Annotated in this window: 59 protein-coding genes and 1 tRNA gene (2 of these 60 cut by a window edge); 36 read left to right on the top strand and 24 right to left on the bottom strand. The window is 62.3% G+C overall.

Features of this window, described 5'->3' with window-relative positions:
- The 7 genes from AC1D2L_RS02155 to AC1D2L_RS02125 all read left to right on the top strand — a co-directional run.
- On the top strand, positions 1-4,187 hold the 3' portion of the coding sequence (locus AC1D2L_RS02155; protein ID WP_476844160.1) for a tape measure protein. It extends 838 nt beyond the left edge of the window; only the last 4,187 of its 5,025 coding nucleotides appear in the window; its start codon lies off the left edge, out of view; its stop codon occupies positions 4,185-4,187.
- Complete coding sequence (locus AC1D2L_RS02150; RefSeq protein ID WP_476844159.1) at positions 4,184-5,725, top strand: hypothetical protein; 1,542 nt, start codon at positions 4,184-4,186, stop codon at positions 5,723-5,725. Before AC1D2L_RS02155 ends, AC1D2L_RS02150 begins: the two co-directional genes overlap by 4 nt.
- A gap of 437 nt (positions 5,726-6,162) precedes the next feature.
- Positions 6,163-7,566, top strand: a complete 1,404-nt coding sequence (locus AC1D2L_RS02145; protein ID WP_476844158.1) for a hypothetical protein — start codon at positions 6,163-6,165, stop codon at positions 7,564-7,566.
- 3 nt (positions 7,567-7,569) lie between these two features.
- Positions 7,570-8,424: a hypothetical protein gene (locus AC1D2L_RS02140; protein WP_476844157.1), complete on the top strand. Its 855-nt coding sequence runs from the start codon at positions 7,570-7,572 to the stop codon at positions 8,422-8,424.
- The gene (locus tag AC1D2L_RS02135; protein WP_476844156.1) at positions 8,424-10,676 is read left to right on the top strand and encodes a hypothetical protein; all 2,253 of its coding nucleotides are present in this window, start codon (positions 8,424-8,426) and stop codon (positions 10,674-10,676) included. The genes AC1D2L_RS02140 and AC1D2L_RS02135 overlap by 1 nt, the downstream gene beginning before the upstream one ends.
- Positions 10,676-11,242: an SPRY domain-containing protein gene (locus AC1D2L_RS02130; protein WP_476844155.1), complete on the top strand. Its 567-nt coding sequence runs from the start codon at positions 10,676-10,678 to the stop codon at positions 11,240-11,242. The genes AC1D2L_RS02135 and AC1D2L_RS02130 overlap by 1 nt, the downstream gene beginning before the upstream one ends.
- Before the next feature lie 9 nt (positions 11,243-11,251).
- On the top strand, positions 11,252-11,770 hold the full coding sequence (locus AC1D2L_RS02125) for a hypothetical protein (RefSeq protein ID WP_476844154.1): 519 nt from the start codon (positions 11,252-11,254) through the stop codon (positions 11,768-11,770).
- A gap of 7 nt (positions 11,771-11,777) precedes the next feature.
- Here AC1D2L_RS02125 and AC1D2L_RS02120 read toward each other — a convergent pair whose 3' ends face one another.
- A complete protein-coding gene (locus tag AC1D2L_RS02120) occupies positions 11,778-12,089 on the bottom strand; it encodes a hypothetical protein (RefSeq protein WP_476844153.1) in 312 nt (103 codons plus the stop codon).
- Positions 12,090-12,203: 114 nt separating this feature from the next.
- On the opposite strand from AC1D2L_RS02120, the gene AC1D2L_RS02115 reads away from it, so the two are divergent.
- The 6 genes from AC1D2L_RS02115 to AC1D2L_RS02090 all read left to right on the top strand — a co-directional run bounded on the left by AC1D2L_RS02115 (position 12,204) and on the right by AC1D2L_RS02090 (position 14,938).
- A complete protein-coding gene (locus tag AC1D2L_RS02115; RefSeq protein WP_476844152.1) occupies positions 12,204-12,734 on the top strand; it encodes a hypothetical protein in 531 nt (176 codons plus the stop codon).
- Positions 12,731-12,862, top strand: a complete 132-nt coding sequence (locus AC1D2L_RS02110) for a hypothetical protein (RefSeq protein ID WP_476844151.1) — start codon at positions 12,731-12,733, stop codon at positions 12,860-12,862. Before AC1D2L_RS02115 ends, AC1D2L_RS02110 begins: the two co-directional genes overlap by 4 nt.
- Positions 12,863-12,865: 3 nt before the next feature.
- Complete coding sequence (locus AC1D2L_RS02105) at positions 12,866-13,717, top strand: glycoside hydrolase family 108 protein (RefSeq protein WP_476844150.1); 852 nt, start codon at positions 12,866-12,868, stop codon at positions 13,715-13,717.
- 5 nt (positions 13,718-13,722) lie between these two features.
- Positions 13,723-13,971, top strand: coding sequence for a hypothetical protein (locus AC1D2L_RS02100; RefSeq protein WP_476844149.1), 249 nt, complete (start codon positions 13,723-13,725; stop codon positions 13,969-13,971).
- Between the two features lie 120 nt (positions 13,972-14,091).
- On the top strand, positions 14,092-14,553 hold the full coding sequence (locus tag AC1D2L_RS02095; RefSeq protein WP_476844148.1) for a hypothetical protein: 462 nt from the start codon (positions 14,092-14,094) through the stop codon (positions 14,551-14,553).
- Positions 14,543-14,938, top strand: coding sequence for a hypothetical protein (locus tag AC1D2L_RS02090; RefSeq protein WP_476844147.1), 396 nt, complete (start codon positions 14,543-14,545; stop codon positions 14,936-14,938). The genes AC1D2L_RS02095 and AC1D2L_RS02090 overlap by 11 nt, the downstream gene beginning before the upstream one ends.
- 55 nt (positions 14,939-14,993) lie before the next feature.
- Here AC1D2L_RS02090 and AC1D2L_RS02085 read toward each other — a convergent pair whose 3' ends face one another.
- The 3 genes from AC1D2L_RS02085 to AC1D2L_RS02075 form a co-directional block, all read right to left on the bottom strand.
- Positions 14,994-15,359, bottom strand: a complete 366-nt coding sequence (locus tag AC1D2L_RS02085; protein WP_476844146.1) for a MerR family transcriptional regulator — start codon at positions 15,357-15,359, stop codon at positions 14,994-14,996.
- 411 nt (positions 15,360-15,770) lie between these two features.
- On the bottom strand, positions 15,771-15,935 hold the full coding sequence (locus tag AC1D2L_RS02080; protein WP_476844145.1) for a hypothetical protein: 165 nt from the start codon (positions 15,933-15,935) through the stop codon (positions 15,771-15,773).
- 603 nt (positions 15,936-16,538) lie between these two features.
- Positions 16,539-16,865: a DUF982 domain-containing protein gene (locus AC1D2L_RS02075; RefSeq protein ID WP_476844144.1), complete on the bottom strand. Its 327-nt coding sequence runs from the start codon at positions 16,863-16,865 to the stop codon at positions 16,539-16,541.
- Positions 16,866-17,012: 147 nt separating this feature from the next.
- On the opposite strand from AC1D2L_RS02075, the gene AC1D2L_RS02070 reads away from it, so the two are divergent.
- The 3 genes from AC1D2L_RS02070 (at position 17,013) to AC1D2L_RS02060 (ending at position 18,663) form a co-directional block, all read left to right on the top strand.
- Positions 17,013-17,231, top strand: coding sequence for a hypothetical protein (locus AC1D2L_RS02070; protein WP_476844143.1), 219 nt, complete (start codon positions 17,013-17,015; stop codon positions 17,229-17,231).
- 338 nt (positions 17,232-17,569) lie between these two features.
- Positions 17,570-18,301 carry a nucleoside deaminase gene (locus tag AC1D2L_RS02065; RefSeq protein ID WP_476844142.1) on the top strand — a complete coding sequence of 244 codons (732 nt, stop codon included), beginning with the start codon at positions 17,570-17,572 and terminating at the stop codon, positions 18,299-18,301.
- Positions 18,302-18,444: 143 nt separating this feature from the next.
- A complete protein-coding gene (locus tag AC1D2L_RS02060; protein ID WP_476844141.1) occupies positions 18,445-18,663 on the top strand; it encodes a hypothetical protein in 219 nt (72 codons plus the stop codon).
- A 249-nt stretch (positions 18,664-18,912) separates the two neighbouring features.
- On the opposite strand, the gene AC1D2L_RS02055 is transcribed toward AC1D2L_RS02060, so the two are convergent.
- The 3 genes from AC1D2L_RS02055 to AC1D2L_RS02045 all read right to left on the bottom strand — a co-directional run bounded on the left by AC1D2L_RS02055 (position 18,913) and on the right by AC1D2L_RS02045 (position 20,472).
- Entirely contained in the window at positions 18,913-19,245 is a 333-nt protein-coding gene (locus AC1D2L_RS02055; protein WP_476844140.1) for a hypothetical protein, read from the bottom strand.
- 321 nt (positions 19,246-19,566) lie between these two features.
- Positions 19,567-20,091 carry a hypothetical protein gene (locus AC1D2L_RS02050; protein ID WP_476844139.1) on the bottom strand — a complete coding sequence of 175 codons (525 nt, stop codon included), beginning with the start codon at positions 20,089-20,091 and terminating at the stop codon, positions 19,567-19,569.
- 123 nt (positions 20,092-20,214) lie between these two features.
- Positions 20,215-20,472 (bottom strand): hypothetical protein, encoded by a 258-nt coding sequence (locus AC1D2L_RS02045; protein ID WP_476844138.1) that lies wholly within the window; start codon positions 20,470-20,472, stop codon positions 20,215-20,217.
- A gap of 288 nt (positions 20,473-20,760) precedes the next feature.
- On the opposite strand from AC1D2L_RS02045, the gene AC1D2L_RS02040 reads away from it, so the two are divergent.
- From AC1D2L_RS02040 to AC1D2L_RS02030, 3 genes are all read left to right on the top strand, one after another.
- Positions 20,761-21,720 (top strand): hypothetical protein, encoded by a 960-nt coding sequence (locus tag AC1D2L_RS02040; protein ID WP_476844137.1) that lies wholly within the window; start codon positions 20,761-20,763, stop codon positions 21,718-21,720.
- Between the two features lie 119 nt (positions 21,721-21,839).
- On the top strand, positions 21,840-21,989 hold the full coding sequence (locus AC1D2L_RS02035) for a hypothetical protein (protein WP_476844136.1): 150 nt from the start codon (positions 21,840-21,842) through the stop codon (positions 21,987-21,989).
- Between the two features lie 178 nt (positions 21,990-22,167).
- Positions 22,168-22,485 (top strand): con-10 family general stress protein, encoded by a 318-nt coding sequence (locus AC1D2L_RS02030; protein WP_476844135.1) that lies wholly within the window; start codon positions 22,168-22,170, stop codon positions 22,483-22,485.
- Between the two features lie 185 nt (positions 22,486-22,670).
- On the opposite strand, the gene AC1D2L_RS02025 is transcribed toward AC1D2L_RS02030, so the two are convergent.
- From AC1D2L_RS02025 to AC1D2L_RS02005, 5 genes are all read right to left on the bottom strand, one after another.
- A complete protein-coding gene (locus tag AC1D2L_RS02025; protein ID WP_476844134.1) occupies positions 22,671-23,627 on the bottom strand; it encodes a hypothetical protein in 957 nt (318 codons plus the stop codon).
- Entirely contained in the window at positions 23,620-23,961 is a 342-nt protein-coding gene (locus AC1D2L_RS02020) for a hypothetical protein (RefSeq protein ID WP_476844133.1), read from the bottom strand. The genes AC1D2L_RS02025 and AC1D2L_RS02020 overlap by 8 nt, the downstream gene beginning before the upstream one ends.
- A gap of 159 nt (positions 23,962-24,120) precedes the next feature.
- Positions 24,121-24,528: a hypothetical protein gene (locus AC1D2L_RS02015; protein ID WP_476844132.1), complete on the bottom strand. Its 408-nt coding sequence runs from the start codon at positions 24,526-24,528 to the stop codon at positions 24,121-24,123.
- 214 nt (positions 24,529-24,742) lie between these two features.
- A complete protein-coding gene (locus tag AC1D2L_RS02010; RefSeq protein WP_476844131.1) occupies positions 24,743-25,681 on the bottom strand; it encodes a phosphoadenosine phosphosulfate reductase domain-containing protein in 939 nt (312 codons plus the stop codon).
- Positions 25,678-26,004: a hypothetical protein gene (locus AC1D2L_RS02005; RefSeq protein WP_476844130.1), complete on the bottom strand. Its 327-nt coding sequence runs from the start codon at positions 26,002-26,004 to the stop codon at positions 25,678-25,680. The genes AC1D2L_RS02010 and AC1D2L_RS02005 overlap by 4 nt, the downstream gene beginning before the upstream one ends.
- Before the next feature lie 335 nt (positions 26,005-26,339).
- Here AC1D2L_RS02005 and AC1D2L_RS02000 point away from each other — a divergent pair, with 335 nt between their 5' ends.
- Entirely contained in the window at positions 26,340-26,507 is a 168-nt protein-coding gene (locus AC1D2L_RS02000) for a YlcI/YnfO family protein (RefSeq protein ID WP_476844129.1), read from the top strand.
- A gap of 146 nt (positions 26,508-26,653) precedes the next feature.
- Here the strand turns inward: AC1D2L_RS02000 and AC1D2L_RS01995 are convergent.
- Positions 26,654-26,731: transfer RNA gene (locus tag AC1D2L_RS01995), tRNA-Pro, on the bottom strand.
- A gap of 240 nt (positions 26,732-26,971) precedes the next feature.
- Between AC1D2L_RS01995 and AC1D2L_RS01990 the strand changes: the two genes are divergently transcribed.
- Complete coding sequence (locus AC1D2L_RS01990; RefSeq protein WP_476844128.1) at positions 26,972-27,745, top strand: class I SAM-dependent methyltransferase; 774 nt, start codon at positions 26,972-26,974, stop codon at positions 27,743-27,745.
- A gap of 9 nt (positions 27,746-27,754) precedes the next feature.
- On the opposite strand, the gene AC1D2L_RS01985 is transcribed toward AC1D2L_RS01990, so the two are convergent.
- Genes AC1D2L_RS01985 through AC1D2L_RS01975 form a run of 3 tightly spaced genes read right to left on the bottom strand, consistent with a single transcriptional unit; the run spans position 27,755 to position 31,652 of the window.
- A complete protein-coding gene (locus tag AC1D2L_RS01985; protein ID WP_476844127.1) occupies positions 27,755-28,855 on the bottom strand; it encodes an acyltransferase family protein in 1,101 nt (366 codons plus the stop codon).
- Entirely contained in the window at positions 28,855-30,102 is a 1,248-nt protein-coding gene (locus AC1D2L_RS01980; RefSeq protein WP_476844126.1) for an O-antigen ligase family protein, read from the bottom strand. The genes AC1D2L_RS01985 and AC1D2L_RS01980 overlap by 1 nt, the downstream gene beginning before the upstream one ends.
- Complete coding sequence (locus tag AC1D2L_RS01975) at positions 30,099-31,652, bottom strand: undecaprenyl-phosphate glucose phosphotransferase (RefSeq protein WP_476844125.1); 1,554 nt, start codon at positions 31,650-31,652, stop codon at positions 30,099-30,101. The genes AC1D2L_RS01980 and AC1D2L_RS01975 overlap by 4 nt, the downstream gene beginning before the upstream one ends.
- 736 nt (positions 31,653-32,388) lie before the next feature.
- Between AC1D2L_RS01975 and AC1D2L_RS01970 the strand changes: the two genes are divergently transcribed.
- Both AC1D2L_RS01970 and mdtI read left to right on the top strand, forming a co-directional pair.
- Entirely contained in the window at positions 32,389-32,742 is a 354-nt protein-coding gene (locus AC1D2L_RS01970; RefSeq protein WP_476844124.1) for a DMT family transporter, read from the top strand.
- The gene (mdtI, locus tag AC1D2L_RS01965; protein WP_476844123.1) at positions 32,742-33,077 is read left to right on the top strand and encodes a multidrug/spermidine efflux SMR transporter subunit MdtI; all 336 of its coding nucleotides are present in this window, start codon (positions 32,742-32,744) and stop codon (positions 33,075-33,077) included. Before AC1D2L_RS01970 ends, mdtI begins: the two co-directional genes overlap by 1 nt.
- A 7-nt stretch (positions 33,078-33,084) precedes the next feature.
- Here the strand turns inward: mdtI and AC1D2L_RS01960 are convergent, their stop codons facing one another.
- Entirely contained in the window at positions 33,085-34,251 is a 1,167-nt protein-coding gene (locus AC1D2L_RS01960) for a glycosyltransferase family 4 protein (RefSeq protein ID WP_476844122.1), read from the bottom strand.
- Positions 34,252-34,270: 19 nt separating this feature from the next.
- Positions 34,271-34,831, bottom strand: coding sequence for a polysaccharide biosynthesis/export family protein (locus AC1D2L_RS01955; protein ID WP_476844121.1), 561 nt, complete (start codon positions 34,829-34,831; stop codon positions 34,271-34,273).
- A gap of 213 nt (positions 34,832-35,044) precedes the next feature.
- Between AC1D2L_RS01955 and AC1D2L_RS01950 the strand changes: the two genes are divergently transcribed.
- Positions 35,045-37,204: a GumC family protein gene (locus tag AC1D2L_RS01950; protein ID WP_476844120.1), complete on the top strand. Its 2,160-nt coding sequence runs from the start codon at positions 35,045-35,047 to the stop codon at positions 37,202-37,204.
- A 39-nt stretch (positions 37,205-37,243) separates the two neighbouring features.
- Here the strand turns inward: AC1D2L_RS01950 and AC1D2L_RS01945 are convergent, their stop codons facing one another.
- Positions 37,244-38,476, bottom strand: coding sequence for a GNAT family N-acetyltransferase (locus tag AC1D2L_RS01945; protein ID WP_476844119.1), 1,233 nt, complete (start codon positions 38,474-38,476; stop codon positions 37,244-37,246).
- Positions 38,477-38,612: 136 nt separating this feature from the next.
- On the opposite strand from AC1D2L_RS01945, the gene AC1D2L_RS01940 reads away from it, so the two are divergent.
- The 4 genes from AC1D2L_RS01940 (at position 38,613) to AC1D2L_RS01925 (ending at position 42,974) form a co-directional block, all read left to right on the top strand.
- A complete protein-coding gene (locus tag AC1D2L_RS01940; RefSeq protein WP_476844118.1) occupies positions 38,613-39,665 on the top strand; it encodes a polysaccharide deacetylase family protein in 1,053 nt (350 codons plus the stop codon).
- A gap of 98 nt (positions 39,666-39,763) precedes the next feature.
- Positions 39,764-40,294, top strand: coding sequence for a CoA-binding protein (locus tag AC1D2L_RS01935; protein WP_476844117.1), 531 nt, complete (start codon positions 39,764-39,766; stop codon positions 40,292-40,294).
- Positions 40,295-40,404: 110 nt separating this feature from the next.
- The gene (locus AC1D2L_RS01930; protein WP_476844116.1) at positions 40,405-41,628 is read left to right on the top strand and encodes an FAD-dependent oxidoreductase; all 1,224 of its coding nucleotides are present in this window, start codon (positions 40,405-40,407) and stop codon (positions 41,626-41,628) included.
- Between the two features lie 68 nt (positions 41,629-41,696).
- Positions 41,697-42,974 carry an O-acetylhomoserine aminocarboxypropyltransferase gene (locus AC1D2L_RS01925; RefSeq protein ID WP_476844115.1) on the top strand — a complete coding sequence of 426 codons (1,278 nt, stop codon included), beginning with the start codon at positions 41,697-41,699 and terminating at the stop codon, positions 42,972-42,974.
- Positions 42,975-43,079: 105 nt separating this feature from the next.
- On the opposite strand, the gene AC1D2L_RS01920 is transcribed toward AC1D2L_RS01925, so the two are convergent.
- Positions 43,080-44,105, bottom strand: a complete 1,026-nt coding sequence (locus AC1D2L_RS01920; RefSeq protein ID WP_476844656.1) for a COX15/CtaA family protein — start codon at positions 44,103-44,105, stop codon at positions 43,080-43,082.
- Between the two features lie 151 nt (positions 44,106-44,256).
- Here AC1D2L_RS01920 and AC1D2L_RS01915 point away from each other — a divergent pair, with 151 nt between their 5' ends.
- Positions 44,257-44,469, top strand: coding sequence for a DUF2842 domain-containing protein (locus AC1D2L_RS01915; protein WP_476844114.1), 213 nt, complete (start codon positions 44,257-44,259; stop codon positions 44,467-44,469).
- Between the two features lie 20 nt (positions 44,470-44,489).
- On the opposite strand, the gene AC1D2L_RS01910 is transcribed toward AC1D2L_RS01915, so the two are convergent.
- Positions 44,490-45,302 (bottom strand): enoyl-CoA hydratase, encoded by an 813-nt coding sequence (locus AC1D2L_RS01910; RefSeq protein WP_476844113.1) that lies wholly within the window; start codon positions 45,300-45,302, stop codon positions 44,490-44,492.
- A gap of 104 nt (positions 45,303-45,406) precedes the next feature.
- On the opposite strand from AC1D2L_RS01910, the gene AC1D2L_RS01905 reads away from it, so the two are divergent.
- The 4 genes from AC1D2L_RS01905 to AC1D2L_RS01890 all read left to right on the top strand — a co-directional run bounded on the left by AC1D2L_RS01905 (position 45,407) and on the right by AC1D2L_RS01890 (position 48,541).
- Positions 45,407-45,823, top strand: a complete 417-nt coding sequence (locus tag AC1D2L_RS01905) for a PaaI family thioesterase (protein ID WP_476844112.1) — start codon at positions 45,407-45,409, stop codon at positions 45,821-45,823.
- A gap of 300 nt (positions 45,824-46,123) precedes the next feature.
- The gene (gene rplM / locus AC1D2L_RS01900) at positions 46,124-46,585 is read left to right on the top strand and encodes a 50S ribosomal protein L13 (protein WP_476844111.1); all 462 of its coding nucleotides are present in this window, start codon (positions 46,124-46,126) and stop codon (positions 46,583-46,585) included.
- Between the two features lie 2 nt (positions 46,586-46,587).
- Positions 46,588-47,067 (top strand): 30S ribosomal protein S9, encoded by a 480-nt coding sequence (rpsI, locus tag AC1D2L_RS01895; protein ID WP_476844110.1) that lies wholly within the window; start codon positions 46,588-46,590, stop codon positions 47,065-47,067.
- A 160-nt stretch (positions 47,068-47,227) separates the two neighbouring features.
- Positions 47,228-48,541, top strand: coding sequence for a tyrosine-type recombinase/integrase (locus AC1D2L_RS01890; protein ID WP_476844109.1), 1,314 nt, complete (start codon positions 47,228-47,230; stop codon positions 48,539-48,541).
- 15 nt (positions 48,542-48,556) lie between these two features.
- On the opposite strand, the gene AC1D2L_RS01885 is transcribed toward AC1D2L_RS01890, so the two are convergent.
- Genes AC1D2L_RS01885 through AC1D2L_RS01875 form a run of 3 tightly spaced genes read right to left on the bottom strand, consistent with a single transcriptional unit; the run spans position 48,557 to position 50,782 of the window.
- Positions 48,557-49,036, bottom strand: a complete 480-nt coding sequence (locus tag AC1D2L_RS01885) for a hypothetical protein (RefSeq protein WP_476844108.1) — start codon at positions 49,034-49,036, stop codon at positions 48,557-48,559.
- The gene (locus AC1D2L_RS01880; RefSeq protein WP_476844107.1) at positions 49,036-49,404 is read right to left on the bottom strand and encodes a DUF4435 domain-containing protein; all 369 of its coding nucleotides are present in this window, start codon (positions 49,402-49,404) and stop codon (positions 49,036-49,038) included. The genes AC1D2L_RS01885 and AC1D2L_RS01880 overlap by 1 nt, the downstream gene beginning before the upstream one ends.
- Positions 49,397-50,782: an AAA family ATPase gene (locus tag AC1D2L_RS01875; protein ID WP_476844106.1), complete on the bottom strand. Its 1,386-nt coding sequence runs from the start codon at positions 50,780-50,782 to the stop codon at positions 49,397-49,399. The genes AC1D2L_RS01880 and AC1D2L_RS01875 overlap by 8 nt, the downstream gene beginning before the upstream one ends.
- Before the next feature lie 342 nt (positions 50,783-51,124).
- Here AC1D2L_RS01875 and AC1D2L_RS01870 point away from each other — a divergent pair, with 342 nt between their 5' ends.
- The 3 genes from AC1D2L_RS01870 to AC1D2L_RS01860 form a co-directional block, all read left to right on the top strand.
- Positions 51,125-51,688: a recombinase family protein gene (locus AC1D2L_RS01870; RefSeq protein WP_476844105.1), complete on the top strand. Its 564-nt coding sequence runs from the start codon at positions 51,125-51,127 to the stop codon at positions 51,686-51,688.
- Positions 51,689-51,887: 199 nt separating this feature from the next.
- Positions 51,888-52,613: a hypothetical protein gene (locus tag AC1D2L_RS01865; protein ID WP_476844104.1), complete on the top strand. Its 726-nt coding sequence runs from the start codon at positions 51,888-51,890 to the stop codon at positions 52,611-52,613.
- A gap of 93 nt (positions 52,614-52,706) precedes the next feature.
- Positions 52,707-52,835, top strand: the 5' portion of a protein-coding gene (locus tag AC1D2L_RS01860) for a hypothetical protein (protein WP_476844103.1). It continues 72 nt past the right edge of the window; the window shows 129 of its 201 coding nt (coding positions 1-129); the start codon lies at positions 52,707-52,709; its stop codon lies off the right edge, out of view.

Raw genomic sequence — 52,835 nt, 5'->3', positions numbered from 1 at the left:
AGCTGATCGAGACCTATGGCGCGGCTGCACAGGCCGGATCTCTCGGCCTCACGGCCAACCTCAACCGCCTTGCGACCGCATGGAACGAATATTCCAACAGCGTTGCCGCCGGGGGCCTGGACGCGGCGCTCAACCGCGCCGCGCAAGCCATGACGCGATTCCTGCAGAACGCAGATGGCGCCGCTTCGGGCCGCGCTCTCGGTGGCGCGATCGACGAGATCGTTGTTGCGCTGGATCGCGTGCCGCGCGGCTTCGAGAACCTCAAGATCGGCGGCCAGATCATCGCGGACCTCGCGCGTGAGTTCAACGCCTGGGCCGTCGGCACATCCTCGGTGTCCGATGCAGCCTCGAACCTCGCTGAGGTGAACCAGACGGCTGCGGCGGCGACCGGCGAGAGCTGGCGCACCGGCATCAACACCGTCATCGACGCCTTCGTGACCGGCTACGAGATGGCGGTCGCCGCATGGAACGGGCTGCCCGCGGCCTTTGCCGACGTCTCGACGCGGGCGGGAAACGCGCTCATTGGCGGCATCGAGGGCGCGGTCAACTACCTGCTCGGGCTGTTGCAGAAGTTCGTCAACGCCTGGAACGCGATCGGATCGGCGCTGCCGTCCGGCCTCGACTTTCCCAAGCTCGCAGATGTGGGCAAGGTGTCGTTTGATCGACTTGAGAATTCGTCCAAAGGCGCGGCCGAGAACATCCAGAAGGACTTCAAGGGCCTCGCAGACAATTTCGGCAAGACCGACTATCTCGGCAAGGCCGGCGATGCGATCGGCGCTGGCGTCGACAACCTGCGCAGCCGGTTCCGGGTGCTCCGTGCCGATCAGGATGCGACGAACCATCTGCTCCGTGAGGCGGGCAAGATCGCCGGCGAGAACAAGGTCGCGGACGCTTACAAGAATGCTGCCAAGGCCGGCGCTGCGTCCAAGAAGGCGGCCGAAGAGAGCGGTGGCGCGGCCAAGGACGCGACCAGCGCTTACGACAACCTCATTCAGCGCACGAAGGATCGGATCGAGGAACTGGAGCTTGAGGCGAAATACGCCTCTAAGACCGCGACCGAGGTCATCAAGCTCAAGCTTGCCCATGATCTCGAGCGCGCGGCCAAGAAGGACGGGGCCGCCGTCACCGACGCCATGCGTCAGGAATGGGACCGCCTTGGCGATTCACTCGCCGCTGCGACCCAAAAGATGGAAGCCGCGAAACTCGCGCAGCAGCAGCTGAAGGACGGTCTTCGCGAAACCGCAGAGGGTCTGTCTTCCCTGTTCAAAGACCTCGCGAGCGGGAAAGGCTTCGACGCGGCCATTAAGTCGTTCGGCGCCCGGTCGCTTGATAGCGTCATCGACGGACTGCTCACAGGCAAGGGACAGATAGGCGTCGCCCTTGGTCTCGCCCCAACAGAAAAGGGCGGGATAGGCGGCCTGTTGAACCTCGACTGGACGAAGATGACAAAGGCAGTTGAGAAGGGCTCGTCGGCGGGCACATTCTCCGGCTTTGCGAACATCTTTGGCTTCGGGGACGCGCAGCAAGGGCCTACGCAGTCCGGCGCGACCCTCGACCAAGCGAACCGGGGCAGTGCCCTCAGTGGTCTCGCTGGTATCGGCGGCGCGGCCCTCGGCGCTTATGGCGCGGGCGCATCGGGCGGCGCTCTGGTTGGCGGCCTTACGGGGGCAATCTCTGGCGCTGCGGCTGGCGCCGTGTTCGGCCCCGTCGGGATGGCGATCGGCGCGATCCTGGGCGCTGGCTCTGGCATCCTTGGCGCGAGCTCTGCTGCCAAAAAGGCAAAGGAAGAACGCAAGCGGCAGGCAGAAGCTGCCTATGAAGAGGCCAAGCCCCAGTTTCTCACGCTCGGCTCTCAGCTTCGCGGCGATCCGCAGAACACGCTTGCGCTCCAGATCGAAGATGCCCGAGCCGCTACGCGGAAACTGACGGACACAGCCTTCTTCGCCAACAAGCTCGACGAGGCGCACAAGCTCTATCAGGACTTCGTCACCTACGAGGAACGGATCAAGGTCGATTTCGCGCGGGCATACGAGGGCATGGCCAGCAACCTGGCGGCTGGCGTTGGGCCGGACTCGCCGTTCGCCCAGGCGCGAGACGCCGTCAAAACGCTTGGCACAGCCCTAAAGGGCTTCATCGACGACACGAAGACCGTCTTTGGTGAAGGCGCGCCACAGATCCAGCGGTCGACCGAGGCGGCGAGGGCTTATGCCATCGCCGTGCTCGATGGCGCCAAGTCAATGTCCACTGTCGAGACGCGGGTGCAGGAAGTCCGCGGCGTCGCGGCTGGTTTGCAGCAGGTGCTCGTCGATCTCGGGATGGCCGCAGATCAAGCCGCCGAGGCGATATCTTCGGGCGCCACGGCTGCGCTCGACAGGCTCAGGGCGAGCTTCCGCGCTGATCTTGTCGCAGAGGTCAACGAAATCGAAGGCGTTGGCTATATCGACGAAATCCAGAAGCTGTTCCAGGACGTCGCGGGGCGTCGCAACGATGCCTCTTTGCTCGGCACGACGAACACCGATGGCCCGCTGATCGACCGTTACCTGCGCGGCAAGGCTCAGGAGATCGTCGACAGCGCGCAGCTGACCGGCGTTGCCTTCGACACGCTCGTTGCCGTCCTGCCCGAGGTCTCCGGCCTGGTGCACGAATTCAACGGGGCGCTGAAGGGCGCGGCTCGCGAGGCTGACATCGCCGCGCGCAAGCTCGCCTTCGCCGATCGCCTGTTCAACGCGACGAACGACAACTCCACCCTGGAAGGCCAGCTTGCCGCCTATAATCGGCAGGCCATCCGCGAACGGCAGGCCGAGATCAAGGCGGGCGGCGAGGCCCTGGTTGAGCTTGAGCAGGCTCAGGCGGCCGAGCGTTACAATATCATCCGCGACTGGAACCAGAAGACGCTCGACGAGCAGAAGCGCGCGGCCGAAGAGGCGCGTTCGTTCTGGCAGAGGTTCGCGAAGCAGATCAAGGAATACACCGACGGCCTGCGCGCCGGCGCCGACAGCCCGCTCTCGCCGCAGGCCCGCCTCGCCGCGGCGCAGTCGCAATACAATGCGCAGCTGGCGCTCGCGCAGGGTGGCGACCGCGATGCCATGAGTGGGATCACCTCCTACTCGTCGGATCTGCTCGATGCCGCCAAGGCCTATTATGCCAGCAGCACCGGCTACCAGAACATATTCGCTAGCGTGATCGCACAGCTCGAGGCGTTGCCCGATATGGTCAGCGACACGCAGCTGATCATCGACGCAATCGACTCCGGCGCGCAGGCGACGGTCGACATGCTGGCGATTATGAAGTCGTCGCTCGAAATGGCGGTGAACTCTGGATCGGCGCAACAGATCGCCGGGGCTCTGTCGACCTATTTCAACAAGATCGACACCAACACCAGCCAGAACATCGACTTTGCGGAAATGCAGGCCGCCCTTGGCGGGATGGCGTCGCAGTCCGCGCTCTACAATATGTTCACCCGGCTCGACACGGACAATTCCGGCTCGCTGTCGAAGCTCGAGCTGATCAAGACGGCGACCGATGGAACGACGGTCGCGGTTGACGGGCAGGACGCCTGGCTGGCGGCTATCCAGACCTTCACGCAGTCGACGAACGCGAATGCGGCATCGATCGCCAATGCTGCTGAGGTTCAAAAGGCGTCTCTCGCTGCGATCCAGAGCAATGGCTACAACGCCTGGCAGATCGCCGAGCGGCAACACGCCTCCTTCGGGGCGATGCTTAGTCTGCTCGAACTGATCCGCGCGAACCTCGCATCGGCCAATAACCGGGTCAGCATCCAGGGCAATTCGGGCGCTGTGCAGGGTTACGCAACCGGCGGCTATGTGTCCGGGCCCGGCTCCGCGACCTCCGACAGCATCAGCGCTCGGCTCTCGGATGGCGAATTCGTAATGCGCGCCGCGGCGGTCGACCGTTTCGGCGTCGGCATGCTCGACCAGATGAACGACAACTTCCGCATGCCGGCGGTGGCCGTGCCGATGCAGGGCGGCGGAAACGGGGCGATGGTCGCCGAACTGCGCGCGCTGCGCGAAGAGGTGAAGGCGCTCCGCAAGGAGAACAGCGCCGGGCAGAACTTCGTCGCCAAAGCCGCAGCTACGGGCGCGCAGCATGTCCGTGAGGGCGTCGACGTCGTCGCCAGCAACACGGCCGCTGGCGCGCGCGCCGAACGTCGCAAGGCCGCGGCATGATCTATCTCGTCGAGGTCGAAGCGCATGACGGCTCCGGTGTCCAGACGCTCTATCTGGGCACGGAAGGCCTGACGACGCGCCCGACGGACACGCCTGCGAACGCCTACTATGCGCCGCGTATCATCGACCCCGGCAACTTCGAGCGGCACCTGTTCGGGACCGGGACGACGCGCGGCGCCAGTCAGGTCGGCGCGGGCGATGTCGTTCTGGCGTCTGGTGATCCTGCCAACGGGACGAACCTCGACGCGTGGCTGGGCTATGCCTTCAACGGGCGGCCGGTCACGATCAAGGTGCTCGACAGCATCGAGCTCCCGATTGCCTCGGCGCAGATCCTGTTCCGTGGCACGGCCGAGCAGATCGTCGCCGATGACCCGATCAACAAGATTGCGCTGCGGTTTCACGATCGGCTGAGCGATCTCGAAAAGCCGCTCCTGACCGAGCGCTATGCGGGCACGACCATCAACAACGGCCCGACGGCCGAGGGCAACGTCGACCTGAAGGATCAGGTGAAGCCGCGCATCTGGGGTCGCGTGACGAACGCGCCCTGCGTCGCGGTCAACGTTTTCGATCTGATTTATCAGGTCTCGGCGTCGGCGGTCGCGAGCATCGCTGTGTTTGACGGTGCGATTCCGCTCAACCAGGGCGCGGACTTTCCGACTGTTGCCGCGCTCCAGGCAGCGCCGGTGCTGGCCGGCAGCTTCATCACATGCCTGGCGCTCGGGCTCTTCAGGCTCGGTGCCAAGCCGGCGGCAACCATCACGGCCGATGTCGTGCAGGGAACGACGGACGCCGCGCGCACGGCGGCACAGGTTGTGCGGGGCATGCTCCTGAGCTTCGGGCTCACGGCGGCCGAGGTGCCGACGCCGAGCTTTGCCGCGCTCGATGCGCTGAATTCGGCTCAGGTTGGCATTCGGGTCGATGGCGACATGACCGCGCTGGCGGCGGCGGCCACCGTCCTCGACAGCATCGGCGGTTGGCTGGCGCCGGATCGGCTCGGCGTCTTCTACGTCGGCAGGCTCGGACTTCCCTCGAGCGATCCGGGCGAGACCTATGGCGATTACGAGTTCCTCGACAACCCGGCGCGGCTCGATGTGCTGGACGATAGCAAGGGCATCCCGTCGTGGCGTGCAACGGTTCGCTGGGGCCGCTCGCATGTGGTCCAGGGCGACAATGACGTCTGGGGCCTAGCGACCACAGCGCGCCGCTCTTTGGTCTCGACCGAATGGCGGGAGAGCAAGGTCGAAAGCCCGGCGGTCAAGACGCTGAACCCCGCCGCGCCAGAGATCGCGATCGATAGCTGCCTCGCCTTCGAGGCCGACGCGGTCGCCGAAGCCACCCGGTTGCAGGCGCTCTATGGCGTCCGGCGTGATCGGTACCGGATCAAAGTCCACGTCTCGGTCGCGGAGGCTGCTCAGCTCGGCTCCGTCGTCCGCCTGCAGCATCCGCGCCTCGGCCTCGCCGCCGGCAAGAACTTCACCGTGATCGGTCGCACCGACGAATACGTCGAGGACACGGTCACTCTCGACTGTTGGGGATGAAGCATGAAACTCCTTTTCATCGGTTGGATGCTGATAAACGCCGTAGTGGGCTGCTGGCATTGCATCGCGATCACGATGGATGCCCCGCCCCACCGTTCGCGCACGTGGCGGATCGGTTGGTCGTGCGCTCTTTGCCTCGCAGCAATCGCGTCCGCGTTCTTCGCGGGCTTTTTGCTCGGTGCCCCCGACGCTGGCGAGAGCTTGGGGCTGAAGCCATGAGCCGCTGCAAAGACTGCCGTCATTGGGCTTGGCATCCCTGGTGGTCGGCCTGCTTCAAGATGCCGCCCGACGACTGCCGACCGTGCGAGCTCACGCAGAAGGGCAACATCCCGCAGCCCGGCGCGGCTGTCGCGATCAATGACGACGGGGGACCAGTGAACACGCTGCTAACCCACACGGACTTCGGCTGCGTCCGTTTCGAGCAGAGATAGCCATCCATGGCAGACAGCAACATCACCTGCTCGGGGCTCACTGCCACGAGCGGGGTAGGCCAGCTTGCGCTTCAGTGGTCGGTGACGAACCCGAACGTCGGCGGCTTGCCCTATCTGGATCTCGCTGCGGTCGAGGTCTGGGCATCGGCGAGCAACGACCGATCAGCCGCGATGAAGGTCGGCGAGGGCACTGATGCCTTCCTCCATGCTGGCGTTCCCGCGGGCTCCACCCGCTTCTACTGGGTGCGGGCTCGCAACGTCTCCCTGCTCTATGGCGAGTGGCATCCGGTCTCTCCCACGGCAGGGGTGGCCGGCACGGCGGGGACAGCGCAGCCTGCGCCCGGCTCTATTACAGCGACGGAGCTCGCGGCCGATTCCGTGACCACGCCGGCCATCGCGGCAAACGCGGTCGGCACGACGGAGATTGCGGACGCGGCGATCCAGCGCGCCAAGATCGCCTTCGCCGCCGTCGGCACGGCACAGATCGACGATGCGGCGATCACGCGCGCCAAGATCGGAACGGCCGCGATCGGCACGGCCGAGATCGAGAACGGCGCGATCACAAACGCGAAGATCGCCAACGCCTCGATCGACAATGCCAAGATCGCCAACCTCAGCGCTGACAAGATCACCTTCGGCAACCTGGTAGGCATCTCGATCAGCAGCGTCACGATCAACGGCAGCACGATTACTGGCGCCGACATCGTGGGAGGCACGTTTCGCACGGCAACGAGTTTCCCGAATGTCGAGGTTCAGAGCTTCGGCGGACGGATCCTCGTCAACTCCGCTTCCGGTCTTGTGGCCTCGATCTGGGGTGGGACAGCCGGCCCAATTCTGTCGGTCAACCGGAGCTCGCCAAGCGCCTTCACTGCTACGTTTTCGAACGGGTCGGCTGGGTCGGTCCAGTCGATCAGCCCTACATGGGCATTCTATGCCAGCAGCGGCGCCTATGGGCCCTTCACCGGCGCGCACGAGTTGCTCTGGCCGCTTGACGAGCCGTTGCCGGAGATCGGCGACCTGATCGCTGACGACGGTGTGGTGCACCGCAACGGTATCTCGAACGCGCTCTGCCGTGGTCGCGTCGCTTGTGCGGGCGCGCCGGCGCTCGGCGTGTTCGCGTCCGAAATGGATTGGACCCGCACCGCGGCGATGGGCGACGATCTCTCCGACGAGGATGTCGCCGAGTTGGGCCGTGCCTATCGCCTGATCCTCGTGAACGCGGTCGGCGAAGGGCAGATCAACCTCGCGCCTGCTACGGTGGTGGGTGTCGGCGATCTGTTGGTGGCCTCCTCCGTTCCCGGCAAGGCGACCCGGCAGGAAGACGACATCGTGCGGGCCTCGACCGTCGCCCGAGCCCGCGAGTCGTCCAACGCGCGATCCCAAATCGCCTGCATCTACATGGGTGGCTGAAGCATGGGCCGATTGATCCTGCTCTACGACAACGCGGCGGATGAAGGCACGCTTTCGGGAGGCACATGGTCTCTCCCGTTGACGGGCATGCAAGACCCGCGACCGACGCGCCGCGCGCGCTCGGCCAACCTGACGCCGGAGGCCACCACCTTCGACATAGCCTTGAACGCGACCCGCACTTTCAAGGCGCTCGCCTTCGGCCCAACGAACTTTACCTCGTCAGCGCGGTACCGGATCCGGAGCTTCTCCGACGCTGAGATGACGATGGAAGTCTACGACAGCGGATCGCGAGACATCGGCACGCAGGCTGTCCCTTCGCTCGACCTCCCGTGGGAAGACCCGAACTTCTGGACAGGCGTGCAGCCGATCGACGATCCCGACAAGGCCGGCATCTTCGTCGTCCATATCTTCGACCAAGACACCACTGCGAAATACTGGCGCTTCGAGCTCGAGGACGCCGGAAACTCCGATGGCTTTGTCGAGATCGGTCGTCTGTTCATGGGGCTCGCCTGGCAGCCGAGCATCAATTTCTCGCCAGAGGGCAACAGCTTCGGTTGGAAACCCAACACCACGACGCAGCAGTCGCTCGGGGGCTCCCGCTACTACAACCGCCGCAAGAGCGCGCGCTTCTTCCGCTTCGCCTTCCCATACCTGCCCGATGCCGAGGTCTGGAGCGACGTCTACCGCATCCAGGCGGTCAGCAATCTCGACCGGCAGGTCTTCGTCATCCCCGATCCCGATGATGTCGCGAACCGCAGCAAGCGCAGCTTCCTCGGCAACCTGACCGAGCTTTCCTCGATCCAGCTTTTCAACGTCGGGCTGGCCTCGACCGCATTCGACATCACGGAGGCCCTCTAATGTCCGCTTTTACGGATGCCGTTGCGCGTCTCGCCTCCTTCTTCAATGGGGGCAACTATTCGGCTACGACCAATGCCGGCGGCTTGGCGAACGACGGCCACCGCGTCAACTTCGTGCCGGCCCTGCAGGATGTCGCGACGGTCGGCGAAGGCGCGGCGGATGCTGCCACGGCGGCCGACGCCAGCAAGACGGCAGCGGCGGCCAGCGCGAGCACCGCGACCACGAAGGCAAGCGAGGCGGCAACCTCAGCGACGGCTGCGGCGGGCAGCGCGACCACGGCAGGCACCAGCGCGACCACCGCGACCACGCAGGCCGGCACTGCCACGACCAAGGCGGGCGAGTCTTCTGCGAGTGCCACGGCAGCCGCGGGCAGCGCGACGGCGGCCTCCGGAAGTGCGACGGCCGCCGCTGGTTCCGCGTCCACGGCATCTGGCCATGCCACGTCGGCAGGCACGAGTGCTGGGACCGCCACCACACAGGCAGGGATTGCCACGACCAAGGCGGGAGAGGCGGCAGCGAGCGCGACCGAGGCGGCTGCGAGCGCGGCCAAGCTGATCGGATCATCCTCGACCTCTGTCTCGGTCTCGACCGGGTCGAAGGCGCTCACCACGCAGGCCGGCAAGTTCTTCGGCGTCGGCCAGAACCTGCTGATCTCCTCGGACGCGAATCCGACCACGAATTTCATGGAAGGTCAGGTGACGGCCTATTCCGGCACCAGCCTGACGGTGAACGTGACGAAGGTGACCGGCTCCGGCTCGTATAGCGACTGGACGATCCGGGTCGGTGCATCGCCGGGCTCGGTCGGCATCAATGGCTGGACCTCCGTCGAGGCGATCGTCAATGATGGCGATCGTCGGGTGAAGCAGATCGTCGATTGGGTCGGCGGGAGTGGAACCAAGCCGGCCACAGGCTCCTATATCGGCGCCTCAGGCCCGACAGGCACGATCGGCCTCGCCGTCGATGTGCGCGGCCCGGCCGGCGAGGGCAACGGCGACGTCACCACGACCGGCACGGTCGCGACGAACGATGTCGCTGGCTTCGCCGATGGCAYCGGCGACGTCCTGAAGAGCCTCGGGCCCATGCCGACCCTGTCGAGCCTCGGCGCGCAGGCAAGCAATGCGCTGCTCAGCGCCATCGCCGCGCTCACCATGGCGAGCGACAAGCTCATCTACGGCACCGGCGCTGGTACGGTCGACCTCACGGCGCTGACGTCCTTCGCGCGGACCCTGCTCGACGATGTCGATGCAGCCGCGATGCGGACGACGCTCGGCCTGGTGATCGGCACGAACGTCCAGGCGGCAGACGCTGAACTCTCGGCGATCGCTGGCCTCACCTCGGCGGCCGACACCGTGCCGTATTTCACCGGCTCCGGCACCGCCGCGCTGTTCACGCTCACCTCGTTCATGCGGACGCTACTGGATGACGCGGACGCTGCGGCGGCTCGCACCACGCTCGGCATCGGCACGGCCGGCACGCGGGCGGACGCCTATTTCGCTCTGGCCTCGCACACCCACACCGTCGCAAATCTATCGGACGCCTCGGCCAATGGCCGCTCGCTGATCTCGGCAACCGACTACGCGACCATGCGGACCCTGCTCGGGCTCGTCATCGGGACCAATGTGCAGGCCTATAGCGCGATCCTCGGGGCTCTCGCCGGGCTAACCTCGGCAGCGGACAAGGGCATCCAGTTCACGGGATCCGGTACGGCCGGCACCTTCGACCTGACCGCCTTCGCCAAGACGCTGCTCGACGACGCCAATGCGGCGGCGGCCCGGACGACGCTCGGGCTCGCAACTGTCGCATCGAGCGGCTCATACGATGACCTCGCGAACAAGCCGACGATCCCTGCGGCACTGACGAAAGCTGCCGGCTCCGACCTCCGCACCGGCACCGACGACGCGAAATACACCACGTCAAAGGCGATCCGCGACGCGATGGCCCCCGTCGCGCTGACGGACGCTGCGACCATTACGGCGGACATGGGCGCTGGCTTCAATTTCTCTGTCACGATCGCGGCCAACCGCACAATCGGGACGCCGACAAACTCGATCGCTGGTCAGTCGGGAACGATCAGGATCAAGCAAGACGGGACGGGCTCTCGCACGCTCTCTTTCAGCTCGGCGTGGAAATTCACAGGCGGCACGCCAACCGCCTCAACCGCTGCCAACACGGTCGATCGCATCGCTTATTTCGTGGAAGTCGGAGGCGCGACCCCGACCATCGAAGCGACATTCATCAAGGGGTTTGCCTGATGTTCGGAATCAATCCCTTGATGATGACGCCGGCTGGCGCTCCGTCAATGACGTGGAACCCGCTCGATAAGGACGCCTCCATCACACTGAGCAATGGCAACCTCACCGCCGCAGGATCTGCCAACAACTCCTTGGTAAGAGCTACGACAAGGGTGATTGGTAAAAAATACGCCGAATTAAATATGTCTATCCAATCAGGAAATAACACTACCATAGGACTGAGCAAATCAAGCGTAAGCGTATCAGGTACAAACCTTGGATTTGTCGCTGATGCAATCGCTTACTACGCATCAAATCAGATTTATACAAATTCATCGAATATGGGATCTTTCGACGCATACAATCAAGGCGATACCGTCATGATGGCGTTCGATAATAACACAGGTAACCTATGGTACGGCCGAAACGGTGTTTGGTTATTTGGCAACCCTTCGGCCGGGACGGGCGGAATTAATATTGGGACAGGTGACTGGTACTTCACTTTCAACCCCAGTCCGAGCTGTACCGGCGTCGCCAAATTCGGCGCGACGCCGTTCTCATACACCCCTCCTGCCGGGTTTATCTGAGGACTGATCATGAACAGTTTCGCATACAACGGCCCTGCTTGGGTCGAGCTTCAGCCTGGGCAGGATTTCGTCGAGGCGAATGGAACGGTGTCGAGCTACGGCACGGTGATGAACTGGTCTCCGCAGCAACGGACGGCGAAGGGCATCAAGGCGATCGTCGATGACGAGATCCCGGCGGGGAAGGTTCAGACGGGGTCGAGCCTCGTCGACAACGCCGGCTCGCCGCGCCGGGTCTGGACGCTGGTCGATGCGCCGCCGCCGGCTATCCCTGACGGCCCGACGCTGTCCGACTGGCGCGTCGCCCTGATCCAGATGGGCCGGTTCTCCGAGGTCAAGGCCGCCATCGACGCCGCCAAGGACAGCGGCACGCCGGAAGGTCTCATCGCCTTCGAGCGCTTCGAGTATGCCAACCACGTCTATCGCGCCGAGCTTCTTCGCCTCGCCCCCGTCATGGGATTCGACGAGGCCGATGTCGACGAGAGCCTGATGGTTGCAGCCGAGGTGGCGCGGCAGGCTGCTGCGGCCTGAGTGCGCCTCAGTTCGCTTTTCTGAACTGAGCCGGGTCGATAGCCGCGCTGGTCTTTGCATCCACCCCGAGCATGCTGCCCAGCGCGCTGTGCAGGTTCTCGGCGAGCGCGCGGGTGAAGCGCAGCTTTGCCACGACCGTGACGGCGAGAGGGTCGGCCTCTGAAGACCGCATCGAGTGGTCGATGACCCCGAGATTGATGTTCGCAAGGTCTTTGTGCATCCCGCAGTTGATGACCCAGTCGGTGTATTGGACGGGTACCTGATGCGGGTCTGAGAAAGCGATGACCGGCTTCTGCGGCAGTTTCGTTTGGTTTGACATGTAGCCCCTCGTTTTCTTGATCCTGCCTTACGTCATTGGGGCCGTCTACCGTGACTTAGGTCTGCCTCTCCTGCGCGCCGCGCTGTAGTCCCTACTCTCAATCAGGACATCCCAATGCTTCTGCAAACGCTCCTGGCGTGCGGCCTTGTCGTGGCATGCGCGCTGCTCAACCGTGTCCGTGGCGGCGGTCTTGGCGGCGACAAGTTGCCGGGCCGCGCGCTGCTATGGGTGGCGCCAGCCGTCGGCCTGCTGGCGTGGGCCGTGCAGCCCTGGCCGATCGCGCTGGCATTCGCCGCCGGCTTCCTGTTCTGGGGCATCTGGTCTTGGGGCCATTGCCTCGCCGGCCTTGGCGGCTACGCGCCGGCGCGATCGCCGTCCGTGCTCGAAGACCTCCTCGCGTTCTTCGGCCCGCCGATCGTCCAGACCTTCCTGCGGATGCTCTTCGTCCTGCCGGGTGTGGCTGTCGTCGCGTGGCTGCTCGGCAACTGGTGGTTCCTGCTCGCCGCGCCGGTCTTCGCCGCTGCCGCCACTGCTGTCTATGCCGGCTTCTTCCGCCCGCTCGGCCCCTTCGATTGGGCTCGAGCCGAGGTCGCGGTGGGGGCGCTGTGGGGTCTCGTGATCCTCTCGCCATGGGTGCTGCAATGAGCCTGACGACCTGGCTCGTGGCTGCCGCCCTGATCGGGCTCGGCCTCTTCGCATCCGCCTGCGCCCGCCCTCAGCCCTTCGGCGAGGACATCTGGCGCGCGGTCCAGCACATCGAACCCAAGAGGTAAGCCATGACCGCGGCGAACTATTCCGCAGCGCTGAAGCGCGTCCTCGTCTTTGAAGGCGGCAAGGTCGACCACCCGAAAGACCCGGGCGGCCGAACCAACCAAGGCGTGATCCAGCGCGTCTACAACGGATGGCGCGAGCGCAAGGGAAAGCCGAAGCGCGACGTCTACCTGATGGAGCCGCACGAGCGCGACGCGATCTATCGCGAGGGCTATTGGAACCAGATCAGGGGCGATGACCTCCCGGCCGGCATCGACGTAGTCGTCTTTGACGGCGCCGTGAACTCCGGCCCGCAGCAGTCGATCAAATGGCTTCAGCGCGCCCTTATGGTTGCCCGCATCGACGGCGTCGTTGGGCCGGCCACGCTCGCGGCGATCGACAACCACCCCGACCATGACCAGCTCGTCGCGGCCATCTGCGCGCGCCGGCTCGCCTTCCTGCAGGCGCTCAAGACGTGGTCGAGCTTCGGGCGCGGTTGGTCGTCCCGCGTGACGCAGGCTCGCCAGATCGGGCAGGCATGGGCCACAGGCTCTGTCGGACCGCAGCCGGTCTTCTTCGCTGGCATGAGCGCGAAGGCGCCGATCGAGAACGCCAAGCCGCTGCCGGCCAAAGCTGGCGCGGATGCAGCCACCGGCGCCGGCGCACTGTCGGGCGGCCTTGCCGGGGCCCTTGACCAGGCGCGCGACACCTTGACGCCACTCGCGGGCGGTGCCGACTGGATCGCGAACATCGTCGCGGCTCTGGCCGTCACCGGCGCGCTGCTGGCGGTCGGCGGCATTGCCTATCGCTGGTTCGCCTCGCGCCGGGCCGTTGAGCTTGCCGATGCGCTCGACCTTCCGGCTGGCGTGACAGCATGAGCCCGTTGGCGCTGATCCCGCTCAAGGCGTGGCTGGCGCTGGCGGCCGCTGCGCTCGCCGGCTTCATCTGCTGGCGCGTCTACGACGGAATCTATGACCGCGGCGCCGCTGACGCGCGCACCGAGATCCACCAGTCCAATGACAAGGCGAGGAGCAAGGCCGATGACGCCGCGCGCACGGTTGAGAACTGCACTGGCCGCTGGGATCGCGCTCGCGGCATCTGCCTGCCAGCCGAAAGACGCTCCGGTGAATAGGCCCTGCGGCGTGCTCTCGGACAGCCTGATGAACGTTCAGGGCGCGACGCCGGCCGACACTCGCCGCATCGACATCCATTTCGAGCGCGGCGTCGCTGCGGGCTGCTGGGCGCGGGGCTGATGGCGTTCCTCCGGATCTATCGAGGCATCCACGATCACTTCCCGGCCCGGCGCTCCGAATGGGTGCTGGCCGGGATCATGGTGACGTGGGGCTGGCTCCTTCTCGCTCCCGGATCCGTCTTCGACCAGTCGCAGGCCTGGCGCCAGATGGCGGCCATGGCGAGCGAACCGACATGGGGCTGGGCCGCGATCATGATCGGCGTGTTCCGATTGTTGGCGCTGATCGTCAACGGCACCTTCGCTTCGACCTGGTACGGACGATGGTCGCCCCATGTGCGGTCTCTCGCCTCGTTCCTGAGCTGCTTTCTCTGGCTCCAGATATCCTTCGGTCTTTGGGCCGGGGAGGCAGCTACGACTGGCCTCGCCGTCTACCCTGGGCTGCTGGTGCTCGACCTGATGAACGTGGTCGCGGCCGCATCCGACGCCGGGCAGATGGACAGGGCCAAGAAAGATGGACGCTAGCTCGCTCACGCCTGAAAACATCGGCGCCATGGCGGGGGTGTTCGCTGTCGCGGCCTACCTCGCTGCGAAGAATTACCTCAAGCAGCGGCAGGCCCCCCCGCCTCCGACTTCCAGCGACGTCTTCCTGCCCGGTGTCGGGATCGCCGACATGCGGCCCGCTCGCGAAGGCGCAGCCAGCCTCGAGAAGATCGCGGCGGCGCAAACCGTGCTGGCTGAAGCTATGGTCGGCATCGGCCACTCCATGGTCGAGGTCGTCGTTCTGATGAAAAAGCGGCAGGAAGACATCGAGGACGATCGGGAGCAGGCGCTGCGCGATCAGGTCCGCGATCTCAAGCGACTCGTCGAGGAGAAGGACCGCGCGCCGCGCCCGCGCCGGTCGGGGTAGCCCCAGTCGCGTGTGGGTTCCGCCATTGCCGTAACGGGCGACCGCCTCTGCGGTCTCAGCGCGCTCGTGTCTTTAACTGTTCCTGCCGCGGTTCGTCGTGCGAATCTGCCGCTGCAATCTCGTCTTCCAAGGCGACTAACGCACGGTCGATTTCGACCCGCTCTTCGCGAAGAAACTCAGTCTGATCGAGTAGTTGCTGCTTGGTGAAGCCGCCGGCATCGAGGGCCTGCTTGATCTCCTCCACGGTGAAATGCTGGCTCCGTCGGCTCACGATCTCAGAAATAACGGCGCGGTCGCCGTCGGAATACACACGCTCGCGCTTGTCGCGTTTTGGATTTATGAGGCCTCGATCCTCCCAAAAACGAATAGTTCTGAAAGTCAGCTTAAATTCTTCCGATACATCAGAAATAGAGTAACTCATCGTATTAGCTCGCCGCTTTGATTGATGCTGGAGGTATCTAAATCAAGGCGACGTTATGTCAATTGTTTTCCTCGCTTCGGGTGCTTATGTTACGATTTATAGCCTATTCCATCGCCAAGCCGGTGGTCCCTCCGGAGAGAGAACGCAAAATGTGTGTAGCGGTGGGCGTGACGCTCGGGATGTTGGCGGCCGTCGGGGTCGGCTGGAAATTCGGCCGACTGTTCGACTAAAGCCGCTGGGGACAACCAATCATTTGACGCACGCTGCATCGCTGCCCCGCGCTGTCCGGAGTAGCCCAAATGATCTAATCCGCTAGGATTGGGATATCCGGGTGCGGTGACTCCAGTCGGGCACTCGGGCAGCACTGTCAAAACAGAGCGAGGGCCGTCGTTCGTAAGGACGGCGGCCTTTTCAGTGCGCGAGCCTGCCCTGCGCGCTCCACCATTCATCGGCGGCAGCTTTCAGGGCATCGCGAAAGCGCGCTTCTTGGGAACCGTCGCGTGCGTCGGCAAGTCTCTCGACCTCTTTTATAACCGCTCTGTATTGCTCAAGGGATGTGACCACGAATTTCGACATCATCGCCTCTATGGACACTCGGTGAGGTTCGTCGCGAGATTTGTAGTGCATCGTGGAGCGAGTTGGCCGCACGAGCCCGTGGTGGCGGTGAGGGCCAACACGAAAAGCACTTTCAGGATCTCCGCAGCAGCATCGTTAGCCATCACACAGGGACGACGATCTCAGTTTCGGAGATCTCCCGGCACCGGGCCGGAGTCAACTGGGGGCTTTACGACGATGCTGCCAGCTGAAGCGCCCACCCCGGCAAAACTCAGCCCGCGCTTCATTCGGCTGACCCCTTTTGGCCCTTTCGCGCGTTCCTATCACCGGGTGCTTGATCACAGCAATTGGAGCTCAGACTTGAACGATGCCTACGCCTTCGCAATGGTCACTGCAGGAATGGCCATTGCTACCTTCGTGGGTTGGCGGGCAGGCCGCATAATGTCGCCTCGCCCCCGCGCCCTCAGAGAAGCCGCCCGCAAAATGCGACAGAAGCGCCGCTAACCCTATTGCCTTAACGGCGATCGAGTGGCCGGCGTAACCGGCTGGCGAACGGCTCCTCGCGTTCGCCTCTCTGCCACACTTGGGCTCCGTGGGCTTGCGCCCGCGGAGCCCTTTTTGATTTCAAGCGCTGCCGTGCGTTCCGCTTCGGCGGCTGCTCACAAATGCCGCAAAGTCGGAGGCCAGCAAGCCCTGTCGCTCCGCCCATGCTGACACCAGGCCGCGCGCGGTCTCGGTATCAACCTCGCCACGGACAGCTGCCAGGCAAGCCTTCCTGGCGAATGAGAGTGCCGCGTCCTGCTGTCGGGCCGGTAGGTCGGTGAGGAACATATACGCTTCCATCGCCGACGAGATCGCTGTTGGTATGCCAAAGCAGTTGAGAATGACGACGGGCCGCTCGAAATGATCAGAAGCCGGTGCCACGGTCACGTCCTCCTGAGTTGTGTGCATGTGGGTCCGCAGCCGCTCTGAGCCGCGGTAGAGGTGATTTAGGTCAAGAGTTGTTCTCGTCAAGCCTAGCACGCGATCACATTCGCCGCCGGTTGTGGTAGCCATTTCTCGTATGGAACTGGGCCGCTGCGCGCTCGTTTTTGTGCCATGCACGATATCAAAGTCAAAGCTCTGGCAGCGTCTGGCGACTTCGATGCGATGGTCGAGGTCTGCAATATGGTTCGGTCATCCAGCGAAGCCACATCAGAGCAGCAAGCCGCGGCGGCCGCCGCCCGGCGCTCCATAGTCAGCGCAGCGAAAGCTGAGAGCGCGATGAAGCTGCAGGTCGCCATGCAGCGCTACGCCAAGCTGATCGAGATGCTTTGACGCGAGCCGGCCTATGCCACGCCTCACGATGAGTAGGTCGAGATATCCGAATAATTCATGATTGCGAGCGATGTTAGTGACCGGCGTACGGGTGCGTTAAGGTGCCGACTGATGATCGGAGATCTTCCTCCCGCATGTATCTGCATGACGGAGGATGAGATCGTATGACTTGCAATGACCCAAGCCACAATCACAGTATTACTCGCAAAGGCCTTTTTCGCGGGCTCGCCGCTGCAATAGGCGGCTTGTCCGTCGGGCTCGCTGGGGGGCGGCAAGTTCTAGCCGCCACCCCGTCCGAAGCTAATTTTTGCTATCCCTACAATCCCGAGACTACAAAAATGTCCGCGATCCCTTGGGGTAAGGCCTATGAAGGTGAGCCGGCGCTTTTGAAGGATCGCCCGATGTTCGGTTTCGTCCAGGAGTGGAACGGCAACGATCCGAAGTGCACGCTTGAGCCGGAGGCTCTCTGCAAAAGCTTTCCCTCACACGCGCACAACATCAAGGCGGCTGGCGTCTATGACGGCATCGAAGCCGAAGGTAATCAGTGGATGCGCATGGCGTCCGATGAAGCTCGCATCTCGGTCGAGAGTGGCGGCGGGCCCTTTGGGGCGGTCATTCTTCAGATAGACGATGAAACTAACGAGGTCATCCGTTACTGGCGCAACCATAATCACGTGCCAGAGTGGCGCGACCCGACGGCTCATGCCGAAGTGAGCGCAATCCGTGCCGCCTGCCGGGAACTCGGCGTGTTCAGCCTTGACGGCATTAAGAAGAGCGAGTCGAAGCTCCCCCAGACCGGGGCGACATCCCATTGTGTGATCTATTCGTCTGCCGAGCCGTGCCCGATGTGCTATTCAGCGATCTATTGGGCGCGTATCCCGAAGCTCGTCTTTGCGGCAACACGCTACGATGCGGCCGTTCAAGGCGTAAGCTTCTCGGACGAGGCGCTCTATCTCGAGCTGGCTCAGCCCTATCACGAGCGGAAGGGAGTGAAGGCGCTTCAGGCGTCTGTCCCGAATTCGCTTGATGCCTTCAACCTCTGGAAACGTAGCAAAAAGACGCAGTACTGACGCCAAGCTAAGCAAAGGCGCCAGAGGCGGGCCTCGTTCACGAGCCAACAGCGACTGCGAGGCCGGTCATCCTTCGGGGTGGCCGGCCCTTTTTTATTGCGGATAAGGCGCAACGGGCTAGACCAGAGAACAAGAGGTATCCGATGCCGTTCTCAAGTTTGAAAGACCCCGCGGATGTGGCGCGCGCCCATGGCGCTCTTGAAAGGGCGTGGAAGCAGATTGCTGCGCTCTACCCTGAGCCGGTCGATGCGGCCGCGCAACGAGAACGCCTAGCCTACATCGTCGCGAGCTACGCGTTGATCGCAGCCACAGAGCGCGAACTCGTCGATCGCGCTATTGCACGTTTTCGCGACACCGCTTGAACCTACGCGGCCGTTTTTAGGGTGGCCGGCTTTCTGTATTGCGGGCTTCATGGTTAGAAAATTCGAGGATCTGGCCCCGATCATCCGCATCACCACCGCCGAAGGTCTCGCGGAAGCTGTTGCGCGGCGGAAGGTTTTGGAAGGTGCTCGCCGCGGCTCGTCGGATGATCTGATCCGGATAGGCCTCGATAGAGCGATCCGGGCATTTAAGGCTAAACAGCCATCAGCTGATGATCTACCGTGGCCGCGCTAGCAGTCGCTGCAGTGTGTGTCTTTGCCTAGGCCAATAGGGCGGCCACCAGCCGACGCAAGGTACTCTACATAGCGGATGCGGTTCTCGGCGGTATTGGGAAGTTGTTGGTCCGTTAGCCATTTAAGAAAGGGTTCTGGCCGCACGGTGATCACGCTCAGCGCATGACCGCGATTTAGATAAGCCTTGGCGACCTGTGTCGCTTTGCGATGCCACTCATCATAATCGCGCGGGGCGCCCTCTCCATCGACAGCGATCGCGAGCAACTCTTCAAAGTCTTCGCGTTCATACCACGGCATAGCGATCGTGTAGGCGTCGGTTGATGGTATCATGAGGAGCCTATCCTTGACGCGCGACGCAGAGGTGGGAGCTTCGCAACTGCCTCGACTATACCGAACGGTCTATGCTGAGAAAGACGAAAAGCACTGCGTGCCGTGCATGCCGGCGAGGCAGTCGAGCGGCGTTCGGCGACGCGCTGGTGATCGAAGAGCCGGCGATCGCGCTCAAGCGCAAGGGCGTGTGGCGGACCCAGCCGGCGCTGGCGGCCGAGGTCGCCTTCCGCGCCTGCTCCGATGACGGCACGCTCCCCGGCATGCATCGTTCAAGGGGCTGCGTGAAGATGCAGAGCAGGTTGAGGTCTACCGCTTGGATATCTAGTGCGGGGATTCGCCGCCGAATTTCTTGCCGTTCATAGGCTCTGGGTCACCCGCGGCCTCGCCGCCCTGGCTGCGGTCCCACTCCGCGGCTGCGTCTAGCAGGTCGATCAACAGGTTCTCTTCTTTGGAGCCCTCGGGAGCGCCGGATAGCGCCTCGATCTCGTTCATGACCGCTTCGTATTGCTCGGGGGTACTGATCACGATCTTGGCCATGGGGGCTCTCCTGTCGAGCGCAGAACGGTCGCTGATCATTCCGGTTCCAGGGACGCCCAGGCCGTGACCCTTGCCGGTCCGCTCCTTCATCACGCGGTAGTGCTCATGGATGCTCATGCGGGACTGCAGACGTTTGCCGCCGCAGCGCGAGCAGCGGAAGTGCTGCCATATGTCGATAACCCGCCGCTCGGGCGGTAGGGCGTCGATAGGCACGTCGGCGTACCGCTGGCAGTCGAGGCAGTGGAGTTCGGCCAGATGAAGGCCCTGGGCAAGCTCGCTGCCGACAGTGGGGTAGTGGTGATCGTCCATGTGAAGGTTGGTGCTCGGCCGGATGCAGCTTGACTCGTTGGGTCGATTCGTTCTCATTACGTTCCCGTTCTTGAGGGTGCAACATGAATCCTGCAGAGCGGCAGCCAAGCTCTGCCGTGGAGGCTATCGCGCGCAGGCATCGCGGGCTGCTGCGTACTGAGCGTCCAGTTCCAATGCAGCTACGAGTTGGCGATATTCGGAGATCATTGCGTTGTTGGTCGGCCGCTCAGGTCTTGTCCAATACTCAAGTCCCATCCACGCCAGCTCATAAGCCTCGCAAATATCAAGGAAGGCTTCGCTTGATGCGCGTTCAAACCGTGCCCGCCAATGTGGCAGGCGCAATTTCAGGCGAGTCCGTCCGCGCTCCTGGATCCGCGTCATGGTTCGGATCTCGATCAATCAATGCTGCTTGCGATCGGCGTCATCCTCGTGGTCGCCCGCAACTGTGCACKTCGCACAGCCGTCGTACCATTGTCCTTAGAAACAATGAGGGYGCGAAAATCCTSCAGCAGCCCAGATTTGGCTAAATGCAAGTTCGGTCAACAAAGGAGCATTCATCGTAACAGCCCGCCATTTTCAGTCGTCAAAATTGGAGTTGCCTGTTTGCCAGATTGAGGCCCAGTATGCGCAGGCTTGCTAAAATTGAAATGGATGGCCGTCGGGGGCGCCATGGATCAGCCGCGAGAGCTCAATGCGCGACGAGATGCACCGGATATTATTCCGCTTGGCGACGAGCGTATTCGCGCGCAATTGGCTCGAATTTTGTCCAGCCATGATTTCAACGTACCTGAGCGCGTCCGCGCGTTTTTAACATACGTTACTGAAGAGTCGCTGGCAGACCGTGCCGAACGCATCAAAGGTTATACGATTGCGGTCGAAGTGTTTGGCAGGCCCCCCGATTTCGACACGTCAAATGACCCATCAGTACGCATCGAAGCGGGACGCCTTAGGCGCGCACTAGAACGCTACTATCTCCTGGAGGGTGCGGATGATACGGTTCTTATAGACATGCCCAAAGGGGGGTATGTTCCGCGCTTCAGCCTTCGAGCCACTCAGAGTGATAATCCACTTGACCCGCTGAACCTGGCGTTGCCGCAGACAAATTTGTCTTCTCGGCCCTCTTGGGATCTCCATAAGAGGTTTTTTCTGCAGATCTCTGCGGCTGCCATTGCCATAACGTTACTAACTGGCCTCTTCTTGTTCTCCGAGCGGCCACTTCCGGTTTCTGATACTTCGCGGATTGCCATCCTGGTCAAGCCGTTCGAGAATTTGACGCGCAGCGCCGATGTCGCGACCGTAGCTACACAGCTATCTGACGAGGTCATCACAGCTCTCTCAGCAAAGCGCGGGTTGGCAATTTTCCCGAGCGTGAGCTCAGATGGTGCCGTGACACCATCTCAGACAGGCACTCGCCGCGGGGAAAAACGGTACTTGCTGCAAGGGGCGATCCGAGAGGTGAAGGACAAGATCAGGATCTCGATCCGCTTGGTGCAAGCCGACACGGGCCAGATCGTATGGTCCAATATTTACGACTCTGACCTCGCATCTAGCATCAACAACGAGGCCGACATGGCAGCGAAGATTTCCGCAGCCGTCAACCAAGTCGTCCACCCCGCGAAGTTGCAGTAACTGCCGGATTAAGCTGTGCCATCGATGCAGAGATCCGGCGCTTTCACAGCCAAGTCCAGATCAGGGCTCCGAGCACGCCCACAACGGCGCCAACCAGCACGGCGAACAGCAGCGTCCCTGTGAACGGTTTCTCGCTCGGCGCGCTGCGCGCTGTGTTGCAGGACTGGGATACGCTGCTTGCCGACGCCGACCGGTCCGTCTCGCGAGGCTTCCTGCGCGGCTATTTTTCGCAAGGAGCGCGGCCGCTCAAGGTTGATGATGAGCCGTGAGCGACGAGCTTCACCTCGGCACGCCGCTGAGCCGATATCCCTGCAAATTTTTCGCTCAAAACCTTGGAACCAGGTCGTAGAGTATCGGTTGATCAGGCGACCGGGCCATGTGGCCCGGCCTTCACCCAGCATCTGTGAGCCTATCAGAGGATCACTTAAGTTATGTGGAGAGAGTAAGATGGCTAACAACACTGACAACCGTGGTTTTGCCTCCATGGATGACGACAAGCAGCGCGATATTGCGTCTAAGGGTGGGCAGAGCGTGCCCGCAGAGAAGCGGAGCTTCTCTCAGGATCACGAGCTCGCATCCGAAGCCGGCAAGAAGGGCGGCGAAGCCAGCGGTGGTGGACAGCAGCAGGCCGGCAACTCCGACCGTGGCGGCAGCGGCCAGCAGGGTGGCGGTCAACAGGGTGGCGGGGAGCGAGGCGGATCAGGAAACTTCGCAAATGACCGCCAGAAAGCCTCGGAAGCTGGACAGAAGGGCGGTCAGCGCTAATTGAAGGCCGGCCCCGGCTTTGCCGGGCCGGGGCCGGATACTTCCCGCCTCACGATGCTTCGCCTAGTCTGATCTGCCTCTGCATAGAGGTATGCGACAAGCACCTCTGCGGCGTCCTCGATGGCATAGCCTCCCGGCGTCTTCCTGATCGTCAATGGCAAGGGCAATCGCATCCCGCCACGCTATCAAGGGCTGGGAGGAGGTTCAACGCGGCCCTTCCTGATCTCGATCACCTCTACGGTCGGAGTCTGTCCCCGCTCCTCGACCTGACCATCTCGGGCGCGGGCGCGGGCATCGGCCAGATGCCACAGCTCCTTGTCCTTCATGTCGCGATCCCGCTGAAGGGTCTTGAGCGCGCGGCGCTGCTGCCTGATCCGAGCGTTACGGGTCTTGATGGCGTTCAAATAACCCTCCCGCTCTGCCGCTACGGCCTTCACGATCTCAGCGTCTCTGGCGGCGAGGGTGGCCGCATGCCCGTCGCGCTGGACCCGCATCATGTCGGATCGGCGCCGCTCGGCTTCCAACTCCTGCGTCAGCCTCGCGATCTCGGGCGTTACCGCAGGGGCTTCGGTGGTGATCTCCCAGCACTCGGGCGAGCACGTCCAGCGGCCATCGGAAAGCTCACAGCCGAAGTCGTCGCCGCCTTCTGCCTTCTCGCGAGTATCGACGATCCGCCCGCAATGGCAGCAGTTCGCAGTCGTCACCCCCACCTCCCGAGCCGCAGGGGCCGTGGAGAGGGCTTCGCGGGCGGCTTCGATGTGACCGAAGGTGATCGATACCGCGACAGAGCTTTCCCAGATGACATCGGCAGGCTTCACGACGCCGGTGCGGAGATCGTCCGCTACATCACAGTCGCTAGCAGCCTCCGCGAACGGCTTCAACGCATCTGCCATCTTGGCGAGTTGGGCTTCGGAGAGGGCTTCACATTCGAGGTGACGCTTGGTCTCGTCGGCCAGCGCCTGAAGCGCCCAATCCAGTTTCCGCGCAAGGGTGGAGAGGGCCGTGTCTCGGGATTCGAGAGCATCCAGTAGCGCCGCGATTTCGCCTCGCGAGCACATGATGCCCGCCACTTCGGTGATTGACTTGGCGAGGAGCCTACGAAAGCTCGCGACCAGCGCCTCTACGTCCACTGTGTTAGACATGGGTGGGGCTTTCTTTTTGGGGGGCATCCGCGAGGATCGCGCGCCTTTCCGTGGCACCAGCGATGGCCGCGCGAACAGCCGCCATCGCTTCGGCGGAGACAACTTCGTCGGTGCGCCAATGGCCGCCTAGAACAGCACTGGCTTCAACCGCCACCAGAACAGCGAGTAGCTCAGCCGTTTTCGCCCTCTCGGCCTCAAGAAGACCACGCGTATGACGCGCCGCCTTGTTTGCCCTTTCGGCGCTTATGCCTCGGGCAATGCACTCTGCCTGCATTTCGAGGAGCATGATGGTCAGCCCCTCGCGCTCTGCTCCCTCAACGATTGGATCAGCCATTTGCGGTCTCCAATAGCGCTGCTCTCAATCGGGTTCTGGCAGCGGCAACCCGATCCAAGAAGGGGCGCCTAAGCGCGGGCGAAAGTGTTGCCCTGCGCGATTCAACATCAGCGGATATCGCGGCCACCAGTTCGGCCATCGCGGTCTTCTGGCTTTCTGTCACCTCTCGTCTCCCAGCAGTTTACGGGCTTTAGCTTCTGCCGCCGTTGCTGTGGCGAAAGCCGTCATGATCGTGGTTCCCGTGATGCGATCTGGGTTGACCATCATGGCAAGCGCGGACTGGCACTGCCGCAGCGCGTCCCGCTGCTCTGCCATGGCGGCAAGGCGTTCTCTTGCCCCGACATCAAGCCCCTCCCAATCCTCAAAGCCGGTGGCTTCGGAGAACGCGAGCAGAAACTCATCCGGAGGCAGTGCCGGCTCATCGGCTATGGGGCAGATGCCTTCTCCTGCGGCCCAATTGGCGAAGCGCACAGACTGGTAGACCAGCTCCGCCCAAGCCGCCTCTACGTTCGCAGGCTCTGGCCGGACACTCGCGGATGCCAACACAGATTCATCTCGATCAGCCATCATCGTGTCTCCTCTGCAGGGTGTGGGGTGGCCTCTGAGGCTTTGGCGCGGAGGAAGGCTGCGTGCGGGACTGCGTCCAACAGATCTATCCGGCGCTCGATTTCGAGATAGCGCGCTGTCTCGCGGGCACTCAAAGGCGCGGCGGCCTCAAGGCGCTGCAACTCCACTCTCAGAGCTAGAGCCTCCAGCGCAGCAGGGGACGTGGCGCTCGCTGTCATGCTGCCTCTCCCGCGCAGGTCAGGCCGCACTCGGCGTCGTATTCTTCAGGGTCTATCGGCTCGAACAGTTCCGGAGACCTGCGAACCTCGTCGGCTAACCCGGCCACGCTATCGCGCTTGTCGAACCATCCACGTTCCTGCTTGCCCTTGTGTGCGGCCTCATTGGTCGACCACCACATCACGCGGCTTGGATCGTCTCGGATGATGCGCTTCCTGATCCCCCGGCCTTTGAGGAAGCAGAGGTCGCAGTTGCCTTCCCATGGCTCGAGCCCAAGGTCGAAGCCCTGCGGCGTCTCGCCGGCGGCAAGCGTCATGGACTGGCCGAGCCAGAACGTCAGCACATCCGCTTTCGTCACCCGGGCACGCGAGAGCGGGAACGCCATGGTTCGCTTGATCTTGCGCGGAACGTCGACGCCCTTCACCTTCTTGAACTCCGCGTTGTGCATAGCCTTTATGATGCGGTGGCCTTCGTCGTAACGCAGGCCGACGACCTCGGCATATGAGCCGGTCTTTAGCCCCAATACCTTGGCGAGAGCGGTCAGCGGCCGCACCTTCAGGAATTCGGTGCACCAGCGCTCATTCCAGTTCGGCAGGCGCTTCTTCTTGTCGATCAGCGCTTGGAAGGGCTCACCCTCCCGGCTGGCCGAGTTGAAGCCCACGCGCTCGAACTCACCGTCCTTGCGCCATTCGATCCAATGGATCACCACGCCCCATCGCGTTTCGCACTCATGGACGAAGCGCAGGGTCTCGGCCCTTTCCTTCCCCGTGTTGGCGAAGGCAACATGGATGTCAGACGGAAGCGTGCCGCCATGCGCATCTATGATCTGCTTGAGCATGAAGGCGCTCGTGCGCCCGCCGCTGAAGCTGATGAGCGCCGGGCCTGTGATCAGGTACGGGTTTGCTGGCTGCACGCCCCTCGTGGCGCTCGCTGTCATGACGATGCCTCGTCGGGGGAGGCGGCGGTAAGGGCGGGGCCTGCATCAGCGAGAAGCTTGGCGATGTCCTCACGAGCGAGGTCGAGGCCGCCCTTGAAAGCGCGGTCAAGGTCGCGGACGCTGAACCTCACGCGCCCTTGCGGGGCAGGCGTGTACTGAAGGCGCAGACCGCTGATTACCTGGAGAGCTGCTTTGACGCCGCGCTCGTAGCCTTTCTGGTTCGAAGCGACCGCCCCGTCCCATGCCGCTGCCTTGGTCGTCAGGTCAGAACCTACCGCGATCGAGGCCTCTGGAGCCTGTGCCGTCAAATGAGATGAGGTCATGAGCGGGGCTCCGGGGAGGACTGGCGATCCAATACGTCGCGACCAAGCTGCGTGATCACCCAGCGCCTCGGCTTCATTTCAACGGACGCCAGCCCCCAGCGCCGGCACCGCTGCCGAGCCCTGTCCTCATCATAGGTCGCGGGGCTCAGGCGCATCCCAGATCGCACTCGCTGAAGGAAGTCTCGTTCTGTCGGGTCCAGCTTCACAGCCGCTCTCCTTGTCCTGCGTCTTGAATTTATAAGCGCCCTACGTTATTGTCAATAAGCGCCCTACGTTATTATTCGCAAGGAGGCTGGATTTTGACAGGCTATGAGCCACACGATATTGCGGGGCGCATGGGACGCCCTCCGCTCGCTCCGAAGGAAAAGACGATCAAGACGACGCTGCGCGTGACGCAGTCGTGGCTTGATCGGATCGAGGCTGTGGCAGGCGAGGGGAAGACGGCGGCGTTCATCCGCGAGGCAGTCGAGGCCGAACTGAAGCGGCGCGAGAGCCGGAAGTGATTCTGAGAACGGCCCGCGAACATCATGCGGGGGCTTCTGCGGGGACCTTTGCACCGTAAGGCGCGTATCGTCGGTCCTGGGCGCAACATTCTGCGACGCCCGCCCAAAGGGCGAACGTGTTAAGTCCATGACGATATTGGGTAAAATGGTCGGAGCGAGAGGATTCGAACCTCCGACCCCTTGTCCCCCAGACAAGTGCGCTAACCGGGCTGCGCTACGCTCCGACGGATCGGCTTATAGAGTCGGGTTGCGGCGGATGCAACGCTGTTTGCGCACTTCTCACAGTTTCCTTCGAGTGGCCCGAAGCGGTACAAGTCGCGGCCTCCTGCATTAACCTTGGCTTAAGGCTCTTATTGCCGTCCAACCGGGATTTCAGCATCGTGGATCGGGACGGGGAGGGTGTTCAGGCGGAGGCGACCATGTCACTGGCGACGGTAACTGTTGAGCGGGAAAGGCCGATCGTGATGGCTTCTGCCGAGCGCGTCCGCTCGATCGAGACCTTCTTTCGGGGAATCGCGCCCGACTGGCATTCGCAATGGGCCTGGGACCATTACGAGCCTACGATTCTCGGGCTGGCCCACCAATTCGGCCTGCGCCGTGTCTGCGAGATCGGCGGTGGACGCGATCCGCTCTTTTCCGCGCAGCAGGCCGCCAGCAACGGCATCGACCTGATCGTCAACGATATCGACGCAGGCGAACTTGCCCTGACGCCGGCCGGGTTGAAGACCGCGCGATTCGATATCGCAGGCGATCTCTCGGAGCCCGATGTCGCGCGTGGCGGTTACGACCTCATGGTTTCGCGCATGGTCTTCGAGCATGTCCACGACGTCGAGCGTGCGTGGACCAACATCCATGCCCTGCTCGCGCCCGGCGGAGTCGCGCTCGCCTTCTTCCCGACGCTGTGGGCGCCCGTCTTCGCGCTGAACCACATGCTTCCCGAAAAGGCCTCGCGCGCCATCGTGCACGCGCTGTTCCCGGCGCGTCGCGACGATGGCGGTGATCCGAAATTCCCGGCCTTCTACGACTGGTGCCGTGGCAGCCGCCGCCAGCTCACCCCGATGCTGAATCGCGCCGGGTTCGACGACGTCCATATCCAGCGCTTCTGGGGGCACGGTTATTTCGACCGGATGCCGGGGCTGAAGCAGGCTGACCACGCCTTCAATGCCCTGGCGGCGAAGATCGGCTGGGATCTCGTGACCACCTACGCCTATGTCGTGGTGCGCAAGGACAAGCTCTGAGCCTGGCACTCAGGGCAGTGTCGGGGCCGCGTGGGGCGCTCGGCGCGGACAGCTCGCATCGCCCCTGGTGACGCTCTGCGCCCAGCGCAGCAGCGGTCGCTCGAGCCAGCGATAGATCGCGATCGACACGAGCGTCGCCAGCACGGTCACCACCACGACATAGGTGGTGAGGGGCAGGGCGCCGCCGATGGCTTGCGTCCAGATGTTGCGCATCGGGCGCAGCACGAAGGGGTGGATCAGGTAGAGGCTGTAGGAGGCATTGCCGAGCATCGCCAGGCACAGCATGAGACGCGATGTCGAGCTCTCCGCGAGGGCGGCTGCCGCGACGATCAGCAGGGCGGGGATGCCCCAGCGTAGTGCGTCCGGCATGTCGCCTTGCCCATCCACGCCGCCGAACTTGAACATACCGAGGACGCCGAGCCCCGCGACCGCCATGGCGACTGCCGATGTCAACCTTGCGCCCTTGAGATACGCCGCGGCGAGCAGGCATCCCATCAGGAATTCCAGGATGATCGACTGCGTCCAAAAGGCGAGCTGAACCTGCTGCGGCCTGAAGACCATGCCGACCGCCGCGAAGCCGCAGATCACCAGCGCCAACAGCGCCAGTCCCCGGCGGAAGGGGAATGCGAGCGCGCCCGCAAACAGCACGTAGAAGAACATCTCCATGTTCAGCGTCCAGCCGAGCGCCATGACGGGGCGGATTTCGCCGGGCGCCCGCATGCTCGGGATGAAGGCGTAGGAGGCAAGCACATGCTGCCAGTCGCCGATCGGGACATTGAGCAGGCGCGGTGCGATGGCTCCCCCGACGATGAGGACGGTGGTCAGCAGCCAGTAGAGCGGCACGATCCGCGTCACGCGCCGGGTCAGGAATACGCGCCACGCCCCCGGACGGCCGAAGAGATCGGCCGAGGTGTAGACCATGATGAAGCCGGAGATGACGAAGAAGATGTCGACTCCGAATCCCCAGTAGATCAACGACATGTCGGGCGCGGCGCGGCCCACGGCCGCCGAGATCGTCTCGGTCTCGTGGAATGCGTGCCCGACGACGACCAGCACGGCGGCAAGGGCGCGCAGGGCCTGGATATTGGCGTTCTGCTTCGGTGCGCTCATCAGTGCGGCCTCGCCGGGCCTGCGGTGCGCGCCGTCGAGGCTGCCAGCCCCCAGATCAGCCCCAGCATCAGATAGACATGGCGCCAGTGGTCGGTGTCGATCTGGACGCCCTGCAGGATGGTGACGAACAGCACGGACCAGATCGCGATCGCGTGGTTCTGCGTCGGTGCCGGCCTGAAGACGAGGCGCCAGCCGACATAGCAAGTAGCCACCATCAGCGCGAGCCAGGCGCAGCCGCCGAGCCAACCATAGGAGGCGAAGGCGTTGATGTAGACATTGTGGGGGTCCTGCTGGTTGAATATCCAGCGGAAGCGCAACGGGCCGAAACCGTTGGGGTCGTCGAGCAGCAGCGGTATCGAGCGCATCTGGCTGCCGAAGCGGCCGGTGACGCCCTGGTCGTAGCTCTGGTCGAGACTGGCGCGGACCTCGAACACCGCCCTGATGTCCTCGAAAGACAGGGCCACCATCAGCGCCGCCACCGCCAGCAGCAGGCTTGCCAGTGTGAGCATGACGATGCGGGTGCGGCGTGCCGCGCTGGTCGAGGTCAGGAACGTCACAAGGACCATCACCAGCACGGAGGCGGCCAGATTGCCCCAGGCGCCGCGCGAGAAGGTCAGGAACAGGGCCGCCAGCGGTACGCTGATCATCAACATGCCGCGCATGAGGCTGTATCGCCCGATCAGGACGTATTGCAGCGCGAAGACGATCGGCAGGACGAGGTAGGGCCCCAGCACGTTGGGGTCCTTGAATGTGCCCGAGGCGCGCCCGTAGAGCGTGAATTTCTCGCCGAGGCCGGCGATGTCGAAATAGCCCAGGATGCCGGCGATACCGGCGCACCAGACGGCGACGAGATAGCCCTTCCTCAGGGTCTCGAGCCGCCCAAGCGCGTCGTCGGCCATGATCGCGGCCAGGAAGATCGCGGTGATCATCAGGTAGATCGAAACCGCGATGAACCGGACGGAGTCCGGATCATTCATCCAGGGCACCAGAGAGATCGCGCCGCCGATGTTGAAGAGCAGCAGCAGCACCGCCAGCGGCAGCAGCTTCTGCGAGAACCGGATCCCGGTGAGCGCAAACACCAGAAGCACGAGAACGAATGCGATCTCGTATGGCGAGGGCTCGATCAGGGCGATCCAGCTCGATGCCGTCAGCAGCCAGAGCGCGCCACGCTTGAGCGCGGCATAGGAGATCGCGAGGCCGCGTCGGCGGCCCGCGTCATCGCCCGGGCTGTCGGCGAGCGCGCTCAATAGGCGTTCTCGTTCTTCGTCAGCAGTGAGATCGGCGTCTTGATCAGGATGTAGAGGTCGAGCAGCACCGACCAGTTCTCGATGTAATAGAGGTCGTGCTCGACGCGGCGCTGGATCTTGTCCTCGGTGTCGGTCTCGCCGCGCCAGCCGTTTATCTGGGCCCAGCCCGTGATTCCGGGCTTGACCTTGTGGCGGGCGAAATAGCCATCGACGACCTGCTCATAGGCGCGGTTCGAGGCGGTGGCGTGGACGGCATGCGGACGCGGGCCGACCAGCGACAGGTTGCCCTTGAACAGCACGTTGAACAGCTGCGGCAATTCGTCGATCGAGGTCTTGCGGATGAAGCGGCCGACGCGGGTGACGCGTGGATCGTCCTTGGTCACCTGCTTGGCCGCGTGCACGTCGGCCATCTCGTGATAGAGCGAGCGGAACTTGAACACCTCGATCAACTCGTTGTTGAAGCCGTAGCGCTTCTGCCGGAACAGCACCGGTCCCTTGGAATCGAGCTTGATCGCGATGGCCGTCGTCAGCATCAGCGGCGAAAGGGCGATCAGGGCGAGCGTCCCGACGACCTTGTCGAACAGGTATTTGACGACGATGTCCCAGTCGGCGATCGGCCGGTCGAAGACATCGAGCACCGGCACGGCGCCGATATAGGAATAGGAGCGCGGGCGGAACCTCAGCTTCGACATATGCGCCGACAGGCGGATGTCGATGGGCAGTATCCAGAGCTTGCGCAGCATCGTGAGAAGCCGGGTCTCGGCCGAGATCGGCAAGGTGAAGATCACAAGGTCGAGCTTGGTACGCCGGGCAAACTCGACGAGATCGTCGATCGTGCCGAGCTTGGGGTAGCCGGCCACGAGATCGGGCGAGCGGTCGTCATTGCGGTCGTCGAACACGCCGCAGACGCGCAGGCCGGTGTCGCGCTGTGCTTCGAGCGCCTTGATCAGGGCCTCGCCCGCCTCGCCGCCACCGACGATTGCGGTGCGGCGCTCCAGCCGGCCCGAGCGGGTCAGTGCGCGGACGCCCAGCGTGACGCAGAGCCGCTCGGCCAGCAGAACGACCAGGCCTCCGGCATAGAACCCGGCAAACCAGACGCGCGACACCTGCTCGCCCATCTTCAGGAAGAAGAACGCGGCCAGTCCGATAAGGAAAAGGATCGTCCAGCCCAGTGTCAGTCGCACCGCCATGGTCGTGAAATGGCGCAGCGCACCGATATGGTAGAGCTGAAGGGCCTGGAATGTGCCGAGCGCGCCGATTGCCAGCATCGGCACCGTGACCTGATAGGGCAGGACGTTGTCGACCACGCCAGCGACATAGAGCCAATAGACGAGGCCGCCGACGCCGGCGATCGCCAGGACGTCGAACAGTCGTACGAACCCTTCGATCATGACAGGCGAAAGCGTCGGCTTTACGGGCATCGCCGCGATACGCTCGGCCAGGGGATGGAAGGCGCGCGTGGCGCCGCCACTGGCTGGACCCAGCATCCCGGACGTCGCGGCGTTAGCCGCGTCGGCCTTGATCAGATCGCGAACATCGAAAGCGCCCATAATATGCCATCCCTGGTCGGGCCGGGAAGGCCGAGGCCGTCCGGTCTTGTGCGTTCGTCTAATGCAAATTGCTCACGGAAGGCTTAATCCGACCCCTCGCTGTTTCGCGGCATGGCTTAGAAAACCTTGCGAAATACCTTTGGGGCGGCTTCGGCTATTGTCGTCCGTGGCTCCGTGCGCCTCCTCGGCAGGCCACCTCCGCCGCGGCATTGGCGAGCGGTCCCTTAGGCTCCTGCGGCCCGCCTCGGATATCGTCGTGGGCAAGTCGCCGGAGCCGCGATTTCGTTCGATTTTGCGCCCGCGATCGGGGGTAGAAATGCCCTGCGGGAAACGTCTCGCTAAAAAACGAGTTTTCTCCAAGTCCGTCAATGTATTGATCGAAGTTTTTCGGCGCAGGAAAAGGCATCTGTTTTGCTGACTTTTGGGCCGGTAAAGTTGATTCTGGTTGACATAAAGCACTGATTTCGGCATATCCATCCGTGATGAGTGTATGAGAAGCACATTGATGAGCCCAACATTTCGACCGCCTGTCCGGCTGTCACTTGGGTGCTGTGCTGCTTTTGCGGTTCGATCCGCCAGAAGCCTTTTTGATCCGGACACTCGTTTTTAAACCCCAAGATCTTTCGCAAGGCCCCGTGCCCTCTCCTAGGGTTCGGGATTTTACCAGGGATCCAAAGATCGCTGACCTGTCGTCGCCGCACCGGCGACGCCGGCATCGGCTTTCCCCGTGTGCACTATGTCTATCCATTGGTTGGTTCTGCTCGCGGCTATCGCCGTCGAGATCGTGGCGACGGCTGCGCTCAAATCCTTCGTTTCGGCGCCCGTCATCGTCGCCCTTCTGCCTCTCCTGCTGATCGGGCTTTCCTTCGCGTTGCTCAGCGTCGCCCTGCGCGTCATTCCCATGGCGGTCGCCTATGCGGTCTGGGAGGGTCTGGGCATCGTCGGCATCGCAGCCGCCGGTCACCTGCTCTTCGGCGAGCACCTTACGCCCGCGCGCATCGTGGCGCTGGGTGCCATCCTCGTCGGGATCGTCCTGCTCGAGCGCGGCGTCGGCAGTGGGACGGAGGAGCACCAGGGGAGGGTGGCGTGATGACCCCGCACATTCCGCAGGGCTTCGCCCTGGCCTGGCTCGGCCTCGCCGTCATCCTCGAAGTCACCGGCACCTGCCTCCTGAAGCTCTCGGACGGCATGAAGCGCCGCATGTCCGGCGGGTTGGGTATCCTGCTCGTCTGCGGCGCCTTCGCCGCGCTCGCGCAGGCGATCCGCGGCATGGACCTCTCTGTCGCCTACGCGGTCTGGGGTGGCGGGGGGCTGGTGATCACCGCGATCATCGGAGCGCTGGTCTTCGGCCAGCGCATCCGGCCATCGGGCTGGGCCGGCATCGCGCTGGTGCTGGCAGGCGTCGTCGCGCTGAAGATGTTCTGAGCGGCGCTCAGGAGCGACCGCGCGCCGCGAGGGCGGCGCGGTAGGCGTCCACCACGCCGTCGACCATCGCGTCGAGGCAGAAGTTGCGACGCACATGATCGGCGAGGTCGGCCGCTTGCGCGCGCCGGTCGAGGTCCGAGCGGCCCAGCATGTCCTGGATCGCGCCAGCCAGGACGGCGGGGTCGTTGGCCGGGATCAGGCGGTGCCTGTGATCGGGGCCATAGATCTCGTTGATCCCGCCGACATCGGTCGAGATCAGGGGCTGCGCTGCGGCCGCGGCCTCCAGCACGACGTAGGGCAGCGATTCCGCACGCGACGGCACCACCATGACATGGGCTTTCGAGAGCGCTCTCCGGATCGGTCCCGGCGGCTCGAACACGCATTGCTCCGCGATGCCGCAGGACAGCGTCATGGTGCGCAATGCCGCCTCGTCGGGGCCGGACCCGACGATCAGGATGCGCGGCGTTAGCCGCCCGCTCTGCTTGAGTTGGGCGAGCGCCTCGATGAGCGTGTCGATGCCCTTCGCCGAGCGCAGTTCCCCGAGATAGACGAGATCGAACGCAGCCTCGCTGTGGTCGATCGGCTCGAACTCGGCTTTCGAGATGCCATTCAGGACGATGCGGTGGTCGCTGCGCGGGGCATGGCCGACATAGGCCTCGAAGCGCGCCGCGATGAACCGGCTTTCGAACAGGAACATGTCGGTCGCGCGTTCGAGCATCCGCTCGACGGTCATGTAGACCCGATGCTCTGTCGTGCCGGGCTTATAGTTGAAGCTGCCGCCATGGGGCGTATAGGCGGTCGCGTAGTCGCGCCGGCCGGCAAGCAGCGCGGGCACTCTCGCATAGACCCCACCCTTGGAGCCGTGGGCGTGGACAATCTGCGGTTTCAACCGCTTGCGTGTGGCAATCTCGGCCATCTGGGCCTTGACGTCAGTCAGGCTCGGATAGCGCGACATCGGCACGCGCGTGATGCCGAGTGCGAGCGTGCCATCCAGCTCGGCGAAGACCTGGTCGGCGCGCGTGCCACCTGTCGTCGAGTCGCAGAAGATGCCGACATCGTGGCCGCGTGCCGCCTGGCCGCGCGCGAGATCGAGGACATGTCGGAAGAGCCCGCCCAGAGGCGCCCGGAAGACATGCAGAATCCGCAGCTTCTGCGCGGTCGTTCCGGTGTTCATGACGGCGTCTCCGGTGAGATCAGAACCAGCGTTCCTTGATCACAACGGTGTCGCCTGGCTGGACTGGGTAGGTGATCGGCACGGACGCCGTAACGAGCTGCCCGTCGATCATGCGCGTCACTTCCGCGAATGCTCGCTGGCCGCGCGGCGTGAAGCCGCCGGCGATCGCGACCGCCGTCTGCACGGTCATGCCGTTGACGAAGGGGAACTGGCCGGAATTGGTGACTTCGCCGAGCACGAAGAAGGGGCGATAGGTGTCGACCTCGACGGAAACCTTGGGCTCGCGCAGGAAACCGCCGCGAAGCTTGCTCTCGATGGCACGCTCGAGTTCCTGCGTGGTGCGCCCCTGCGCCTCGATCGCGGCGATCAGCGGCATCGAGATGCGCCCGCTACCGTCGACGGAATAGACGTTCGAAAGGTTGTCCTGCCCGAAGACGATGATGCGGAGCTTGTCGCCGCTGGCGAGGCGATAGGGCCCGGTGGGCTGCGAGATGGCGTAGTCGGCCTCGCCATAGCGCGGCGCGCAGGCGCTCGCCGCCAGGGCGATGGCAAGAGCGACGGGGAGAAGGCGGGGACTCATCACTAGCGATACCCATGCAGGAAGCTCGCCCAATGGGTAGGTGGATATGGTTAAAAATCTATGAGCCCCTGTAATCCGGGTGCCCCGAAATCACGTTCCGGGCGCGAAGGGGCCGCGCCCGACCGTACTTAACCCGGTAATAACCTTAATCGGGTTTCCTCTGCGTAGCGCCTCTCTCCGGGCGTCCCAGTTTTGCGTGGATGGATGAAGCTCATGACCGCTCAGGCCGACGATCGGATGCGGGATGGCGGCGATGGCCGCGGCGAGACGCTTGACCTCTCCGCACTCTGGGCTGCCATCAAGCGGCGGAAGTTCTGGATCATCGGGCCCAGCCTTGCAGCGCTTGGCCTCTCTTTCGTCGCGGTCAATGTCATTCCTCCGCGCTATACCGCAGAGGCGCGTATCCTGCTGGAGAACCGCGACAGCTTCTACACGCGTCCCGGCCAGGCGTCCGGCGAAAGCTCGGGCCAGCAATTCGACGCGGAGGCAGTGCAGAGCCAGGTCCAGGTCATCATGTCTCGCGACCTCGCGCGGGAGGCGATCAAGCGCATCGGCCTTGTCGGCAATTCCGAGTTCGACTCCGGCGCGGGCACGCTCAGCGCGCTGAAGAAGATCGGCGTGCTCATCGGCCTTGGCGCCCATCCCGCCGACCGCTCGCCCGAGGAGCGGGTGCTGGAGAAATACTACGACCGCCTGCTGGTCTATCCGGTCGGCCGCTCGCGCATCGTCTCGGTCGAGTTCACCTCGCAGGACCCGGCCCTCGCCGCCAAGGGTGCCAATATCATTGCCAGCACCTATCTGGAGACGCAGGAAGCGGCCAAGCAGGATACCGCCCGCAGCGCCTCGTCCTGGCTTTCGACCACGATCGAGCCGCTGCGCAAGCGCGTCGCCGAAGCCGAAGCCAAGGTCGAGGATTTCCGCTCGCGCAACGGCCTGCTCGTCGGCGCCAACAACACCACCATCACCGCCCAGCAGCTCGGCGATCTCTCGACCCAGCTCTCGGCCGCCCGCAGCCAGCAGGCCGAGGCTCAGGCCAAGGCGGGGCTGATCCGCGATGCGATCAAGCAGGGCCGGACTTTTGAGATTCCCGACGTCGCGAACAACGAGCTGGTGCGCCGGCTGATCGAGCAGCGCGTCAACCTGCGCGCGCAGATCGCGCTGGAATCCCGCAACCTGCTGTCCGAGCATCCCCGGATCAAGGAGCTCAACGCGCAACTGACCGACCTTGAAGGCCAGCTTCGTGCCGCCGCGGAACGCGCCGTGCGGACGCTGGAAAACGAGGCCAAGATTGCCAGCCAGCGCATCGAGAGCTTCACAGCTGCGCTCGACGGCCAGAAGAAGAACGTCTCGACCGCCAATGACAGCGAGGTCCAGCTGCGTGCGCTGGAGCGCGAGGCCAAGACGCTGCGCGACCAGCTCGAGCAGTATATGGGCCGCTATCGCGAGGCTGTGGCCCGCGACACCCTGAACGCCACCCCCGCCGATGCCCGCGTGATTTCGCGCGCCATCGAGCCGACAGATCCATCCTTCCCCAAGAAGGTCTCGACCATGCTGGTCGCGACGCTCGCGACCTTCCTGATCGCGCTGGCGACGGCCGTCTCTCGCGAACTGCTCAACGGCCAGGCCGGCGCGCCGGCACGTGGGCCCAGCCGCACGCCGGGCTTCGTCGGCGTCGGCCCTGATGTCGGCACCCAGGACCGCCGCGACCCCTTGCATTCCCGCGTCGCGGGACTCCTGACCCACACCGGCCGCCTCGGACAGATCACGCTGGATCTCGAGCGGCCCGAGCAGACGCTAGCCGATCTCGGCGCCCGCATAGACCAGCCTCCGCGCGGCATGGCCCCGATGGTCGTGGTTCTCGATGGCGGCGGTGCCGGCGCGACCACGGCGCGGGACCTGGCCGAACTGCTCTCGCAGCGCTGCCGCTGCATCATCATCGACCTCGCCAGCGACGACGACCGCCGCCAGCCGGGCTTCTCTGAACTGCTCGCCGGCGAGGCGCTGTTCTCCGACATCATCATGCGCGCCGAAGGGTCGCGCCTGCATCGCATCGGGCCCGGCCGCGCCGGTCGCGACGCCGTGCTGGCCGCGCCCGACCTCGTCGAGGTTGCCCTCGATGCGCTCTGCGAGACCTATGACTGGGTGCTGGTGGCCGCGGCCTCCAACGACGACAGCGCCGTTCTGGCGCCTATCGCCAGTCGCGCGCAGGGTGGGCTCGTCATGGCGGGCCATGCCAGCAACGGCCATGCCGTCGAGGCCGGCTACAGGCTGTCGGAACTGACCGCGTCGCCGGTGACGCTTGTCATGGACGAAAGCGCGATCATGTCGCGGGGGCTGTCCCAGCCGCGCATGCGCGACGAGCAGCCGGTCTGATACGGCGCGTCTTCGGCGCGCGAACGGGGCGTCCGGCCCCTATTCCTCGCCGGCGCCGCCGCGGTTCCGGTTGAGCCAGCCATAGCCGCGCTGCGCCAGTTTCAGCAGCAGCGGTGAGGCCTTGATCCGGCGCTTGGCCGCGCGCTTGGCCTTCGCGACCGACGCGAAGGCGCGCCCCTTGAGCGTCAGGGGCAGGAAGGTGTCGACGAGATCGTCCTTGTCGTCGCAGATCGTGGTCTTGTAGCGGGCCTCGCCGACGCCGAGATCGAAAACCGTGATGCCGGTGCTGCATTTCAACTTGATCAGGTCGACCAGCAGGATCTCGCCCGGGCTGGTCTTGGCGATATCGCCGTCCATGTCGAAGGATGTCGCCATTCCCGAGAAGCGCGTGCCTTGCAGCGCACCTACATAGGTCGCCACCGAGCTGCCCTCGACATCCAGCGAATAGAGCTCCAGCGCCGGCGGCGCGTTGCCCAATGGCAGCGCGCCTCGCTCCAGGAAGGCGCGCACCGAAGGATCGGCGAAGGGGTCGGGCAGGCCCATCATCTTGAAGCGTGCCGCCTTCTGCAGCAGGAACGCCTCGATGATGCGCGCGATCTCGCGGGCGCTCTCGGCCTTGGCCAGACGCGAGGCACCAAAGCTCGCGAAGCGGTTGCGCTTGTTCTTCAGCTTCTTGTGGGCATGGCTGCTCATCGCGCGGCGCAGCGTGCCGTCGCAATCGCCCCTGTTCAGCGCCAGCTTGTAGGCGCCGCTGGGGCTGGGCCCGGCCGCCAGCGTAGCCAGCGGATTGGCGATGCCCTGCCAGAGCGTGGGCTGGTTTACGAAGACGCAGGCGTCGAGCCCGCCGATCGCAGCCGCGACCTCCGCCAGCATGGCCCGTGCAAGGGAGGCATCGAGCGTGGTGGCAAATTCCGGCGCGAAGACGCCCATGTGATAATTGGCGTGCTTGCCGCCGATGAACTCGGCAAACCGGATGCCGCTGCGGCGCGTGATCACCAGCGGCAGGATCGCGACGGGCCGGTCATGGCTGTCCCGCAGCACCGCGTAGCGCAAATCCATGCGATGTGCGGCGCCGATCGTCTCGGCGAAGCCGCGCACCCAACCATAGGACTGGTACGGCGTCACAAGCGCGCGGGCTTCGAGCGTCAGCCACGCCTGTTCGAGTGAAGCGATGTCCGTCGCGACTTCTATGGCATGCCAACCGCGCAATCCGGCCGCGGTCCGGCTTTCCGCCACGGCCATGGCCTGCGGGCGTTCAGCGAGTGCGGACATGCGAGGGCTATCCCTTCGAAAGGCGTGCCGGATCGCCAGTCCTTAACCCGCCATTGTGAACAGAGCGGTCAAGATCACAGCCGATGGCCGGAGGATCGGCAAACAGCGTTAGCGAGCGGTTGCTGCGGAAGGTCGGATGAGCCTGCGTCACAAAGCCTTCTCCGCCATCTTCAAGGCGATCGCTTTGACCGGCGCCGACCGCTGGGGCAGGGGGCTCGCGCAGGGGGCAGGCATGATACTGACGCTGCACCATGTGCGGCCCGCTGCCGCCGAAGGTTTCCAGCCCAACCGCCTGCTGGAGATCACGCCGGAATTCCTCGACGCGACGCTAAGCCTGATCAGGGCCGAGGGCTACGATATCGTCTCGCTGGACGAAGCCGTCTCCCGCCTGACCGACCCCAGGCCCGGACGCTTCTTCGTGGCCCTGACCTTCGATGACGGCTATCGCGACAATCTCGATCATGCCTGGCCGGTGCTCGCGAAGCATAACGCGCCCTGGACGCTGTTCGTGACGCCTGGCTTTGCCGACCGCAGCGCCCGGCTCTGGTGGCTCGAACTGGAGGAGGTCATCCGGGCCCTGCCGGCCATCTCGCTCGCGCTTCCCGATGGGGTCTTTTCGGCCCGCACCGAAAGCGACACCGAGAAGCTGCGAGCGTTCGACACGCTCTACTGGCGTCTGCGCAACCAGCCGGAAGCGATTCTACTCGCGGCGATTTCCGAACTCATCCAGCACGCCGGCATCGACTCTGCAGCGCTCGTCGAGCGCGAGTGCCTGCCCTGGGAGACGCTGCGCGCTCTGGCCGGCGCACCCGGGGTCACCATCGGCGCCCATACGATGACCCACCCCATGCTCGCCAAGCACGATGCCGACTTTGCGCGCGAGGAGATCGTTGCGAGCAAGCTGCGCCTCGAAACGGAGCTGGATACGCCCATCCGCCATTTCGCCTACCCGGTCGGCGATCCCACCGCGGCCGGCCCCCGCGAATTCGCGTTTGCAGATGAGGCCGGCTTTACCAGCGCGGTGACGACGCGTCCGGGCCACCTTTTCTCGGATCACGCGACGCATCTGCAGGCTCTGCCGCGTGTCTCCCTCAACGGATACCACCAGAGCGAGGCTGCGGTGCGGGCGCTGTTGTCGGGCTTGCCGTTCCTGTTCTGGAACCGGGGGCGGCGGCTCAACCTCGCGTGAGCGCGGTCGTCCCCGCGCCGGCAGGGCTTTCCCGCAGATTGCGATCGGCGTAGCAAAGGGCGACAGCCACGCCCTTGCGGCACTGCCGGATCTTCCCGATGAACCACGATGCCTATGCCGACAGCCTGATCCGCGAGATCCTGAAGAGCGTGAAGCGTATCGCGCTGGTCGGCGCCTCCGCGAGCGAGGCGCGTCCGAGCTGGATCGTGACGAAGTACCTGCTCGATCGCGGCTATGACGTCGTGCCGGTCAACCCTGGCCTGGCGGGGCAGACGCTGCTCGGCAAGACCGTCTATGCCTCGCTAAGGGACATCCCCGGCGCGATCGACATGGTCGAGATCTTCCGCAATTCGGAAGCCGCCGGGCCGATCACCGATGAAGCCCTGGCGCTCGATCCCTTGCCGAAGGTGATCTGGATGCAGCTTTCGGTGCGCAACGACGAAGCCGCCGCACGGGCCGAGGCGAAGGGCGTCACCGTGATCATGAATCGCTGCCCGAAGATCGAATATGGCCGTCTCTCCGGCGAGATCGGCTGGCAGGGCATCAATTCGAGGATACTTTCCTCCAAGAAGCCGGTTCTCGCCGGAAAGGGTTTTCAGAAGCTGACGATCCACCGGCCGGGTACGTGAGCGCTTCTCCGTCATTGCGAGCGCGAGCGAAGCAATCCAGGGGGCGTAGCGCTCTACGATGTTGGATTGCTTCGCTTCGCTCGCAATGACGTAATGTCGAGGGGACGATGATGGAAACCTTGACCACCACCTGCTGCATCGCCGGCGGCGGCCCCGCCGGGATGATGCTTGGATTCCTGCTGGCGCGCGCCGGTGTCGATGTCGTCGTCCTCGAAAAGCACGCCGACTTCCTGCGCGATTTCCGCGGCGACACAATCCATCCCTCCACGCTTCAGTTGATGCACGAGCTTGGGCTTCTCGATGAGTTCCTGAAGCTGCCGCACACCAAGGAAGACGATATCGTCGCGCGCTTCGGCAATGATGCCATTACCATCGCCGATTTCAGCCATCTGCCGGTCAAGGCGCCCTATGTCGCCTTCATGCCGCAATGGGATTTCCTCGATTTCCTCGCCGATCGCGGCCGCGAGATCCCGCGCTTTCGCTTGCTGATGAACGCGAAGGGGCTAGAGCCGATCGAGCAGGGCGGCCGCGTCACCGGCCTCAAGGCGCAGACGCCCGATGGCGAGATCGCGATCATGGCCGATCTGGTCGTGGCTGCTGACGGCCGCAGTTCCGACATCCGCAAGGCCGCTGGCTTCGCCGTCACGACGCTGGGCGCGCCCATGGATGTGCTGTGGTTTCGCCTGTCGCGCCGGCCGACCGACGACAACCAGACCTTTGGCCAGATCGCGCAGGGCCGCTTCATGGTCATGCTTAACCGCACCGACTACTGGCAGTGCGCCTTCGTCATTCCCAAGGGCTCGCTCGAACGCATGCGGGCGGCCGGACTGGATGTGTTCCGGCGCGATCTCGTCGCGCTTTCGCCGATGATTGCCGATCGCGTCGGGGAGTTGGCAAGCTGGGACGACGTCAAGCTGCTTTCGGTGGCGGTCGACCGGCTGGAGCGCTGGTGGAAGCCGCGGCTGCTCTGCATCGGAGACGCCGCGCACGCGATGTCGCCGATTGGCGGCGTCGGCGTGAACCTCGCGATCCAGGACGCAGTCGCAACCGCCAACCTCCTGGCGAGGCCGCTGCGCGAAAGGCGCGTGTCGGACGCAGACCTTGCCGCCGTGCAGGAGCGCCGGATGTTTCCGACGCGGATGACACAGTCGATGCAGATCGCCATCCAGAACCGGGTGATCTCGCCATTGCTGACGGGCACCACGCCAGTCAAGCCGCCTTTCGCGATAGGCCTGCTGAAATGGTTTCCTCTGCTGCGCCGGATCCCGGCCCGGCTCGTCGGCATGGGGGTCAGGCCCGAGCATATTGGCCCCGAACTGGCGCCGCGCCCTTGAATTGACGGCGAACGGGTCGTTCGATAAAACGAACGCCTGTCTTGCAACCAGAATATCGAGGGAACATCATGTCAGATCGCGCACCGGGTTTCAGCACGCTCGCCATCCATGCCGGTGCGGCCCCTGACGCAGCGACCGGCGCGCGCGCGACGCCGATCTACCAGACCACAAGTTTCGTCTTCGACGACGTCGATCACGCCGCCTCGCTCTTCGGCCTGCAGGCGTTCGGCAACATCTATTCCCGCATCGGCAACCCGACCAACGCCGTGCTCGAGGAGCGTGTTGCGGCCCTGGAAGGTGGCACAGCAGCGCTTGCTGTGGCCTCGGGCCACGCCGCCGAGTTCCTCTGCTTCCATGCGCTGATGCAGCCGGGCGACGAGTTCGTTGCCGCCAAGAAGCTCTATGGCGGCTCGATCAACCAATTCAACCACTCCTACAAGAACTTTGGCTGGAGCGTGATCTGGGCCGATTCCGACGATCTCGAGAGCTTTGCCGCGGCGGTGACGCCCAAGACCAAGGCAATCTTCATCGAGTCCATCGCCAACCCCGGCGGCGTCGTGGTCGATATCGCCGGCATCGCGGCGATCGCCAAGAAGCACAACATCCCGCTCATCGTCGACAACACGATGGCGAGCCCCTACCTGATCCGTCCCTTCGAGCATGGCGCCGACATCGTGGTGCACTCGGCCACGAAGTTCCTCGGCGGGCACGGCAATTCGGTCGCCGGCATCATCGTCGACGGCGGCTCGTTCAACTGGGTCGGCGACGAGCGCTACCCCATGCTGTCCAAGCCGCGGCCGGAATATAACGGCATGATCCTGGGCGAGACCTTTGGCAATTTCGCCTTCGCCATCGCCACCCGCGTGCTCGGCCTGCGCGACATGGGCCCGGCGCTCTCGCCCTTTAACGCCTTCATGATCCTGACCGGCATCGAGACCCTGCCGCTGCGCATGCAGCGCCATTGCGAGAATGCGCTCGCCGTCGCCAAGCACCTCTCGACGCACCCCGCGATCGAGTGGGTCAGCTATGCCAGCCTGCCGGGCACCAAATATTACGAGCTTGCCCAGCGCTATTCGCCCAAGGGTGGCGGCGCGGTCATGACAATCGGCCTGAAGGGCGGCTACGACGCCGGCGTGAAGCTGGTCTCGGACCTGAAGCTGTTCTCGCATCTGGCCAATATCGGCGACACCCGTTCGCTGGTGATCCACCCGGCCTCGACCACCCATCGCCAACTCACCGACGCGCAGAAGACCGCCTCGGGCGCGGGTCCGGAGGTGGTGCGCCTCTCGATCGGTCTGGAAGACGTCGCCGACCTCATCGACGATCTCGACCAGGCGCTGGGCTGAGCCAAAACCTCCAGCGTCATTGCGAGCGGAGCGAAGCAATCCAGGAGGACGTAGCGCTCTGTCGCTGCTGGATTGCTTCGCTTACGCTCGCAATGACGGGGTGCGCTACGACGCCGAACTGCGCGTCACATGGACCACGGTCATCGCCAGCACGGCGAAGGCGAGAGCCTGATGCGCGAGACCAGCCCAGACCGGCACCACCAGCAGCAGCGTGACGATGCCCAGTGCCGCCTGTGCGACTGTCATGCCCGCAATCGCGGTCGCCCGCTTCGCACCACCTGAGCCCGGCGCGGCGCGGCGCAGCGCGGCTCCATGCCAGAGCGCGACGCCCAGCAGCACATAGGCGCCGATCCGGTGATTGAACTGCACCAGCGCGAGGTTATCGACGAAATTCTCCCAGAAGGGCGTCTTCGCAAACAGCGTGTCGGCGCCGGGCACCAGCGCGCCATCCATCAGCGGCCAGCTGTTATAGGTGAAGCCGGCCTTGGAGCCCGCCACCAGTCCTCCGAGCGCGATCTGTATGAAGGTCAGCGCCATTAGCAGCCACGCCACGCCACGCGCTCGCGCCGGCTCGGTCCGGCGGGGCGGCGTCAGCCAGGTCGCGAAGGCGACGACCGAGGCGAAGAACAGGCCCGCAAAAGTCAGGTGCAATGTCAGCTTGACCGGCGCGACGGCGACCATGCCGGGTTCGAGCCCCGACGCGACCATGATCCAGCCGATCGCGCCCTGCAGGCCGAGCAGCAGCCCCATGGCGAAGATCGTGAGCGTCTGGCGCCACGGCAGGAGGCGTCGCGCGGCAATGACCAGGAACCCGGCAAGGAACACGAAGCCGATGAAACGGCCGAGCTGGCGGTGGCCCCATTCCCACCAGTAGATGAACTGGAACTCGCCCAGGCTCATGCCGGCGTTCAGCAACTGGTATTGGGGGCTGGCGCGGTACTTCTCGAACTCGCTCGCCCAGACTTCGGCCGAGAGAGGGGGCAGGGCGCCGGTGATCGGCTTCCATTCGGTGATCGAGAGCCCGGAGCCGGTCAGCCGCGTCGCGCCGCCGACGACGATCATCAGGAAGACGAGCGCCGCTACGATCCAGAGCCAGCGGCGGATGCCGGCATGGCTCGCGGCGCTTTTCATCGTGGGGAGGGCGTGATTCAGGGCTGTGGTCACTGGGCCGGGGCCTTCGGTCGCATCTTACGCGCTTCACAAGCGCCTTTGGCGGTGACAGATAGACCGCTCGCAAAAACGCGACAACGTCCGCATTGCCGCAGCCGCGGCGGAGATCGCCATGACCCAGAGCCACCGCAAGCTGATCGGCACCGTCGTGATCCTGGTCTTCGTCTGCGTTTACGCGCTCGTCGCGATGGCGCTGGCGCAGGGGCGCATCACCGAGGCGCCGAAGATATGGCAGACAGTCGCCTATGTCGCCCTGGGCCTGGCCTGGGTCCTGCCGCTGCTGCCGCTCATCCGCTGGATGGAGCGCAAGGACACGAACCGCTGAGGCGCAAGCCCCGTCGCAACTCAACCCTCCCAGACCGGCGCCCGCTTCTCCATGAAGGCGCCGATGCCTTCCTCCGCGTCGCGCGCGAGCATGTTCTCGGCCATGATCGCCGAGGCGTGGTCATAGGCCGCGCTCAAGCCCATCTCGCGCTGTTCGTAGAAGGCGCGCTTGCCGATCTTGACCGTGGCTGGCGATTTCGAGGCGATGACGCCGGCCAGCCGCTGCGCCTCTGCCAGCGCCTCGCCAGCCGGTACCACCCGGTTGACCAGTCCCATCCGGGACGCCTCCGTGGCAGGCACCATCTCTCCGAGCAGCAGCATCTCCAGCGCGTGCTTGGCCGAAAGGTTGCGCGATAGCGCGACCATCGGTGTCGAGCAGAACAGGCCGATATGAACGCCCGGCGTACAGAATTTCGCCGCTGCGCCGGCCACGGCGAGGTCGCAGCTTGCCACCAGTTGGCAGCCGGCGGCGGTCGCCGTGCCTTCCACCGCAGCGATGACAGGTTGGGGCAGGGCGGTGATCTGCTGCATCACGGCCGAGCATCTCCCGAGAACATCTGCGAAATAGGCGCGGCCCCGGTCGGCATCGGCCCGATGCGCGCTCATCTCCTTCAAGTCGTGCCCCGCGGAGAACACGGGCCCGCCCGCTGACAGCACCACGGCCCGTACTGAGCTGTCGGCGGCGATGGACGCAAAGCTCTCGCTTAGCGCCGCCAGCATCGCCTCACTCAATGGGTTGCGCGAGGCGGGCCGGTTGAGCGTCAGGGTCGCGACGCCGTCATGGTCCTCGCGCAACAGGATGGGCGCGGATTCGGTGCGGGCATGGGCATTCATGGCAAGGCCTTTCGCATTTAGACGCATTGTCGGGGCGCGGCCGTCATGCTGCAAGAGGAGCCATGTCCGATCAGCTTCGAGTTCGCGCTCCCATGACGACCCGCATGACCGCCTCCGAGGTAGAGGCCTATCTCGATCAGGTCTTCCCGCAGATCCATCATGGCGGACGCACCTACTTCGTCGAAGAGGTTGGCCCGATGACGGCGCGGATGCGCTGCGACTATCACGAGCGGCACCTGCGGCCGGGCGGGACGATCTCGGGCCCCACCATGATGGCACTGGCCGATCTCGCGCTCTATGTCGCGATCTTGGCCCAGATCGGTCCCGTCGGCCTCGCCGTCACGACGAGCCTCAACTACAATTTCCTGCGTAAGCCCGGGCAGGCGGCGCTGATCGGGGAGGCCCGGCTGCTGAAGCTCGGCAAAAGGCTGGCAGTCGGAGAGGTCTCGCTGTTCTCTCAAGGCGAGAGCGAAATGGTCTGCCACGCGACGGGGACCTATTCGATTCCAGCCGATCGCTAGGGCCAGGTCCGTGATTCCTCGGTGTGCCACGCTGGGCGCACGCGCTCTTCGGCGGGCCATGAGCCGTTCCTGATGACCGTGCGCGAGGTCGGTCGGGAGGATCCTGGTCGCGGAGGACGAAAAAAGATGCGGTATCTAAATACCGTTTTGCGCATTTCGCTGAAAACAATGCGTTTTTCGGGATCTGGCGCTTATTGTCATGCTTGACAACCCGCCACCTGCCCCTTAGTCCCCACCTCACATCGCCGCCGGTCTCCGGCGGCTTGTCATTTTCTCTCAAGCCACCGAAGGGGTGCCGCGATGAAGACCATCTCGCTCAAGCCCGCCGATGTCGAAAAGAAATGGGTTGTGATCGACGCCTCCGGGCTCGTCGTCGGCCGTCTCGCCGCAGTTGTGGCGTTGCGTCTGCGTGGCAAGCACAAGGCTGCCTACACTCCCCATGTCGACTGCGGCGACAATATCATCGTCATCAATGCCGATAAGATCGTCCTGACTGGCCGCAAGCGCGACCAGAAGGTCTATTATCACCACACCGGTTTCGCCGGCGGCATCAAGGAGCGCTCCGCCAAGTTCATTCTCGAAGGTCGCTTCCCCGAGCGGATCGTCGAGAAGGCTGTCGAGCGCATGCTGCCCCGCGGCCCGCTGTTCCGCCAGATCCTCGGCAATCTGCGCGTCTACAAGGGCGCTGAGCATCCCCACGCAGCCCAGTCGCCGGAGGCGCTCGACGTCGCCGCGCTCAACCGCAAGAATGCGAGGGTCTGATCATGGCAGAGGTTCTCCAGTCTCTCGAGCAGCTCGGCCAGGTCGCCAAGACCGCGCAGCCGGATGCTCCCGTCCACGTCAAGAAGGTCGACGCCCAGGGCCGCGCCTATGCCACCGGCAAGCGCAAGAACGCCATCGCCCGCGTCTGGATCAAGCCGGGCACCGGCAAGATCACGGTCAACACCCGTGATCAGGAAGTCTACTTCGCACGTCCCGTGCTCCGCATGGTTCTGCAGCAGCCGCTGATCCTCGTCGAGCGCCTGACCCAGTACGACGTCGTCGTCACGGTCAAGGGCGGCGGCCTCTCCGGCCAGGCCGGTGCGGTTCGTCACGGCATCTCCAAGGCGCTGACCTTCTTCGAGCCCGAGCTTCGCAGCCCGCTCAAGAAGGGTGGCTTCCTGACCCGCGACTCGCGTGTCGTCGAGCGTAAGAAGTTCGGTAAGGCCAAGGCCCGCCGCAGCTTCCAGTTCTCGAAGCGCTAAACAAACGCTCGAAAAGCGGTTGTTTTTCAGGGGGTTGGCAGAAATGCCAACCCCCTTTTCCGTTTGACACGATCCTTGTAACGCCTTGACGTCTCGAAGCTTCCAGTTTCAACATTCGGCATCGCGTTGACGCGACCAGATAAGGAATGGCGGAAACGCGATGGCATACGAGAACAAACACGTGTTCCGAGATGGGCGGATTGTTCTCTACACTCGCAAAGACGGAGGAGTCTTCCATGCCCGCCTATCGGTAGACGGTGTCGACGATTATGTGACGAAATCCACAAAAGAGCGCTCGCTCGATAGAGCGCGAGAGTTCGCTGAGAACCTCTATGACGATCTTCGCTACAAGGTCCGCCATGGGGAGAGCATCGGCGTCCAGACGTTTCGTAGCATCTGGGATCGCTGGCTCCGTACTCATCAGCAAGGCCTATCCGAGCACCGCAAGCGATACATTATCGGAACAGCGAACCGCTATCTGATCCCTTTCATGGGCTCAAAGCAGGTCGGCGAGATCAATGACAAGCTCATCAGCGCCTACTGGGACTGGCGGATAGGCTATTGGGCTTCGGATGAAGGCCAAGCCAAAATCGATAAGGCTGCGAAAACACGCACAACGAAGGCTAGGCCATACAAGCAGAAACTGGGCAACGTTGCGAAAAAACCCGCGCAAAAGACGTTGGACATGGAAAAAACAGTCCTTGGTCAAGTGCTAAGTTGGGCGCACCGAAACGGTATCATAAACCGGCTCCCGAATTTGAAACCGCCGAGGGTCAAAATCGGGAAGGGAACCGAGCGTCGTCCCGCTTTTGAACTTGAGGAATGGAAGGCACTGTACAGATTCCTGAGAGTCTGGGTCAAAGAGGGAGCTCCAGAGGAGGGAGTGACACCCAAGAAAGGTCCTCATGAACTGCACCGCTGGCAGCGCGAGATGCTCCGAAATTACGTGATGTTTATGGCCTCAAGTGGCCTCCGGCCGAATGAGGCTAGGCAATTGAGGTGGAAGGACGTGACGCCTCACCAAGACGACAACGGAAATGCCCACGTCATCATCTATGTCAACCCCCAGACCAAAACCGGTGCACGGGAATGCATCCCACTCCGAAACGCGCCTACGCTCCTCGAGCGGATTAAGGCTTCCAGCAATCGAACTGACGAAAATGACCTAATATTTTCGGACCGCGCGGGAAATAAAATTGAGAACTTCGGGAAAACCTTCAAATCCGTTTTAATGAAATCTAACTTGCTAAAAGACCGCTTCGGGAAGGACAGGACGATATACAGCCTTAGGCACACGTACGCGACATTCCGAATTCGATATGGAGGAGTTAATATTGAGGCTTTGGCTTCGAACATGGGAACCTCGCCTACAATTATATTCCAGCATTATCGACATATCGCGAACCCCGAAATTGCTGATATGCTAGGCGGAAAATTCTACGCGAATCAAAGTAGAAAAGGGTTATTTCTTTAAAAACAGCTGCTGAACTTAAGCGCTTTTTAAAAATTTATGCAGGCCTTTCTCGTAAGACAAGTCAAAATAACTTGCAAGGAGGAGTTTGAATTGATCAGTGTTTCCGCCGAAGTTAGCGGTTTTCTTGAAGCGGGATAGCAACAGCGGAATGAGATAGTCTTTACCTGATATGAGCTTAAAAATATCAAGCTTAGAAAATCTTTTCCTAATAGATTTCCTTCTCGAATTGTATTTCTTAAAACCTACTTTCGAGATAATGGCCTGAGAAAGAGCTTTAATCCTGAGCGCGATTTTCGATCTATCAACTTTCATCTGTCTAGCTGACTGTTGGCACAGACGGCCTACTCCGTAGTTTGTTGTAACAAGCCCGGTTTTGAAGTGGTGCGCTGTTGCATACAATAAAAACAGGCTGCCAAAGTCACGTTTAGCATCATTGATCCATTTATCAATGCAGACTACGTCATAGACATCTTGGGCGGACTGCGTAGCCGACATCACTCCGCAAGCCGCCAATATTGCCTTTTTTTTGACAGAAGCAGATTTTCAATGCAGTAGGCCCTGAGAGCATGAAAGTATTTTAACTGCCGTACCTTCTTGCCGCAAAGATGGTCCAGATCGCCGTCGACAAGATAAATCTTCCTTCTACCGTCGTTAGCCTGATCAATAGAACAGGCGTCAATAACATTTTTCTTGCTTCCAAGCATGTTAACGCTGGTGAGTTTGACGTTCGATCCGAATGCTTTCTGTATTATCTGAAGCCACATGTTGGCAGAAGAGGTATCCTCAACGTAGACCTCTATGTCGTTGGATCGTCTTTTCAGAAAGCCGAGTGCCCTTGCGGCGCGCGCTGAATATTTAACCACGCACTCCTCCAACTCGCTTTGAATCGAGATCGATGCAATTAACGACTCTATCGAGAATGATAGAAGGAGAGTGAGTCGACATGATATACTGTACGTTAGGATTTGCCGAAAGCACGCTATCTACGAACATTTCTTGCCACTGGACATGAAGAGAAAGCTCCGGCTCATCAATAATGAAAACATTTGCATTCTGAGCGGACGGATTGAAAAACAGGTGTGTAATGATGACGAAAATCTGTGATTCTCCAGAAGAAAGAGAAGTGATATCTCGTTGATCATCGTTGCCGCCAATGCTAACTTTAATTTCCCCGCGTTCAGAAAAATAAATCCGTTTGCCATTGTCACCAAGAAAGCGGTTGACCATAATCTCGTATTGACTAAGCTTAGCTCGAATTTTATTGCGCTCTTCGTTGAATTCAACAACCTTTGAAACAATGCCACTAAATTTACGCATTTGGTATTTGTTTGATGACCAACTAAGCACAGCTGACATCAAAATCGAGTTATTCGAAATCTTATCCCAGAAATCGTCTGAAGGTTCCTGTTGCTTAAGTACTTTTGAGTGATCTTCCATCGACTGAAGAAATTTAGAAACCTGCCGACGTAGGCGCTCCCGGGGCACAGCCAGGATTTGAGGCAGATCGTCAAGTCTGCTTTTGATATCGGCAATGCTTTGCAGGTCCTGAGCTGTTGGCATCGTTAATGCGCCGTATTCCATCTGCTCTTCTGTGGGTAGGAGCAGCAGTATCAGTTCTGTTCTAAGAGCTTTTTCAATGCCTGAGACCTTAACCAAGGTGTCACGGAACTCCTCTTGGGCGAGAACCTCTGCCTCGATAAGGCTGCGGTTCAGCGAGCCGCCAAACACGTTTTTCGAACGGGTCGCCGAATTGGGCTGGAACCGCGACCGGGCGCGGACATTGACAGACCGTGACCTGCGGTCGAGATCAAGAAACATCGGGGTCGGCAAACCGTTGATGTCCTTCATAACAGGATGCTCAACGCTTACGGCCTGAATCTCGGCAAAATGGAGCCGTTCAGCCTCCTCGTTCTTATATGGAGGGGCATACTCATCAAAAACGTATGGTTGAACGACAATAGGATCGCGAGAGGCTGATGTCGAAAGATTTACAAACGCGTCTTTCTTCGATGCCGTTATAACCAGCTCGCGGTTATCATGCTCAACTTCAACGCTTATAGTTCGAAACTCAAGTGATGATAGCGTTGAGATGTTAGGGCTTAGCAGCGCAACAATCGAATTGATGACAGTGGTCTTGCCGCCGCCATTTATACCGGTAAGGAACGTCAGATCATCACGAAATTTGATATCGAAATTAAGGTATCCGTGAATTTCGCTCCCTCGGAAACGTTTTATCTTCATATTTTTTCCTCAAAGACAAAAGGCATACCGGGCATATTGATTCTAATTTGGAGGGCGATGCACATTGCCTGATTGCCGTGCCGTGTCCAGAGGGGACGACTGAATCGAGCAGAATGCGGCGGGCAAGTCTCATCTCCGCTCTGCAGCAGCTCTTGGGCAAGCTGACCAGAAGAGATTGTAACCTAAGCACAGTGAGCCAACGAGGATGGAGCGGAGCGTCCTTTTTTGGGTATGCCCTAAATTGGGATGCGCGCCGATGTCAGATTAGGGTCGTTTTCTAATATTTCTTGACAATTGTCAGTCAATATTATAGACTCTAACCTGACAAAAAAGGAGGAGTTGGTGGCCGGTCAAAGAGTTGGGTACGTTCGTGTCAGCGCGTTTGGTCAAAATGACGAACGGCAGCTGCATGGCGTGTCGCTTGATCGTGTTTTTTCAGATCAAGCTTCCGGGAAAGATGCGGAGCGGCCGGAGCTCAAGCAACTTGTTCATTTCGTGCGTGAAGGCGATACCGTTGTCGTCCATTCAATGGATCGCTTGGCGCGCAATCTTCTGGATTTACGGGGCCTTGTCGATCAGCTGACTCGAAAGGGCGTGACGGTCGAGTTTATCAAGGAGGCAATGACGTTCACCGGCAGGAACGATTCTCCCATGTCGACATTGCTCCTCTCGATGATGGGCGCATTCGCCGAATTTGAGAGGGCTCTAATTCGTGAGCGTCAGGCGGAAGGGATTGCTCTGGCTAAGGCGAAAGGTGCGTACAGGGGCAGGAAGCCGTCACTATCCGCCGCTCAACAATTGGAGTTGAAGGCACGCCTTGAGTCGAGAGAGAGCAAGTCAGACCTCGCGCGATTTTTTAATGTGAGCCGTGAGACTATTTATAAGTACGCCAAGGTATACTTATAGTATGCCAGAACCGCACCGCATGACCGGTATGTTTTTCATCAAATTTCGGTGAAGTTTCTGGCGATGAACGATAAATAAAATTAGGTCTGCGATTTTCTAATCTGATTATTTGGTTGAATAATTTTCCACCCCATCCAGAATGTTGACAGGCACGCATATTTTGTGCGGTCGCGGCGGTAAACGCCCGGATAGAATTATTATGTCTATTGTAGGTACTTCATTAGAGAAAGTGTTAAAGTTGAACATAGAGCCATATTATAAGAAAAACATAGATAACAACGATTTTATATTATGCGTCAAAAAGCATATTGAGTCAATATACTATGGAGAGTGGAATTTGAGCGAAAATATCTACGAAAATATATTCACGATAACGTATCGCTCAGGTTCCCAAGATCCGGAAATATTAATGGCGGATTTTGAAAGGCACAATTTCAGATTCTTCAAATACATAGCTTCTCGAGCAGAGGTAAATAAATATCTCCCATTTCAGCACTCTGGTTATTATTGCGTGGACTGCGCAGGGTCGGAAAGGGGTCGATATATAAGAGACATGACCGATCTTCATATCCATGCTGTTGTGATAGTTCATCCATATTGGAGGGAGCTATTTCTCGAAGGCGCAATTCGCATGGAGGCAGACAGAGTTGGGCAGATGGATTGCGGCCAGAAGAACAGGTATCTGGAGAATGGTTCAAATCCACAGTTCTACGTTGCGCCAATTGACCCGCGAGAGGCGGATGCGTCACGTATGATATCTTACTCGGGTAAAGCTATCTTAGGACAGCGCGGTTTCTATCACGGTCGTGAATCACTATTTGATTTTATGGGCTGCAAAACAGATGAGGCTCGCAATAAGATCAATCTCCGGGCAAGCAAGCGTGTAACCCACTCGGTAAGGCTAGAGAGTCTAACCATCTCCTGATTTGGATGGTGATCCATAGATTAACTGCATCGTCTATCACCAGAGAAAATAAGAATTATACAAATAATAGTGTACGAGAAAAGGAGATAAAAGATGAAATCGTATTCTATTATTGCACAATATGAAATAGGCATGATATTAGATATTGTTTACGCTTTGGGCGACCGATGTGACCCCTATCTTGCGAAGTTGATCGAGCAGATTCTCGCAAATCCGGGTCCG

Source organism: Allobosea sp. P1_B10 (genome assembly GCF_056406735.1).
This window is presented reverse-complemented; position numbering and strand designations above follow the sequence as displayed.

Excerpts from the sequence above, each read along its gene's own strand:
- AC1D2L_RS01955 (WP_476844121.1), bottom strand. The coding sequence starts at position 34,831 with ATGAGTCCCCGCCTTCTCCCCGTCGCTCTTGCCATCGCCCTGGCGGCG.
- mdtI (WP_476844123.1), top strand. The coding sequence starts at position 32,742 with ATGACCCCGCACATTCCGCAGGGCTTCGCCCTGGCCTGGCTCGGCCTC.
- AC1D2L_RS02150 (WP_476844159.1), top strand. The coding sequence starts at position 4,184 with ATGATCTATCTCGTCGAGGTCGAAGCGCATGACGGCTCCGGTGTCCAG.
- AC1D2L_RS01930 (WP_476844116.1), top strand. The coding sequence starts at position 40,405 with ATGGAAACCTTGACCACCACCTGCTGCATCGCCGGCGGCGGCCCCGCC.
- AC1D2L_RS02045 (WP_476844138.1), bottom strand. The coding sequence starts at position 20,472 with ATGACGCGGATCCAGGAGCGCGGACGGACTCGCCTGAAATTGCGCCTG.
- AC1D2L_RS01915 (WP_476844114.1), top strand. The coding sequence starts at position 44,257 with ATGACCCAGAGCCACCGCAAGCTGATCGGCACCGTCGTGATCCTGGTC.
- AC1D2L_RS02020 (WP_476844133.1), bottom strand. The coding sequence starts at position 23,961 with ATGGCTGATCCAATCGTTGAGGGAGCAGAGCGCGAGGGGCTGACCATC.
- AC1D2L_RS02050 (WP_476844139.1), bottom strand. The coding sequence starts at position 20,091 with ATGGACGATCACCACTACCCCACTGTCGGCAGCGAGCTTGCCCAGGGC.
- rplM (WP_476844111.1), top strand. The coding sequence starts at position 46,124 with ATGAAGACCATCTCGCTCAAGCCCGCCGATGTCGAAAAGAAATGGGTT.
- AC1D2L_RS01990 (WP_476844128.1), top strand. The coding sequence starts at position 26,972 with ATGGCTTCTGCCGAGCGCGTCCGCTCGATCGAGACCTTCTTTCGGGGA.
- AC1D2L_RS01960 (WP_476844122.1), bottom strand. The coding sequence starts at position 34,251 with ATGAACACCGGAACGACCGCGCAGAAGCTGCGGATTCTGCATGTCTTC.
- AC1D2L_RS02080 (WP_476844145.1), bottom strand. The coding sequence starts at position 15,935 with ATGTCGAAATTCGTGGTCACATCCCTTGAGCAATACAGAGCGGTTATA.
- AC1D2L_RS02085 (WP_476844146.1), bottom strand. The coding sequence starts at position 15,359 with ATGAGTTACTCTATTTCTGATGTATCGGAAGAATTTAAGCTGACTTTC.
- AC1D2L_RS02140 (WP_476844157.1), top strand. The coding sequence starts at position 7,570 with ATGGGCCGATTGATCCTGCTCTACGACAACGCGGCGGATGAAGGCACG.
- AC1D2L_RS02130 (WP_476844155.1), top strand. The coding sequence starts at position 10,676 with ATGTTCGGAATCAATCCCTTGATGATGACGCCGGCTGGCGCTCCGTCA.
- AC1D2L_RS02015 (WP_476844132.1), bottom strand. The coding sequence starts at position 24,528 with ATGGCTGATCGAGATGAATCTGTGTTGGCATCCGCGAGTGTCCGGCCA.
- AC1D2L_RS02005 (WP_476844130.1), bottom strand. The coding sequence starts at position 26,004 with ATGACCTCATCTCATTTGACGGCACAGGCTCCAGAGGCCTCGATCGCG.
- AC1D2L_RS01970 (WP_476844124.1), top strand. The coding sequence starts at position 32,389 with ATGTCTATCCATTGGTTGGTTCTGCTCGCGGCTATCGCCGTCGAGATC.
- AC1D2L_RS01910 (WP_476844113.1), bottom strand. The coding sequence starts at position 45,302 with ATGAATGCCCATGCCCGCACCGAATCCGCGCCCATCCTGTTGCGCGAG.
- AC1D2L_RS02075 (WP_476844144.1), bottom strand. The coding sequence starts at position 16,865 with ATGCACACAACTCAGGAGGACGTGACCGTGGCACCGGCTTCTGATCAT.
- AC1D2L_RS02060 (WP_476844141.1), top strand. The coding sequence starts at position 18,445 with ATGCCGTTCTCAAGTTTGAAAGACCCCGCGGATGTGGCGCGCGCCCAT.
- AC1D2L_RS02040 (WP_476844137.1), top strand. The coding sequence starts at position 20,761 with ATGGATCAGCCGCGAGAGCTCAATGCGCGACGAGATGCACCGGATATT.
- AC1D2L_RS02105 (WP_476844150.1), top strand. The coding sequence starts at position 12,866 with ATGACCGCGGCGAACTATTCCGCAGCGCTGAAGCGCGTCCTCGTCTTT.
- AC1D2L_RS01975 (WP_476844125.1), bottom strand. The coding sequence starts at position 31,652 with ATGGGCGCTTTCGATGTTCGCGATCTGATCAAGGCCGACGCGGCTAAC.
- AC1D2L_RS02110 (WP_476844151.1), top strand. The coding sequence starts at position 12,731 with ATGAGCCTGACGACCTGGCTCGTGGCTGCCGCCCTGATCGGGCTCGGC.
- AC1D2L_RS01875 (WP_476844106.1), bottom strand. The coding sequence starts at position 50,782 with ATGAAGATAAAACGTTTCCGAGGGAGCGAAATTCACGGATACCTTAAT.
- AC1D2L_RS01865 (WP_476844104.1), top strand. The coding sequence starts at position 51,888 with ATGTCTATTGTAGGTACTTCATTAGAGAAAGTGTTAAAGTTGAACATA.
- AC1D2L_RS01890 (WP_476844109.1), top strand. The coding sequence starts at position 47,228 with ATGGCATACGAGAACAAACACGTGTTCCGAGATGGGCGGATTGTTCTC.
- AC1D2L_RS02065 (WP_476844142.1), top strand. The coding sequence starts at position 17,570 with ATGTCCGCGATCCCTTGGGGTAAGGCCTATGAAGGTGAGCCGGCGCTT.
- AC1D2L_RS02125 (WP_476844154.1), top strand. The coding sequence starts at position 11,252 with ATGAACAGTTTCGCATACAACGGCCCTGCTTGGGTCGAGCTTCAGCCT.
- AC1D2L_RS02090 (WP_476844147.1), top strand. The coding sequence starts at position 14,543 with ATGGACGCTAGCTCGCTCACGCCTGAAAACATCGGCGCCATGGCGGGG.
- AC1D2L_RS01985 (WP_476844127.1), bottom strand. The coding sequence starts at position 28,855 with ATGAGCGCACCGAAGCAGAACGCCAATATCCAGGCCCTGCGCGCCCTT.
- AC1D2L_RS01925 (WP_476844115.1), top strand. The coding sequence starts at position 41,697 with ATGTCAGATCGCGCACCGGGTTTCAGCACGCTCGCCATCCATGCCGGT.
- AC1D2L_RS01945 (WP_476844119.1), bottom strand. The coding sequence starts at position 38,476 with ATGTCCGCACTCGCTGAACGCCCGCAGGCCATGGCCGTGGCGGAAAGC.
- AC1D2L_RS02030 (WP_476844135.1), top strand. The coding sequence starts at position 22,168 with ATGGCTAACAACACTGACAACCGTGGTTTTGCCTCCATGGATGACGAC.
- AC1D2L_RS02145 (WP_476844158.1), top strand. The coding sequence starts at position 6,163 with ATGGCAGACAGCAACATCACCTGCTCGGGGCTCACTGCCACGAGCGGG.
- AC1D2L_RS01950 (WP_476844120.1), top strand. The coding sequence starts at position 35,045 with ATGACCGCTCAGGCCGACGATCGGATGCGGGATGGCGGCGATGGCCGC.
- AC1D2L_RS02115 (WP_476844152.1), top strand. The coding sequence starts at position 12,204 with ATGCTTCTGCAAACGCTCCTGGCGTGCGGCCTTGTCGTGGCATGCGCG.
- AC1D2L_RS01935 (WP_476844117.1), top strand. The coding sequence starts at position 39,764 with ATGAACCACGATGCCTATGCCGACAGCCTGATCCGCGAGATCCTGAAG.
- AC1D2L_RS01885 (WP_476844108.1), bottom strand. The coding sequence starts at position 49,036 with ATGTCGGCTACGCAGTCCGCCCAAGATGTCTATGACGTAGTCTGCATT.
- rpsI (WP_476844110.1), top strand. The coding sequence starts at position 46,588 with ATGGCAGAGGTTCTCCAGTCTCTCGAGCAGCTCGGCCAGGTCGCCAAG.
- AC1D2L_RS01905 (WP_476844112.1), top strand. The coding sequence starts at position 45,407 with ATGACCGCCTCCGAGGTAGAGGCCTATCTCGATCAGGTCTTCCCGCAG.
- AC1D2L_RS01920 (WP_476844656.1), bottom strand. The coding sequence starts at position 44,105 with ATGAAAAGCGCCGCGAGCCATGCCGGCATCCGCCGCTGGCTCTGGATC.
- AC1D2L_RS02070 (WP_476844143.1), top strand. The coding sequence starts at position 17,013 with ATGCACGATATCAAAGTCAAAGCTCTGGCAGCGTCTGGCGACTTCGAT.
- AC1D2L_RS02095 (WP_476844148.1), top strand. The coding sequence starts at position 14,092 with ATGGCGTTCCTCCGGATCTATCGAGGCATCCACGATCACTTCCCGGCC.
- AC1D2L_RS02000 (WP_476844129.1), top strand. The coding sequence starts at position 26,340 with ATGGGACGCCCTCCGCTCGCTCCGAAGGAAAAGACGATCAAGACGACG.
- AC1D2L_RS02025 (WP_476844134.1), bottom strand. The coding sequence starts at position 23,627 with ATGTCTAACACAGTGGACGTAGAGGCGCTGGTCGCGAGCTTTCGTAGG.
- AC1D2L_RS02120 (WP_476844153.1), bottom strand. The coding sequence starts at position 12,089 with ATGTCAAACCAAACGAAACTGCCGCAGAAGCCGGTCATCGCTTTCTCA.
- AC1D2L_RS01940 (WP_476844118.1), top strand. The coding sequence starts at position 38,613 with ATGAGCCTGCGTCACAAAGCCTTCTCCGCCATCTTCAAGGCGATCGCT.
- AC1D2L_RS02055 (WP_476844140.1), bottom strand. The coding sequence starts at position 19,245 with ATGATACCATCAACCGACGCCTACACGATCGCTATGCCGTGGTATGAA.
- AC1D2L_RS02010 (WP_476844131.1), bottom strand. The coding sequence starts at position 25,681 with ATGACAGCGAGCGCCACGAGGGGCGTGCAGCCAGCAAACCCGTACCTG.